Origin of the sequence: Nocardioides sp. SYSU D00038 (assembly GCF_016924665.1) — a bacterium.
In the GTDB taxonomy this organism is placed as follows: Bacteria; Actinomycetota; Actinomycetes; order Propionibacteriales; family Nocardioidaceae; genus Nocardioides.
The window spans coordinates 397,337-453,586 of record NZ_JAFFJT010000007.1; the positions used below are offsets into that span (position 1 = coordinate 397,337).

The following is a 56,250-nucleotide window of genomic DNA, read 5'->3' on the forward strand; positions in this document are numbered from 1 at the left end:
CCGGCAAGTCCCCCGCCGCCGCCGAGCAGTGGGTCTCCCGGGTCGACGACCCCAACGCCGTCATCGTCGACGCCACCGCCTCCCGCGCCGACCTGGTGGTTGAGCTGACCTCCTGGGCGCCCTCGCCGGGATAGTCCCTGACGTTCTGGCCCCCTGGACGGCCGCCAAGGGGGCCACTTCGTCAGGGACTACCGCTCCGAGCCGCACTCCCGGACGCGGACGAGGCCCCGCTCCCCCGAGGGGGCGGGGCCTCGTCGTACGTGGGTTCGCGCTACTTGGGGGGCATCCGGATGCCACCGTCGACGCGGATCACCTCGGCGTTCATGTAGCTGTTGGTGATGCACTCGACGACCATGCTGGCCAGCTCGTCCGGGACGCCGAGGCGCTTGGGGAAGAGCACGCTCTCGCCGAGCTTGGCCTTGAACGCCTCGGAGTCGGGGCCCTCGCCGTAGATCGGGGTGTCGATCAGGCCGGGGGCCACGGTGTTGAGCCGGATGCCGGCCGCGGACAGGTCGCGGGCCACCGGCAGGGTCATGCCGACGACACCGCCCTTCGACGCGGAGTACGACGCCTGGCCGATCTGGCCGTCGAAGGCCGCGACCGAGGCGAGGTTGACGATCGCGCCGCGCTGACCGTCGGCGTCCGGCTCGTTGCGGCTCATCACGCTGGCCGCCTGGCGGACGACGTCGAAGGTGCCGATCAGGTTGATCTGGATGACCTTGGTGAACGCCGCCAGGTCGTGGGCAGACTCGATCTGGCCGTCCCGACCGATGGTGCGCTGGGCCCAGCCGATGCCGGCGGAGTTCACGACCGCGCGCAGCGGGGCGATCTCGGCGGCGGCGTTGACCGCGGCGGTGATCTGGTCGGTGTCGGTGACGTCGACCTGGGCGAAGACGCCGCCGATCTCGTGGGCGAGCGCCTCACCCTTCTCGGCCTGCAGGTCGGCCACCACGACGACCGCGCCCCGGGCGGCGAGCTGGCGGGCGGCGGCGGCGCCGATGCCCGACGCGGCACCGGTGACGATGGCGGATGCTCCGTTGATGTCCATGCCCCGGAGCATAGGCGACCGAGACAGCGGCACTGTCACGGTGCTGCGCCGGTGCGGGCGCGGTGCCGGGTGGGCCTAGAGCGAGGTCGTCCCGCTCGCGACGAGCACCGCCGGGCCGGTGAGCAGCACCCGGTCGTCGGCGGTCCAGGTGACCGTCAGGGTGCCGCCGGGGACGTCGACCCGGTACGCCACGTCGCGCCCCGCTCGGTCGACGCCGTCGGCCAGGGCGGCGGCGACCATCACCGCGCACGCGCCGGTGCCGCACGACCGGGTCTCGCCCGAGCCGCGCTCGTGCACCCGGAAGGCCACGTGCCGCTCCCCCACCGGCAGCACGAACTCCACGTTCACGCCGTCGGGGTAGACCGCGGGGTCGTGGCGTGGCGGTTCGAGGAGCGGACCGGCGTCGTCGAGGGAGGAGACGAACGCGACGGCGTGGGGGTTGCCCATGTCGACGTGGCGGGCCGCCCAGGTCACCTCGCCCACGCCGACGGTGGTGTCGCCGAGCACCTTCGGGGTGCCCATGTCGACGGTGGCCAGGTCGCCGTCGAAGGTGACGGTCTTGACGCCGTCGCGGGTGCCGATCGGCAGCGGCCGGTCCGCCGGGGCGAGGCCGGCGTCGACCAGGTGGCGGGCGAAGACCCGGACCCCGTTGCCGCACATCTCCGAGACCGACCCGTCGGCGTTGCGGTAGTCCATGAACCACTCGCTCGCCGTGCCGCGCGAACCCTCCGAGCAGGCGAGCGCGTCGTACGACGCGGTGCGGATCACCCGGAGCACGCCGTCACCACCGATGCCGGCCCGCCGGTCGCACAGGGCGGCGACCCGGCCGGGGTCGAGCTCGCCGTGCACCGTGCCGTCGTGGTCGGGCAGCAGCACGAAGTCGTTCTCGGTGCCGTGCCCCTTGAGGAACGCGTAGGCCTCAGCCATAGAGGCCTCGCGCGTAGTTCTCGGGGCGGTAGTAGTCGTCGAGCTGCTCCAGGGTCATCCCGCTCGGCTCGACGCGCTGGGCCACCACGGCGCGGCGCGGCACCCGGCCCTCGGGGTCCCAGGTCTCCGGTCGCCACAGCCCCGAGCGCAGGAACGCCTTGGCGCAGTGGAAGAAGAGGTCCTCGATCTCGACCACCACCGCCAGCACCGGGCGGTGACCCTTGACCACCATCTCGTCGAAGAACGGCGCATCGCGGACCAGGCGTGCCCGGCCGTTGACGCGCAGGGTGTCGCCGCGGCCGGGGATGAAGAAGTTCAGCCCGACGTGGGGGTTGGCCAGGATGTTGCGGTAGCCGTCGGCCCGCCGGTTGCCCGGCCGCTCCGCCAGGGCGAGAGTGCGGTCGTCGATCACGTGCACCAGCCGACCCGCGGGGTCGCCCTTGGGCGAGGCGTCGCAGCTGCCGTCGGCGCCTGCGGTCGCCATCACGCAGAACGGCGACGCGGCGAGCCACTCGCGGTCGACGTCGAGCAGCGCCGGGCGCGACTTGGTGATCGCGCGCTCGTGGGGCTCGCCCAGCAGCTCGACGAGCTCGTCGACGCTGGTGATGGCGGTCCAGGCCTCGGTGGTCACCCCTCCAGCGTAGGTGGCACCGAGGCCCGGCCGCCTCTCAGTTCGGTTTGACGACCCGCGCCGAGCCGCCACCGCGACGGGTCGGCTCGGCGACGACGGTGAGCACGCCGCCCGGACCGATCTCGATCGCCGTCGCAGCGCCGATCTCGGCGGCGCTGGTGAACGCGTCACCGGCCGGCACCAGCGAGTGGCCGAACGGCGCGAGCGCGCCCTGCCAGGCCTCGATGAACGCCGGCTCGGCCGTCACGTCGGCGGTGTTGCGCTGCGAGGCCCGGGGCGCGGCCAGCGCCTGGGGCAGCGTCATGCCGAGGTCGAGCCGGTTGACCAGCGTCTGCAGCACCGTGGTGATGATCGTCGAGCCGCCGGGCGAGCCGAGGGCCAGCACCGGCCGGCCGTCCTTGACGACGATGGTCGGCGACATCGAGCTGCGCGGCCGCTTGCCGGGCTGGATCCGGTTGGGGTCGGCGGGGTCGTAGACGGTGGAGAAGTCGGTCAGCTCGTTGTTGAGCAGGAAGCCGCGGCCGGGCACCACGATCCCCGACCCCCCGGTCTGCTCGATCGTGAGCGTGTACTCCACGACGTTGCCCCACTTGTCGGTGACGGTGAGGTTGGTCGTCTCGACGTTCTCGGTGTCGGGCGCAGCGCGTCCGGCGGCCTGCTCGGGGCAGGGACCGTCGCCGGGGGTGGCGTCGCCCGCGGCCACGGGCTTGGTGGCGGCCTGCTCCGGGTCGAGGGCGCAGGCCCGCTCCGCGCCGTAGGCGTCGGAGAGCAGGGCGGTCAGCGGCACCGACGTGAACGCCGGGTCGCCGACGTAGCGGCCCCGGTCGGCGAAGGCCAGCGCGCTCGCCTCGAGGTAGTGGTGGAGGGCCGCCGCCTGCGGCATCTCGCCGAGGTCGAACTGCTCGAGGATGTTGAGCGCCTCCGCGACGGTGGTGCCGCCGCTGGAGCTCGGCCGCATGCCGTAGACGTCGTGGCCGCGGTAGGTCGAGTGGGTCGGCGGCCGGTTGAGCGCGCGGTACTTCTCCAGGTCGGTGCGCATCATCCTGCCGACCGGCACCGGGAGGTCGGTCAGCCCGCTCCTGGGTGGGAACCGCGTGGCCCGGGCGATCTCCCGGGCGAGGTCTCCGCGGTAGAGCTCGCGGACGCCCTTGCGGGCCAGCAGCTCGTAGGTGCGGGCGAGGTTGGGGTTGCGGAAGCGCTCGCCGATGCGGGGCACGCCGTTGCGGCCGTTGATCCGCAGGAAGGTGTTCCTGGTCGAGGTGAAGGTCTTGAACCGCTCGCGGTTGTCGATGGTCTGCTGGCGGAAGGTCTTGTCGACCACGAACCCGTTGCGGGCCAGCTTGGTCGCCGGCCTCAGCGCGCGCGGCAGCGACCAGGTGCCCCACTGGCGCAGCGCCTTGTCCCAGGTGGCCGGGGTGCCAGGCACGCCGACCGAGACGCCGCTGGTCACCAGGTCGGGCGTGAACGGGTAGGGCTTGCCGGTCGCGGGGTCGACGAACGCGTTGGCCCGCATCCGGGCCGGCGCGGTCTCGCGACCGTCGATCGTGTGCACCCGCTTGGTCTTGGCGTTGTAGAAGACGAAGTAGCCGCCTCCGCCGATGCCGGCGGAGAAGGGCTCGGTGACGCCGAGCGCGGCGGCCGCCGCGACCGCGGCGTCGACGGCGTTGCCGCCCTGCTTGAGCACGCTCTGCCCGACCTGCGAGGCGTAGGGGTCGACGGTGGCGATGCCGCCACCCGTGCCGGTGCGGGTGGGCGCCTTGGGTGGCTGCGGCTCGGCCGCGGCCGGGGACTGGACGGCGGCGAGCGCACCCGCCGTGACGAGGAGCGCGATCGACGCGCCGAGGACCTTCATGCTTCCTCCCGAGTGAGGTTGCCGGTGCGGACAACCTAACCCCTGGCGTCGACGGTGCGCACGGGTCAGGGGCACAGGTCAGGCGCACGGGTCAGGCGCACGGGTCAGGTGCGCGGACCGACCACGGCGTAGCGGGCGCAGGCGAAGTCGCCGTTGCGGGCCAGCTCGGTGAGCTTGAGGTCGAAGCGCCGGGGGAACAACGGCCGGCCGGCGCCGAGCGTGACGGGCGCGATCGAGACCACGACCTCGTCGAGCAGCCCGGCCTCGGCGAACTGGGCGGCGAGGTCGCCCCCGCCGACGACCCACACGTCCTTGCCGCCGGCCGCCTCCACCAGGTCGGCGTGCACCTGCTTCACCTCGCCCTGCGCGAACCGGACGTCGGCACCCTCGACCGTGCGCAGCCCCTCGGCGTGGGTCATCACCCAGGCCGGCATGGCGTACGCCCACGGCTCGCCCGACTCGGCGAGGTGGTCGAGCACCCACTCGTACGTCGTGCGACCCATCACGATCGCGCCCACGCCGGCGATGAAGTCGTCGTAGCCGAACGGCCCGTCGGCCTCGACGTCCTGGACGAACAGCCAGTCGAGGGAGTCGTGCTCGTCGGCGAGGAAGCCGTCGAGGGTGGTGGCGGTGTAGAAGGTGGTCTTCACGCGAGTCCTCCGGTGCGGCGTCGTAGCCAGGTGATCGGGTCGGGGTCGGGCAGGTCACCGGCCGCGCCGGTGCCGGCCAGCATCAGCCGCACCAGCTGGCGCCGGTGGGCCGAGAAGGTCAGGACGTGGGCGAGCACGCTGCCGAGCACGAAGCTCTCGGGCGGGTCGCAGAGTGCGTCGACGAGCCGATCACCCCACGCGCCGCGCCGCTCGACGTCGCGCACAATCGCCAGCCACCGCGGCGCGACCTCGTCGTGACGGCGGGCCAGCTCGACGGGGTCGTCGGCGTCGTCCGCCGAGAGGTCGGGCAGGTCGGCGCCCTCGATCGAGGCCAGCCAGATCTCGCGGGTGTGCACCAGGTGGGTCATCACCTGCGCGACCGACTCGTCCGGGCCGTCCCACGGCAGCGGCATCGAGCCCGGTAGCCGCACCCGGCGGTACTCCTCCTCGGGAAGCCCCTTCACCACGTCGAGCAGGTCGCGCACGTCGTCGAGGTCGTGGTGCACCAGCAGCGCGGTCACCTCCGAGGCCGACCCCGCGCCGGGCCGCTCGGCCTCGGCGCTGTCGACCCACAGCGACATCGGCGGGTGGAAGTGGATGCCGTTGGGCGCCGGCAGCCAGTGGTGCGCGGCCGGGTGGCTCGGCGGGTGCCCGAACGCGCGGGCGTAGGCCCGTGAGAACCCCTCGACGCTGTCGTAGCCGGCCGCGAACGCCGCCTCGGTCACCGACGAGCCGCCGGCGATCTGCCAGGCGGCGCGCTCGAGCATCACCCGGCGGCGCATCGCCACCGGCGGCTCGCCGGCGTCGCGGGAGAGCTGGCGGCTGAAGTGGAACGGCGAGGAGTACGCCCCACCCGCCATGTCGTCGAGGGTGCGGTTGTCCTCGTCGAGCACGGCGTCGAGCAGCTCGCGCAGCCGGTCGCGGCCCTGGTCGGTCATGACCTCATTCTCGGGCGTGCGCGACGTCGTCCGCCTGACCGTTCTTGCGCCGGTGGCCGGCTCGGGACCGGCCGCCTGATGGGTACGGCCCGATGGGTACGGCCCGATGAGTACGGCGCCCACGGACGGTCTGTCCCGGCATGACCCGCGTGATCGGCGACATCTCGGTGTCCATCGACGGCTTCGTGACCGGACCCGACCCCGCACCCGACCTCGGGCTGGGCCGCGACGGCGAGGCGCTGCACGCCTGGGCGCTGGTCAGCGACCACCCCGTCGACCGCCAGGTGCTGGCGCGCAGCACCGTCGAGAGCGGCGCCGTCGTGATGGGTCGCACGCTCTTCGACGTCATCGACGGTCCGCAGGGCTGGGACGACCAGATGGGCTACGGCGCCGACCAGGTCGGGCGGCCGGCGTTCGTGGTCGTGACCAGCGACCCGCCGGCCTCGGTGCGGCTCGGCCTCGACTTCACCTTCGTCGACACCCCGGCCGCGGCCGTGGAGCGGGCCCGGGCGGCCGCCGGCGACAAGGACGTCGTGGTGATGGGCGGCGCACGGACCGTGCGGTCGTGCCTCGAGGCCGGGCTGCTCGACGAGCTGCGCCTGCACGTCGCGCCGGAGGTGATGGGCGCGGGCACCCCGCTCTTCGCCGACTCCGGTCGGCACCGGCTCGAGCAGCGGCAGGTGGAGGTCTCGCCGCACGCCGTGCACGTGACCTACGCCGTCAGGCCAGCGACCTGACCAGCCGCCAGCCGAGCCCGTCGACGCTCCGAGCCCGGGCGCTGAGCACCACCGCGTCACCGGTCGCGGGCACCACGGCCGCGAACGAGCGGTAGCCGCCGGTGCCGCCGTTGTGCCAGAGCACGTCGTGCGGCACGCGGAACGTCGCCGGCCCCTCGTCGCCGCGGGTGACCAGCCAGCCCAGGCCCACCCCGCCGGCGCGGCCGAGGTCGTGCCGCTGCCGGGCGGTCTCGCGTGCTGCGTCGGCGAGGGGCCCCGTGGCCGCGGGGTCGTGGATCGCGAGGAAGTCGAGCAGGTCGGTCGCGGTGGCGCAGACGCCGCCGGCGGCCGCGAGGCCCGCCAGGTGCCAGCGTCCCGCGGGTCGACCCCACCAGCCGTGACCCGGCGCCAGCCGGTGCTCGGCGGCCGGCGGCAGGTCGACCCAGGCGTCGTCGAGCCCGAGTGGGCCGGTGATCCGGGTCGCCACCAGGTCGGCGTACGACGTGCCGGCGGCGTGCGCGAGGGCCCGGCCGAGCAGTCCCGCACCCCAGTTGGAGTAGAGGAACCGCTCCCCCGGCGGCCGGGTGGGCGCGGTCGCCGGGATCGCGCGGAGCACGGCGTCGTCGTCGAGGGCGGCGTAGGGTTCGCGGCGGTCGACCGACCCACGGCCGAGGCCGGCCGGCAGCCGCGGCAGCCCGGAGTGGTGGGTGGCCAGGTCGGTCAGCGTGATCGGGCGGCCCACCACCGGCGGCGCGACCGGCAGGTGGGCGGCGACGGGATCGTCGAGCCCGACCACCCCCTCGGTGGCCAGCAGGGCCAGCAGCGTGGCGGTCCAGGTCTTGGTCACGGAGCCGATCTCGAAGACGCTCGCGGCGCCGTCGGGCAGGTCGCCGCGGACCCAGGTGCGGCTCGCGCCACCGGCGCGGACGGCGACCACGAGCGGCCGGTCGGGGGCGTGGTCGTCGACCACCTGGGCGGCGCGGGAGAGCGTCACGCGAGCACGGTAGCGAGAGCCCGGTCGACGAGGTCGGGCGCGTCGTGGGGCAGCCAGGTGATGCGCGGGTCCTTGCGGAACCAGGAGTCCTGGCGCCGGGCGAAGCGGCGCGTCGCCGCCTTGGTGCGCTCGCGGGCCTCGGCCTCGGTGAGCTCGCCGGCCAGCACCGCCATCGCCTCGCGGTAGCCGATCGCCCGGCTGGCCGTGCGACCCTCGGCCAAGCCGCTCGCCAGCAGGTCGCGCACCTCGTCGAGCAGGCCCCCGTCGTACATCGCGTCGACCCGGCGCTCGATGCGGGCGTCGAGGGTGGGCCGGTCGACGTCGACGCCGACCTGCACGGTGCGGGGGTCGACGTACTCCAGCACCGGCAGCGTCGCGGTGAACGGCCGGCCGGTCAGCTCGATGACCTCCAGGGCGCGCACCGTGCGGCGGCTGTTGTCGACCAGGATCCGGTCGGCCGCCTCGGGGTCGAGTCGGCGGAGCCGGTCGTGCAGCGCCGCCGCGCCGGCGTCGGCCAGCTCGGCCTCGAGCCGGGCGCGTACGGCGTCGTCGGTGCCGGGGAACTCGAAGCGGTCGAGCACCGCGCGGGTGTAGAGCGCCGAGCCGCCCACCAGCACCGGCGTCCGCCCGCGACCGCGCAGTGCGGCGATCGTCGCCCGGGCCCAGCCCTGGAACTCCGCGACCGAGGCCGGCTCGGTGACCTCGAGCCGGTCGAGGAGGTGGTGGGGAACCCCGCGGCGCTCGGCGAGGGGCAGCTTGGCGGTGCCGATGTCCATGCCGCGGTAGAGCTGCATGGCGTCGGTGTTGACGACCTCGCCGCCCAGCCGCTCGGCCAGGTCGAGCGACAGCGCGGTCTTGCCCGACGCGGTGGCGCCGACCACCGCCACCACCGGGGGCTCGGCGGTGGTCGGGTCGACGGGCATGTCAGTAGTGTGGCAACGACCGTGGCGCATCGGGTGCCGCACTCCTCCGTGAGGGGCTGGACCATGGGCTTCTTGGACAACGCCAAGGACAAGCTGCAGGACGCCGTCGACAAGCACGGCGACAAGGTGGCCGACGGCATCGACAAGGCCGCCGACGCCGTCAACGCCAGGACCGGCGGCAAGCACGAGGGCAAGATCGAGCAGGGCGCGGCCAAGGCCAAGGACGCCCTCGACTCCCTCGACGGCAAGAACGACGACATCCGGTGACCTCGACCCCCACGCCCCCCGGCGAGCACGACGGCGAGCTGCCTGACGGCACCGAGCCGAGCGAGGCCGAGGAGGCGCTCCAGGAGGAGAACGCCGAGACGTCCGCGGACCAGCCGTCGACGTGAGCCCGCCCGACCACGGCCGGTTCACGGTCGTGCCGGCGTCCTACGTCTTCCTGCTGCGCGAGGGCGACGCCGGCACCGAGGTGCTGCTCCAGCTGCGCCAGCACACCGGATACATGGACGACCACTGGGCCGCGGCCGCCGCCGGCCACGTCGAGCGCGGCGAGACGGCGTACGACGCGGCCCGTCGCGAGGCCGCCGAGGAGATCGGCGTGACCGACGTCGACCTCACCTTCGTCACCTCGATGCAGCGCACCCGACACGCCGACCCGATCGACGAGCGCATCGACTTCTTCTTCACCGCGCGGTCCTGGTCGGGCGAGCCGACGATCCTCGAGCCGGCCAAGTGCGCCGAGCTGCGTTGGTGCCGGCTCGACGCGCTGCCCCACCCGGTGGTGCCCCACGAGCTCGCCGTGCTGAATGGGCTGCGCGAGGGCGGGCAACCGGCGTACTCCACGTTCGGCTTCTGATCCGGAGGACCTGCATGACCCAGGACGGCGACCTCGGCCCCAAGCCCGAGGCGGAGATCGAGCCCGGCGAGCCCAACCCGGGCGGCGCCGACGCGGTCCCGGACGACGACGGCCCGGCGCCCCTGCCGGCCGACCTCGCCCCGGAGGACAACCCCGCCATCGACGAGGAGGAGCGCCCCGACGCCCTCTCGGAGGGCGAGGACACCGAGACCGAGGCCACCAAGGACGGCGAGGGCCTCGACCCCGAGGACGAGTCGCCGGTCTGACCGTGGGTACCGGTGGGTCATGACCGGACACGAGCAGGAGACCGACCTCCGGGACTCGAACCCGAGCCTCGAGGGCGACATGGGCGTCAGCAGCGAGCGGGTCGGCCACGCCGGCCCGGGCCAGACCGGCACCGACGGGGTCCGCTACACCGGGCCCGCCGACGCGCCCGACGACCCCGCCCCCGAGCAGTCCGCCGGCGGGCCCGAGGAGAACCCAGACGGCCGCCCGCCCAAGGCCGGCTACCCCTCGCTCGACCCGCGCTCGGAGGAGCATCCCTTCCACGCCGGCTGAGGGTGCCGCAGCCGGTGCCCCTGGGGGTGGTTCCGGGCAGCGGTGAGTGAGCCGCCGTTCTCGCGCATCGGTCCGCGGCCCGCCCACCGCCGCCCGGCGGGTGGTTCCGGGCGGCGGTGAGTGAGCCGCCATTGCCAGACCGCAAACCGAGGCCTGCCCACCGCCACCCCGCCGCCGGCCGCAACTCCAGGCAGCGGTGAGTGAGCCGCCGTTCTCGTGCCGCAAACCGAGGCCTGCCCACCGCCACCCAGCCGCACCGCGCCCGCCGACCAGACCCAGCGTCAGCGCAGCAACCGCACCGGAAGCTCGGTCTCGACAGCGGTGCCGTCGGGCCCGCGCTCGACGAGGTACGCGGCCTTGCCGTCGACCTCGGTGAGCGCCTCGACCATCTCGGTGCCGCGGTAGAGCACGCCGACGCCGTCGTCGGTCGCGTAGCCGGCCGGCAGCGTGCCGTCGGCGACGAGCCGGTGGTAGAGCGGGCGGCGCTGGGCCTCGGAGTCGTAGTGGACGCCGTTGGAGTACGGCACCAGCGCGAGGCCGTTGTCGATCGGACGCAGCTCCGGCCCGAACGAGTCGGTGGTGCCGCCGACGTGCCAGCACAGCGACCCCGCGGAGACGCCGGTGAGCACGACGCCGGCCTCCCAGGCGGTGCGCATCGCGACGTCGAGGCCGTGCAGCCGCCACATCGCCAGCAGCCCGGCGACGCTGCCGCCCCAGACCCACACCACGTCCTGGGCCAGCAGGTGCTCGGTCACGTCGGGGACGTTCGGCATCGAGAACAGCTGGAGGTGGCTGCCCTGCCAGCCGGCCTCGTGGGCCATGTCGTGGAAGTCGCGGATGATCGCCGGTTGGTCGCCGCACGCGGTCGCGAGGAACGTCACCCGCGGCGCCCGGCCGGTGACCCCGGCGAGCTCGACGGCGTGGTGGGTCAGCGGCCCCGCGGAGTAGCGGGTGCGCGCGCCGGCGACGACCCCACCCGAGGTCGCCAGGATCGTGGGAGCGTCGGCTGGCACCAGGTCAGGGTAAAGGGATCAGCGGCAGGCCGGGGCCGCCGGCAGCGGGGCGGGTACGCCGACCGTCGGCATGCCGAGGCCCACGCCGGCCGAGACGGGCGCCGCCGTGCGGGCCTCCCAGGCGTCGCCCGACCGGGTGCGCCGCACCGACGCGACGCCGTCGGCGACCAGGTGGTGGGGGGCGGCGTAGGTGATCTCCGTGGTGACCACGTCGCCCGGGCGCACCGGCTCGGCGGGCGCGGCGAAGTGGACCAGGCGGTTGTCGGGGGCGCGGCCGGAGAGCCGCAGCGTCTCGGCGTCCTTGCGACCCTCGCCCTCGGCGACCATCAGGTCGACGGTCCGGCCGACCAGTCGCTTGTTCTCGTCCCAGGCGACCCTGCTGACGAGCTCGGCCAGCCGGCCGTAGCGGTCCTTGACCACGGCCGGGTCGACCTGGTCGGGCAGGTCGGCGGCGGGGGTGCCGGGGCGCTTGGAGTACTGGAACGTGAAGGCGCTGGCGAAGCGAGACGCGGCCACGACGTCCAGCGTCTGCTGGAAGTCCTCCTCGGTCTCGCCCGGGAAGCCGACGATGATGTCGGTGGTGATCGCAGCGTCGGGCATGGCGGCACGCACCCGCTCGATGATCCCGAGGAACCGCTCGGAGCGGTAGGAGCGCCGCATCGCGCGCAGCACCCGGTCGGAGCCCGACTGCAGCGGCATGTGCAGGCTGGGCATCACGTTGGGGGTCTCGGCCATCGCCTCGATCACGTCGTCGGTGAACTCGGCGGGGTGGGGCGAGGTGAACCGCACCCGCTCGAGCCCCTCGACCTGGCCGCACGCGCGCAGCAGCTTCGAGAACGCCTGCCGGTCGCCGAACTCCACGCCGTAGGCGTTGACGTTCTGGCCCAGCAGGGTGATCTCGCTGACGCCCTCGGCCACGAGCGCCTCGATCTCGGCCAGGATCTCGCCGGGCCGGCGATCCTTCTCCTTGCCGCGCAGGCTCGGGACGATGCAGAACGTGCAGGTGTTGTTGCAACCCACCGACACCGACACCCAGGCGGCGTACGCCGACTCGCGGCGGGTGGGCAGCGTGCTCGGGAAGACGTCGAGCGACTCGAGGATCTCGACCTGCGCCTCCTCCTGCACCCGGGCCCGCTCGAGCAGCACCGGCAGCGAGCCGATGTTGTGGGTGCCGAAGACGACGTCGACCCAGGGCGCACGCTCGGTGATCGTGGTGCGGTCCTTCTGCGCCAGGCAGCCGCCCACCGCGATCTGCATGCCCGGCCGAGCCGCCTTCACGGGGGCGAGGTGGCCGAGGTTGCCGTAGAGCTTGTTGTCGGCGTTCTCGCGCACCGCGCAGGTGTTGAACACGACGACGTCGGCCTGCTCGCCGGCGGGCGCGGCGGCGTAGCCCGCGTCCTCGAGCAGCCCGCTGAGCCGCTCGGAGTCGTGGACATTCATCTGGCACCCGTAGGTGCGGACCTCGTAGGTGCGGGGTGCTGCGGTGCTGGTCATGACCGGTCAAGGGTACGGCGGGCGGCTCGGTGACCCCGAATCCCGCCGCGGCACGCGGACCTCTCGGCCAGAACCTCGACCTCTCGGCCAGAACTCCGGCCGAGAAGTGGGGGTTTCCCCGGTGAACCGGGGAAACCACCACCCGGGGCGCCACCCACCAGGATGGTCACGGACTGGTGTCGGTGGCACCCCGGCCATGGCCCACCCGGACCAGATGGCGCTAGGGTCCGCCGCATGACTCTCGCGGCGGAAGGTGCGACCTCGGCAGCCACCGGCGAGCCGCTGGTCGTGCTCGACCACGTCGACAAGTGGTTCGGCGACCTGCACGTCCTGCGCGACATCAACCTCACCGTCAACCGCGGCGAGGTGGTGGTCGTGATCGGGCCGTCGGGGTCGGGCAAGTCGACGCTGTGCCGGGCGATCAACCGGCTGGAGACCATCGACAAGGGCTCGATCAGCCTCGACGGCGAGCCGCTGCCCCAGGAGGGCAAGGAGCTCGCCAACCTCCGCGCCGAGGTCGGCATGGTCTTCCAGAGCTTCAACCTCTTCGCCCACAAGACGATCCTCGAGAACGTCACCCTGGGGCCGATCAAGGTGCGCAAGCAGGACAAGGCGCAGGCCGAGACCGAGGCCCGGGCGCTGCTCGACCGGGTGGGGGTCGGCCACCAGGCCGCCAAGTACCCCGCGCAGCTCTCCGGCGGCCAGCAGCAGCGCGTCGCGATCGCCCGCGCCCTCGCCATGCACCCCAAGGTGATGCTCTTCGACGAGCCCACCTCCGCACTCGACCCCGAGATGATCTCGGAGGTCCTCGACGTGATGGTCGACCTCGCCAAGGGCGGGATGACGATGATCGTGGTCACCCACGAGATGGGCTTCGCCCGCACCGCCGCCGACCGCGTGGTCTTCATGGCCGACGGCGCGGTCGCGGAGGAGAACACCCCCGACGAGTTCTTCACCAACCCCCGCAGCGACCGGGCGAAGGACTTCCTGGGCAAGATCCTGCGGCACTGACCCCACCGTCGGCCACCACCGACTCCAGCCGACAACCAAGGAGAGATGCAATGCGAAGGATGAAGTTCCGGGCGGCCGCGGCAGCGGTCCTCCTCGCAAGCGCCCTGGCCGCGTGCGGCGATGCCGGGGAGGACACCGAGGGCCGCGACGTCGAGGCCAACGAGAACGCCGCCGAGGAGTTCGACGACGGCACTCGCATGAAGGAGCTCGCCGAGGCGGGCACCATCAAGGTCGGCGTCAAGTACGACCAGCCGGGACTCGGCTTCATGGAGGCCGGTGGCGACGTGCCCACCGGTTTCGACGTCGAGATCGCCAAGCTGCTCGTCGCCGACCTCGGCATCGACCCCGACTCCGACAACGTGGAGTGGGTGGAGACCATCTCCGACAACCGCGAGCCGTTCCTCCAGGAGGGTCGCGTCGACCTGGTGCTGGCGACGTACTCGATCACCGACGAGCGCCGCCAGGTCGTCGGGCAGACCGGCCCGTACTTCGTGACCGGCCAGCAGCTGCTCGTGCCGTCGGACTCCGACGTCGAGAGCATCGACGACCTCAAGGGCCAGGAGGTCTGCTCGGTGACCGGCTCGACCTCCATCGACCGGATCAACGAGGCGGGCGCCAAGGGTGTCGGCTTCGACAGCTACTCCGAGTGCGTGCAGAAGGTGCTCGACGGCACCGTCGCGGCGATGTCGACCGACGGCACCATCCTGGCCGGCTTCGCGGCCCAGAACGAGGGGCAGCTGAAGGTCGTCGGCGAGGAGTTCTCCGAGGAGCGGATCGGCGTCGGCTACAGCAAGGACCGGCCCGAGATGTGCGAGTGGATCAACGACGTGCTCGAGGACTCCTTCGAGGACGGCTCCTGGGCCGAGGCCTTCGAGCTGACCCTCGGCCCGTCGGGCGTCGAGACGCCGGAGCCGCCGGCGCTCGACGAGTGCGCTGCCTGAGCCACCACTCCTGATGACTGACCCGTCCGGGACGGCGCGGCACCGCCCGCGCCGTCCCGGACCCTGCTCGCCACCCGGAAGGGGGACGACCCGGTGAACGCCGTGCTCGACGACCTCGACGCCTACCTCCAGGCCTTCGGCTACACGCTCGCGCTGTTCGTGATCTCCGGCCTGCTGTCACTGGTGCTCGGCACCGTGCTCGTCGCGATGCGGGTCGGCCCCGTCGCGGTCCTCCGCGCGGCCGCGACGACGTACGTCACCACGGTGCGCAACACGCCGCTGGTGATCGTCTTCGCCTTCTTCGCCTTCTTCGCACCGATCATCAACATCCGGTTCACCTGGCTCGACGTGCACATCGGCCGCTTCGACTTCACCGAGCTGTTCGGGGCGGCGGTGGCGTCGCTGTCGCTCTACACGTGCACCTTCGTGTGCGAGGCCCTGCGGGCCGGGGTCAACGCGGTGCCGCTGGGCCAGGCGGAGGCGGCGCGTGCGATCGGCCTCCCGTTCGGCGGCGTAATGACCAACGTGGTGCTCCCGCAGGCGTTCCGGGCCGCGCTGCCGCCCCTCGCGAGCGTGCAGATCGCGCTGATCAAGAACACCTCGGTCGCGGCCGTGTTCGGGGTCGCCGAGGCGGTCGCGCAGATGCGCACCTTCACCAACAGCTTCGCCAGCCAGCGACTCGGGATCTTCATCGCCTTCGCCATCGGCTACATCGTGCTCGTGGAGGTGGTCTCGTTCGCCGCGGCCCGGGCCGAGCGACGATGGAGGATCGCATGAGCGGCAGCAACGTCCTCTTCGACGCCCCGGGCCCGCGCACCGTCGCGCGGCACCGGGCCTACAGCCTGGTCGCGCTGGTCGTGGTCGTGGCCGTCCTGGCCTGGGTGGTCTACAAGCTCCACCAGGCCGGCCAGTTCGAGGGCGACAAGTGGGAGGTCTTCGTGACCCCTCGCTACCTCGAGGTGATCGTGGTCGACGGCCTGCTGCAGACCCTGAAGATGGCCGGCCTCGCGGTCCTGGGGGCGGTCGTGCTCGGGTTCGTGCTGGGTATCGGCAAGCTGTCCGACCACCGGTTGCTGCGCTGGCCCTTGTGGCTGGTCGTCGAGTTCTTCCGGGCGGTGCCGGTGCTCCTGCTCATGATCTTCGCCTGGTACACGCTCGGCATCTCCGAGCCCGGCACGTCGTTCTGGGCGGTGGTCATCGCGCTGACGCTCTACAACGGGGCGGTGCTGGCCGAGGTCCTGCGCGCGGGGGTGCTCGCGGTCCCGAAGGGCCAGGCGGAGGCGGCGTACGCCCTCGGCCTGCGGAAGACCCAGGTGATGAACATCGTGCTGATGCCGCAGGCGGTGAAGATCATGCTGCCGGCCATCATCAGCCAGTGCATCGTGGCGCTGAAGGACACCGCACTCGGGCAGTACGTGCTGGCGCCGGGACTGACCCGGATCTACCGCCAGATCTACCTGCAGTTCGACAACCGCGTCCCCACCATGATCGTGATCGCGGGGATCTACATCGTGGTCAACCTGGCGCTCTCCTGGCTCGCGACCTGGCTGCAGAAGCGGCTGGTCGGCGAGAAGAACCCGCTGGACCTCACCCGGGTCGGCAACCAGCAGGGCGGCGAGAACACGGGCGGGGCCGCCTGACCCCCGCCAGATCCGCTACTTCTTGGACGTCACCCAGAGGTTGATGGTGCCCTCGATGACCACAGTGCCGTCGTCGCGCACGCCGCGCACCCGCACCGGCAGGTCGGGGTCGTCGGAGGCCCACTGCGCGGCGTCGGTCTCGGCGATGCAGGTGATGTCGCTGGTCGCCTTCGCCGTGTAGGAGACCTCCATGCCCTTGGGGATCCAGCGCCTGTCGGCCGGGATCGTCGCCTCGGCCAGTGCACCCATCGCGGCCTCGAGGCCGTTGCAGAGCGCGATCGCGTGCACGGTGCCGATGTGGTTGTGGACGCCGCGGCGCTTCGGGATCACCAGCTCGGCCCGGTTGGGCTCGATGACGGTGAACCGCGGCCGGATCGAGGCGAAGTACGGCGCCCGGCGGGTGAAGGCGAACGAGAACAGCCGGGTGCCGAGGAGGTCACCGACGACGGGCAGGCGCGAGGTGGTGCGCCACAGGGAGAGGACCTGGCTCATGGGGCCAGACATTACCCGTCAGTAACAAGGAGTGCCAGCGCGGGGCGGGCCGGCCCGCGGGCGTCAGGCCAGGGAGAGGAAGAACTTCTCCAGCTGGGCCAGCTCGTCGTCGCCGACGTTGCCCTCGGCTGCGTGGCGGCGCAGCTCGGCGGCGATCATCGAGAACCCCGCCCGGTCGAGCGCGCGGGTCACGGCCTTGAGCTGGTTGACGACCTCCTGGAGGTCGCGGCCCTCCTCGAGCATCCGCAGCACGCCGGCGAGCTGCCCCTGGGCGCGCTTGATGCGGTTGACGACCGCCGTCATGTCGGGACCCTCAGTGGCCATGGGTGAAGAACCTCTCCGAGAAGCAAGTGCAGCAGGGGCATGGCGCTGCTACGGTTTGGGCGACGAAATACCCGGCTGGGTATCCGTGCGCTGGGTGACCGTCCGTGGTCGGCCCCTCGGGGGGAGCTTCCCCCCGCTTCTCTCGAGGGGCCGTCCTCGGTCGGTCGCCGTGACAACGCAGCGTGGGACCAATCGTTACGTGAGGACGTCGCCGACCCGCAAGGTCTGACCCTCGATTACCCAATTGATCGTAAGTCTGCGACGCGCCGGGGCGCCGCGCGTGGGCTCCCGCTCCGGCGTGCTAGCCGCTCGCGCCAGCGCTCAGCCGGGCACCCTGGCCACCACGAAGACCCTGCGGAACGGCAGCACGACCGAGCCGTCGGCCCGGGCGGGGTACGCCGCCGCGAGCCGCGCCTTCAGCTCGGCCTCGAAGGCCGGTCGCAGGTCGTCGGGCAGGGCCTGGAGGGTCGGCCGGGCGCCCGTGCCGGTCACCCAGGCGAAGACCGGGTCGGCGCCGCGGAGCACGTGGAGGTAGGTCGTCTCCCAGGCGTCGACCTCGCAGCCGAGACCGGCGAGGACGTCGAGGTACGCCGCGGCGTCCAGCGCGACGGGTGAGGCGACCCCGGCGGTGTGAGCGGCGTACGCCGGCTCGGCCGCGAGCGCGGCCCGCAGCGTGTGGCTGGGCTGGTCGTGGTTGCCGGGCACCTGGAAGCCGAACCAGCCGCCCGGGCGCACCCGGTCGACCAGGGCCGGCAGCAGGTCGACGTGGTCGGGCAGCCACTGGAGCGTGGCGTTGGAGACCAGCACGTCGACGGGGGCGGCCGGCGTCCAGGTCCGCAGGTCGCCCACGTCGAAGCGCAGCGCGGGGTGGTCGGCCCGGGCCCGCTCGACCATCTCCGGGCTGGCGTCGACGCCGCGCACCTCCGCGCCCGGCCACCGCTCGGCGAGCAGCGCGGTGAGGTTGCCCGGTCCGCAGCCGAGGTCGACGACCGCCCCGGGCCGCTCGGCCCCGATCCGGGCGACCAGTTCCACGAACGGCCGGCCGCGCTCGTCGGCGTAGGCGAGGTAGCGGTCGGGGTCCCACCGGTGCGTCATGCCGCCAGCCTGCGCCGGTCAGTCTCTTGATGTCAAGATTCTCGACGTTCGGCTAGGCTGCCGGCATGCGGGACGAGGTCGACGGGCTGGTGGAGGCGTGGGCGCGCGAGCGCCCGGATCTCGACCTGGCGCCCGTCGCCGTGTTCAGCCGGATCTCCCGGCTGGCCCGCCACCTCGACCTGGCGCGACGGCAGGCGTTCACGGCCTCCGGCATCGAGTCGTGGGAGTTCGACGTGCTGGCCGCGCTGCGCCGGGCCGGGAAGCCCTACGAGCTCTCCCCCGGCCGGCTGCTGCGCGAGACGCTGGTCACCAGCGGAACGATGACCAACCGGGTCGACCGGCTGGCCGCGCGCGGGCTGGTGGAGCGCTACCCCGACCCCGACGACCGCCGCGGCGTCATCGTGCGGCTGACCCCCGAGGGCGGGGCGGCCGTCGACGCCGCGTTCACCGCCCTGCTCGAGGCCGAGGAGCGGCTGCTCGCCGAGCTGCCGGCCCGGCAGCAGGAGGAGCTGGCCGGCCTGCTGCGGCGGCTGCTGGCGCCGTTCGCCTGAGCCCGCACCACCCGAACGCCGTCGAGTCGTCGTTACTGCAGTGCAGTAGCGACGACTCGGCGTACGAGCTCAGTCGACCTGCTCGGCGGCCTCGAGCCACTCGACCTCGAGCTCCTCGCGCTCCTCGGCCAGCCGGCCGAGCTCGGCGCTGATCCCGGCGAGGCGCTCGTAGTCGGCGGCGTGCACGAGCACCTCGGCGTTGAGCTCGGCCTCGCGCTCGGCGATCCGCTCGAGGCGCTTGTCGATCCGGCTCATGGTCTTGCGGGCGGCCCGCTCCTCGGCGCTGCCGGCCCGAGCCTTGGCGGGGGCGGCCGAGGCAGCCGCGGCGGCGGGGGCAGCCGGGGCAGCCGAGGTCGGCGTGGCCTCCTGCGGGTGCGTGGACGCCGCGGCGGCCCGCTCGTCGGCGGCCCGGCGCTCGAGGTACTCGTCGACGCCACGGGGCAGCATCGAGAGCCGGCCGTCGCCGAGCAGCGCCCAGACCGAGTCGGTGACCCGCTCGAGGAAGTAGCGGTCGTGGGAGACCACGACCAGCGTGCCGGGCCAGCCGTCGAGGAAGTCCTCGAGCACCGTGAGGGTCTCGATGTCGAGGTCGTTGGTGGGCTCGTCGAGGAGCAGCACGTTGGGCTCGGTCATCAGCAGCCGGAGCAGCTGGAAGCGACGCCGCTCGCCTCCGGACAGGTCGCCGAGGCGGGTGGTGAGCCGGTCGCCGGTGAAGCCGAACCGCTCGAGCATCGAGGTGGCGGTGATCTCGCTGCCGTCGGCGGTGCGGGTGACCCGGCGGATCGACTCGACCGAGGGCAGCACCCGCGCCTCGGGGTCGATGTCGTCGAGCTGCTGGGTGAGGTGCTGCATCGCGACGGTGCGACCCAGCCGCACCCGCCCCGCGCTGGGTGCGAGGTCGCCGGAGAGCAGCGAGAGCACCGAGGTCTTGCCGGCGCCGTTGACGCCGACGATGCCCACCCGGTCGCCCGGGCCGAGCCGCCAGGTGGCGTGGGAGAGCAGCACCCGGTCGCCGCGCACGAGGTCGGCGTCCTCGACGTCGATCACGTCCTTGCCGAGCCGCTGCGCGGCGAACCGCTGCAGCTCCATCCGGTCGCGCGGGGGCGGCACGTCCTCGATGAGCGCGTTCGCGGCGTCGATGCGGAACTTGGGCTTCGAGGTCCGGGCCGGCGGGCCGCGGCGCAGCCAGGCCAGCTCCTTGCGCGCCAGGTTCTGGCGACGGGTCTCCGACGCCGACGCCTGGCGCTGGCGCTCGGCCTTGGCCAGCACGAACGCCGCGTAGCCGCCCTCGTAGGCGTCGACCCGGCCGTCGTGGACCTCCCAGGTCCACTGGCAGACCGCGTCGAGGAACCACCGGTCGTGGGTGACGACGACCAGGGCCGACGGCTGTGCGACGAGGTGCTGGGCGAGCCACGCGACCGCCTCGACGTCGAGGTGGTTGGTGGGCTCGTCGAGCACGAGCAGGTCGTGGGTGCCCAGGAGCAGCGCGGCCAGCGAGCAGCGGCGCCGCTCACCGCCGGAGAGGCCGAGCACCGGCCGGTCCAGCGAGACCCCGGCGAGCAGCACCTCGACCACCTCGCGGGTGCGCGGGTCGGCCGCCCACTCGTGGTCGCTGCGCCCGGCCAGCACCGCCTCGCGCACCGAGTGGGTGTCGACCAGCTCGTCGCCCTGGTGGAGGTAGCCGATGAGCAAACCACGCTGCTGGGAGACGCGACCGGTGTCGGGCTCCTCGAGCCCGGTCATCACCTCCAGCAGCGTGGTCTTGCCGTCGCCGTTGCGGCCGACGATGCCGATCCGCTCGCCCGCGCCGATGCCGAGGGAGACGTCGGTCAGCAGCGGGCGGACGCCGTAGGACTTGGAGACCCGCTCGAGGTTGAGCAGGTTCTGGGCGCCGCTAGGCATAGGTCACCACGTGGGCGCCGGCCACCGGCCCGTGGGCGACCAGCGACCCGTCGAGCGCCGCGGAGACCTCGCGGGCGTGGTCGGGCGAGCCGGTGAGGAAGACGCAGGTCGGCCCGGAGCCGGAGACCAGCCCGCGCAGCGCACCGGCCTCCTCGCCGCGGGTCAGCAGCTCCCCCAGGTCGGGCCGTAGGTCGAGCGCGGCCGGCTGGAGGTCGTTGTGCAGCGTGGCGGCCAGCTGGTGGGGGTCGCCGGAGGCCAGCGCGTCGAGCAGCGGCCCGGACGGCGTCGGCGTCGCCGTGGGCTCGGCGAGCTCGGCGAGCTCGGCCAGCTCGTCGAAGCGGCGGTAGACCGCGGCGGTCGAGAGGCCGCCGGTCGCGGGAGCCACGACCCACCACCAGGTGTGCCGGTCGTCGACCGCGGTGACGACCTCGCCGCGGCCGGTGCCGAGCGCCGTGCCCCCCACCAGCGAGAACGGCACGTCGGAGCCCAGCCCGGCGGCGTGGGCCAGCAGGTCGTCGTCGGTGGTGCCGAGGTCCCAGAGCCGGTCGGTCGCGACCAGGGCGGCGGCGGCGTCGGCGGAGCCGCCGGCCATCCCGCCCGCCACCGGGACCGCCTTGTGGATGGTCAGCGCCGTGGGCCGGTCGGTCAACGCGCGGGCCGCCCGGGCCGCGAGGTTGGTCTCGTCGGTCGGCACGTCGGCGACCGCGACGTGCGGCTCGCCGGTGACGGTGACTCCGGTGCCGGGGCGGGCGGTGAGGTCGTCGTAGAGGCTCACGGCCTGGTAGACGGTCTCGAGGGGGTGGAACCCGTCGGACCGGGCCGCACCCACGCCGAGGTGGAGGTTGATCTTGGCCGACGCCCTGACGGTGACCTGGCGACCGCTCACCGGTGCAGCTCCTCGGTGACGCGCACGAACTGGTCGAGGGTCAGCGCCTCGCCGCGGGCCATCGGGTCGACGCCGGCCGTGCGCAGCGCCGCCTCGGCCGCCTCGGCCGAGCCGGCGATCGGACGCAGCACGCCGCGCAGGGCCTTGCGACGCTGGGCGAACGCCGCGTCGACCACCGCGAACACCTGCTCGCGGGTGACGGTGGTCGCCGGAGGCTCGCGCCGGGTCCAGGCCACCAGGCCGGAGTCGACGTTGGGGGCCGGCCAGAAGACGTTGCGGCCGATCGACCCGGCGCGGCGGACGTCGGCCGACCAGGCCGCTTTGATCGACGGGATGCCGTAGACCTTCGAGCCCGGCCCGGCCGCCAGCCGGTCGGCGACCTCGGCCTGCACCATCACCAGTCCCCGCTCCAGCGACGGCAGCAGCGCGAGCAGGTGGAGCAGCACCGGCACCGAGACGTTGTAGGGCAGGTTGGCGACCAGCGCGGTGGGCGGCGGGCCCGGCAGCGCGTCGACGTGCAGGGCGTCGGCGAGCACCACCTCGCACCGCTCGGCCCGGTCGGGGGCCCTCTCGGCCACGGTGGCGGCCAGGCGGCCGGCCAGCAACGGATCGACCTCGACGGCGACCACCCGGTCGACGACCTCGAGCAGGGCCAGGGTCAGCGACCCGAGACCCGGGCCGACCTCGACGACGACGTCGTCGGCGCCGACGCCCGACTCTCGGACGATCCGGCGCACGGTGTTGGGGTCGATGACGAAGTTCTGCCCGCGCTGCTTGGTGGGTCGCAGGTCGAGCTCGGCCGCCAGCGACCGGACCTCGGCGGGCCCGAGCAGGCGGACGGACGACGGCTCGGGCACGACCGCAACGCTACCGGTGCCCGCGGCACCGGACGCCCGGCGTCGGGTCAGGTGGGCAGCCCGAGCTTGGCCGCGCAGCCGGGCCAGGCGCCGTAGCCGCCGGAGGCGTCGCGGAGCTTGGTCGCGATCGCGATCTGGGTCTCGCGGCTGTGGTCGCTGGGCAGCCCGGTGCCGCCGTAGGCCTGCCAGGTGCCGAGCGAGAACTGGAGCCCGCCGTAGTAGCCGTTGCCGGTGTTGATCGACCAGTTGCCACCGGACTCGCACCCGGCCAGTCGGTCCCAGACGCCGCTGCCGCCGGTGACCACGGGCGGCTTGGTGCCGACGCTGACGACCTCGGCCCGGGGGCGGACCCGCAGCTGCTGGCGCACCACCGTGCGTCGGGTGACCTCGCCGTTGCGGTAGACGACCCGGTAGGTGACGTCGCGCTTGCCCGTGACGCCCTCACGGACGACGGAGGTCTCGCCCTCGTACATCGAGTCGTCCTCGCGCTCGACGGTGCGGAAGGCGACCGGCTCGCCCCGCACCGAGCGCCGCACCACGCGGATGTCGGTGAAGACCACGCGGTCGCCGTCGGCGACCGGCGCGTCGAGCCCGGGGCGGGCCCGGTCGCGCCTGCCGACGTCGACCCCGAGCTCGTCGAGGGCCTCGCGCACGGTGAGGGCGGTGACGGTGCGGGTGACCGGCTTGCGATCGGCGATGCGCAGGGTGAGGCGCTTGGGGGTCACGACGTCGAGGGAGATGCCGCCACGGTCGATCTCGGTGCCACGGTTGACCGAGAGCTCGGCCCGGGCGAACGGCCGACCGATCTCGGCCAGGGCGCCGGACACGTCGGAGGCGGTGACCCAATGGGTCTGCTGCTCGCCGTCGACGGTCAGCTCGACCTGGCGGCCGAACCGGACGGTGATCTCGCTGCCGTCGGAGACCTCCTCGTCGAGGCCGGGCGCCACGAGGTCGTGGGCCCCGATCTCGATGCCCTCCGCGTCGAGCATCTCGCCGACCGTGTCGCCGACCGCCTGCACCTGGCGGGTGTCCCCGTCGACGGTCAGCGAGACCGTCGTGGCGACCGTCGCGTAGGTCAGCATCCCGACCACGATCGAGGTCGCGAGCAGCGAGACCCCGGCGAGGACGGCCACCGGCCGGCGACCGAAGGCCCTGCGGACGGTCGCCGTGGCACGGGCGAGTGGTGCGGTGGGACTGAGGGGCACTGCTTCTCCGAACGTCGCGACTCCGGGACCCGAGCCCGGCCAACAGCGTTCCAATGAACCAGCCACTCGCCCCGATCCCCAAAACGAGGACCCCCGGTGTGACGCACCTCGCACCGCTCCGCGCGCCCTCAACGTCTGCTCCTGGACCTCGTCGATGGACCAGGCGCGCTATCTCACCGGAGCGACCCCGGGCAGCGACAGGGTTGCGTCCGGGTGGGTCACGGGGCGGTCTCGGTGACAGGAGCGGTCGGCGGGGGGGCGGGCCGTGGGCCGCGGGCGACGACGTAGACGAGCAGGAGACCCATGACCGCGGCTCCCGCCCACATGGCGTGCTGCCACCCCTCGACGAATGCCTCCTGGGCCGCGCGTACCAGCGCCTGCGCCTGAGGGTGCGCGCCGGCAGCGGCGACGGCGTTGGCGACGCCCTCGCGTGCGGTGTCAGCCACGCCCGCCGGGACGCCCTCGAGCCGGGCGTCGATCGAGCTCCGGTAGCCCGCCGACAGGACCGCTCCGAGCAGGGCGACGCCGACGGCGGTTCCGAGCTCACGGGTGACGTCGTTGAGGGCGGAGGCGACACCTTGGCGCTCGCGCGGCAGCGCACTCGTGATCGCCTCCGTCGAGGGCGTCATGGACAGGCCCATGCCCACGCCCATCACGAGCATGCCCGGGAGGACCGAGAGGTACCCGCCGTCGACCGACACCAGGCTCGCCATCAGGGCGAGGCCCGCCCCGCCGACGAAGATGCCGGTGGCCATGGTGGCCCGGGCTCCGAGGCGGCCAGCGACGTGAGGCGCCAGGCCGGAGGCGAGCATCATCAACAGGGCCATGGGCATCATCCCCAGCGTGGCCCGCAGCGCGGACCAGCCGAGCACCGCCTGAAAGAACGGGAACAGCACCACGAAGATCCCGGCCAGCACACCGAAGACGCCCAGCAGGGCGACCGATCCGCCGGCCAGGCGCCGCTCCTTGAAGAGCCGGACGTCGAGCAGCGGTGCGACCTGGCGCAGCTCCCAGACGACGAAGCCGGCGAGGGCGAGGATGCCCCCTGCCAGACCGATGAGGGTCGCCGGCTCGGTCCAGCCGTGCACCGGGCCCTCGTGGAGGGCGTAGACCAGTCCGAGCACGGCGAGGACCGAGGTGACCGAACCGGTGGTGTCGAACCGGTGCTCGGTGTGCTCGCGGGAGTTGGGCACCGACCGCAGGGTGATCGCGAGCGCGACCAGGACGAGCGCGACCGGCAGGACGAAGAGCCATCGCCAGGTGGCCACGTCGACGAGCAGTGCCGACAGGTACATGCCGAGCATGCCGCCACCACCGGCGACACCGGTCCACACGCCGATGCCCTTGGCTCGCTCCTCCTCGGGGAAGGTGGCGGTGATGACCGCGAGCGTGACCGGCATGACCATCGCCGCTCCCACTCCGGCGGCGAACCGGGAGGCGAGCATCATCTCCGAGGAGACGGCCAGCCCGGCTGCCACGTTCGCACAACCGAAGAGGGTCAGGCCGACGACCAGCACGGGCTTGCGGCCGAGCCGGTCGCCGAGGGCGCCCAGCGGCAGCAGCAGTGCAGCCAGGCTGATCGTGTAGAGGTTGATGAACCACAGCACCGTGCTCTGGGAGGCGCCGAACTCGACGGCCAGCTCGGGCTGGGCGACGTTGAGGCCGGTGACCGACGCGATGACCGCCATCAGCGCGATGCAGACCCCGACCAGGATGGTGCGGCGCTGCCGCGCGTCACCGACGGTCGGGTCGCCGGAGTCGAACGGCTCGGCGGAGTCGACGCCGCCGACCCCGGCGCGAGGTGGTTCGGTAGTCATGGAGTTCCTTTCGCGGGGCTGCCATCGCTGAACTCGATCGTGGGGTCGAAGAGGGCGGATCCACAAACTTTGTTGCCGAATGGAAAGTGACTAACCGGGCCCATGGAGGACCTCAGCCCGATCGGCAGGCACGGCGGATGCGGACCCGTCCGGGCCGCTCCGAGGTCAGGCGAGCCCGGCTGGGCGCCGTGAGCGTCGACACGCGGTCGACCCGCGGCCGGCTCCGGCCGCTACCAGGGGCCGCCGCTACCAGGGACCGCCGAACGCCGCCTCGGTGTTGGCGTCGATCGCCGCGCACAGCTCCTCGAGGTCGTCGCCGCGCACCTGCGCCATGGCCCGCACCGTCAGGGGCACGAGGTACGACGCGTTGGGGCGGCCGCGGTAGGGCGTGGGGGTCAGGTACGGCGCGTCGGTCTCGACCAGCACCCGGTCGCGCGGCGCCACGGCGAGCGCATCGCGCAGCGGCTGGGCGTTCTTGAACGTGACGGTGCCGGCGAAGCTGAGCCAGGCGCCGCGGTCGAGGCAGCGGCGCGCGAAGTCGGCGTCCCCGGAGAAGCAGTGCATCACCCAGCGCTCCGGCGCGCCCTCCTCGTCGAGCACCCGCAGCACCTCCTCGTGGGCGTCGCGGTCGTGGATGACCAGCGTCTTGTCGAGCCGCTTGGCCAGGTCGACGTGGCGGCGGAACGACGCCACCTGGGCCGCGCGCCCCTCCACGCCGGTGCGGAAGTGGTCGAGACCGGTCTCGCCGACCGCCCGGACCTTGTCGTGGGCCCGGGCCAGCGCCTCGATCTCGGCCAGCGCGTCGTCGAGCTCTCCGCGCTCGGCGAGCCGGGGCGCCTCGTTGGGGTGCAGCGCGACGCCGGCGACCAGCGGTGGGTGCTCGGCGGCGGCCCGCACCGCCCAGCGGGCGCCCGGCAGGTCGCAGCCGATCTGGACGATCCGCGGCACCCCCACCGCGGTGGATGCCTCCAGCGCGGCCTCGACGCCGAGCCAGTCGCCCTCGTCGGGGCCGTCGGCGATGTCGAGGTGGCAGTGGTTGTCGACCACCGGGTGCGGCAGCGGCTCCGGGCTCGGGGGCCGCTCGCGGTCGCGGCGTGCCCCCGACCGCTCCTCGGTGGCGGCGCGGCGGCGGGTGGGGCCGCCGGAGGGGTCCGGCGCGGTCACCGGGCCGCGCCCACGCTGTCGATCCGGCGGAGCACCGCCTCGGCGAGCGCCTCCGGGGCCTGGGTCGGCACCCAGTGGCTGACCCCCTCGAGCTCGACGAACTCGTAGGGCCCAGTCACGTGCTGCGCAGTGAGCTCCGCGCCCCGCCGGGCCAGGGCGACGTCCTCGGTGCTCCACACGAACGTCGTCGGCACCGACACCTCGGAGGTGCCGACCTCGCCGGCCGCGAACGGCAGCGCGCGGTACCAGCCCAACCCTCCCGGCAGGGCGCCGTAGTCGAGGATCTCGGCGCGGCAGCGCCGTACCTCCTCCTCGGTCATGCCGCCCTCGCGCAGCGCGCGCAGCAGCAGCGTGGGCGCGAACCGCCCCACCAGGTCGACCAGGAGCGGCACCTGGAACAACCCCATGTACCAGGACTTCAAGCCTTGGCTCGAGGTCACCGCCGCCCGCACGAACGCGCGCGGGTGGGGCACCGAGACGGCCGTCCAGCTGCGCACCAGGTCGGGCCGGGTGGCGGCCAGGTGCCAGCCGACGATCGAGCCCCAGTCGTGACCCACCAGGTGGACCGGGCGGCCGATCTCCTCGACCAGCGCCACGACGTCGGCAGTGAGCCGGCCGATCCGGTAGTGCCAGCGGCCCAGCGGGCGGGCACCCGGCGAGTAGCCGCGCTGGTCGGGGGCGTAGGTGCGCAGCCCGCGGGCGTGCAGCAACGGCGCAACGGAGCGCCAGGTGGTGGCCCGCTCCGGCCAGCCGTGCAGGAGCACCACGGGGTCGCCGTCGAGCGGGCCGTCGTCGAGGACGTCGAAGGTCAGCCCGTCGTGGGAGTACGCCGTCAGCCTCGCCGCGGTCATGAGGCGTGCACCAGGTTGTAGACCTCGCGCTTCGGCACGCCCGCCAGGCGGGCCACCTCGACGATCGCTTCCTTGCGGGGCATGCCGTCTCCTTCCAAGCGGGCCACCGCGGCCCGCAGGCTCTCGGGGTCGTCGCCGACCCGGGCGGTTGCGACCGCGCCGGCCACGACGATCGTGACCTCGCCGCGCACCCCGTCGGCGGCCCACGCGACGAGCTCCGCCAGCGGCCCCCGTCGTACCTCCTCGTGGGTCTTGGTCAGCTCGCGGCACACCGCCGCCGCGCGGTCGCCGCCCCACGCCTCGGCCATCGCCGCCAGGGCCGCCTCGGTGCGGTGGGGCGCCTCGAAGAAGACCAGGGTGCGCTCCTCGGCGGCCAGGGCGGACAGCCGCCGCGCCCGCTCGCCGGCCTTGCGCGGCAGGAACCCCTCGAAGCAGAACCGGTCGACCGGCAGCCCCGAGACCGCGAGCGCGGTCAGCACCGCGCTCGGCCCGGGCACCGCCGTCACCCGGATCCCGGCCTCGACCGCAGCCGCGACCAGCCGGTAGCCGGGGTCGGAGACGCTCGGCATCCCGGCGTCGGTCACGAGCAGCACCCGCTCCCCCGCCTCCAGCGCCTCGAGCAGCGCCGGCGTCCGGGCGGTCTCGTTGCCCTCGAAGTACGACACGACCCGCCCGCCGATCGTCACACCCAGCTCCCCGGTGAGCCGCCGCAGCCGCCGGGTGTCCTCCGCCGCCACCACGTCGGCGCCCGCCAGCTCGCTCGCCAGCCTGGCCGGGGCGTCCTCGACCCGTCCGATCGGCGTCGCCGCCAGCACCAGGGTTCCGGTCACCCGCCGATCATCGCAGCCCGCCGGTCGCACCGCCGTGGGCGGTGGCGAACCCTGGCTCGCGTTTCGCCGACCCGGCGTTGATGAGCGACGGCTCGGCGAACCCCGGATCGCGCACCCACCGCTGGTCGAGGAAGTCGCGCTAGCGACTGTCCCGAAACCCCCGCCGCCCGAACGCCCTCCGGTACCCGGCGCTGGTTGAGGTGCGAGCGAAGCGAGCCTCGAAACCCCCGCACCCGAGCGCCCTCCGCTGGGAACGGGAGGGCGTTCGGCTCACCGGGTAACGAGTGAGGGACCTCGTCCCTCCTCAACCAGCGGTGGGCGGGACCGGTGGTCGAGCAGCGACGAGCCCCAGCGAGGAGCGTCCGTCGAGCCCGGCACCCGGGCGCCGCACGTCCCCCGCCAGGGGCGCTCGCCGTTCGCCGACCCGGCGTTGATGAGCGCCGGCTCGGCGAACCCCGGATCGCTCACCCACCGCTGGTTGAGGAAGTCGCGCTAGCGACTGTCTCGAAACCCCGCACCCGAGCGCCCTCCGGTGGGAACGGGAGGGCTCTCGGCTCACCGGGTCTCGAGGCTCAGGCCTAGCGGCCTTCGCACCTCGACCACCGCACGCCGGGTGCCGCGCCATTCGGCACGGAGGCGGCGGAGCGACGGGCGGCGTTCGGCACGTCAACGGCGGCGTGGCGCCGAGACGAACGCCGGGGAACCGCAGGGCAGAGTCCGGCGACACGGCAACGAGTGCCGAACGACGTCCGGCGCGCAGCAGCCGCAGTGCCCCCACGCGCGGCACCCCGCACCCACACCACCCACAGCCACCCGCCCGCTGGATCACACCACCCGGAGTCAGCCCCCGCCCGAGCACCGTCCGCGGAGTCCCCGCGAGCGGGAGGGCGTTCGGCTCACCGGGTCTCGAGGCTCAGGCCTGGCGGCCTTCGCACCTCGACCACCGCACGCCGGCGTGCCGCGTCGCACGGCACGGAGGCGGCGGAGCGAGGGGCGTCGTTCGGCACGTCAACGGCGGCGTGGCGCCGCAGCGAACCTGGGGAACGGCAGGGCAGAGTCCGGCGACACGGCAACGAGTGCCGAACGACGTCCGGCGCGCAGCAGCCGCAGTGCCCCACCACGCGCGGCACCCCGCACCCACACCCCACCAACAGTCAGCACCCCGCCCGGATCACACCAACCTGCAGTCAGCACCCGCCCGAGCCCCGTCCGCGGAGTCGCCCGCTACCGGGAGAGCGTTCGGCTCACCGGGTCTCGACGACGCTCGCTGGCGCTCGCTGGTCGACCTCCGGTGGCCGCCGGAGGGCTCCCGGCTCACCGGGTCTCGAGGCTCAGGCCCAGCGGCCTTCGCACCTCGACCACCGCACACCGGGATGCCGCGCGGCACGGAGGCGGCGGAGCGACGGGCTGCGTTCGGCACGTAGACGGCGGCGTGGCGCCGACACGAACGCCAGGGCACCGCAGGGCAGAGTCCGGCGACACGGCAACGAGTGCCGAACGCCGTCCGGCGCGCAGCAGCCGCAGTGCCCACCACGCGCGGCACCCCGCACCCACCCCCACCCCACAGTCACCACCGCGGCCGGATCACACAGGCCCGCAGTCAGCACCCACCCCGAGCCCCGTCCGCGGAGTCGCCCGCTACCGGGAGAGCGTTCGGCTCACCGGGTCTCGAGGCTCAGGCCCAGCGGCCTTCGCACCTCGACCAGCGCCACGCGCCGGCCGCCCGTAGCATCGCCCCGTGACGACGACCGCCCCGGAGCAGGCACCGGAGCTGGTGGCGGTCGACGGGCGGCCGACGGCGTGGCAGCGGGCGCGGGGGCGGCTGGACCGGCTGGAGGACCCGGTGGTCGCGTGGAGCGCGGCGATCGGGCTGACCCTGCTCGCACTGTTCCTGCGGCTGTGGAACCTCGGCTCCCCCAAGGAGTTCGAGTTCGACGAGACCTACTACGCCAAGGACGCCTGGTCGCTGCTCCACCACGGCTACGTGCAGGGCTACGTCGGCGACGCCAACGACAAGATCCTCGACGGGCAGACCGACGGGCTGTGGACCGGCGACCCCTCGATGGTGGTCCACCCCGAGGTCGGCAAGTGGATGATCGCGGCCGGCGAGAAGCTGTTCGGGATGGACCCGTTCGGGTGGCGGGTCTCCGCGGCCGTCATCGGGGCGCTCATGGTGCTGGTGATGTGTCGCCTCGCGCGCCGGCTCACCGGCTCGACGATGCTCGGGCTGGTCGCAGGGCTGCTGCTCAGCCTCGACGGGCTGCAGTTCGTGCTGTCGCGGCTGGCGTTGCTCGACATCTTCCAGGCGTTCTTCATGCTCTGCGGGGTCGCCTGCATCGTCAACGACCGCGACTGGTTCCGGGCCCGGCTCGCCGGGCTGATGCCCACCCAGGAGACCGACGAGTACGCCGCCGGGCCGGTGGTCTGGTTCCGCCCCTGGCTGCTGGTGGGTGGGGTGGTGTGGGGGCTGGCGATCGGCACCAAGTGGTCCTCGGCGCTGGTGCTGGCGGCGTTCGGGCTGCTGGTCTGGCTGTGGAGCGCGGGCGCGCGGCGCAGCTTCGGGGTCCGCTGGGCGGTCGTGAAGTCGGCGTTCCTCGACGGGGTGCCGGCGTTCGTGCACCTCGTCGCGGTGGCGGCGGTGGTCTACGTCGCCTCGTGGACCGGGTGGCTCGTGCACGCCGACGAGTACGAGGAGCACCTCGCCTCCTCGCAGTACACCCGCTTCGTGGCCGAGGGGAAGACCTGCGACGACGACGCCCTGCTCGACGACGACCGGTGGCCGGCCGCGACCGAGGCGGACGCCTCGGGGCTGGGCGAGCTGCGCCAGTCGCTGCACTCGCTGTGGAACTACCACCAGGACGTCTACACCTTCCACGCCCACTATCTGAACTGCAGCAGCCACACCTACGCCTCGAAGCCGTCGGGCTGGTTGCTCCTGAACCGGCCGGTGGGCGTCGCGGCCGACACCGACATCGAGCCCGGCACCCGCGGCTGCCAGGCGCCGGCCGACAGCTCGTGCATCCGGCAGGTGCTGCTGATCGGCACCCCGGCGCTGTGGTGGGGCGGCTGCCTGGCGCTGGTGCTGGCGCTGGTGGTCTGGGTGGGGGCCCGCGACTGGCGGTTCGGGGTCGCGGTCGTCGGGGTCGCCGCCACCTGGCTGCCCTGGCTGCTCTACGACGACCGGCCGATCTTCCTGTTCTACGCCGTCAACTGTCTGCCCTTCGTCGTGCTGGCGATCGTGCTCGCCATGGGGCGGCTGATCGGCACCGGGCCCCCCGGCAGTGTCCGCCGGACCGCCGGGGTGGTGCTGAGCGGGTCCTTCGTGGTGGTGGTGCTGCTGAACTTCGCGTGGTTCTGGCCGATCTTCACCCACGAGCTGCTCACCTACGACGAGTGGCGCGACCGGATCTGGTTCAGCCGGTGGATCTGAACCGTCCGCGCGCCTGCGGGCCCAGCCCTACAGTGGGCGCATGAGCACCTGGCGCCCCGGTTGGGGATCGTTCCCCCAGCCGCTGCTGGACTTCTGGACCGAGCGGCACCTCTGCGTGCTCACCACGCTGCTGCCCGACGGCCGCCCGCACGCCGTCCCGGTGGGCGTCGCGGTCGACCACGAGGAGAAGTGCGCCTGGGTGATCACCAACGCCACGTCGCGCAAGGCCCGCAACCTGGCCGAGGAGTCGCCGGTCGCCGCCTGCCAGGTCGACGGCGCCCGCTGGTCCACCCTCGAGGGCCGCGGTGTGGTCGTGTTCGGTGCGGCCGCCGTCGAGCGCGCCGTGGAGATGTACGCCGGTCGCTACCGCCAGCCCCGCCCCAACCCGACCCGGGTGGCCCTGCGGATCGAGGTCGACCGGTTCGTCTCGTCCTCGTCGCTGGCGGGCTGAGCCGCCGTGGACCCGGCGCCCGGGGTCAGGCGCAGCGGCTGCCGAAGGTGACCAGGTCGGTCGCGTTGAAGTGCGACGGGTCGTCGTGGCCGCCGACGACGTCGAGGATCGAGACCTCGGCGCCGCGCGCGGCCAGGCCCTCGGCGAGCCGACCGGCGTTGGTGGTGCGCGGCACCCAGGTGTCCTGGAACGACGACACCATCCGGTAGACGGTGTCGGTGGAGTAGCTCCCGATGTTCTCGACCGGGTTGCGGTCGGCCGGCACCGGCTGGCCGCCGTAGGCCTCGGAGATGATCCGGTTGGCGCCGGGGACGTTGCCCATCGTGGTGAGGTCCACGGCCGGCTTGACGCCGTACCAGCACCTCGGGGCCTTCACGCCGTGGGCCATCGCGTTGAGCGAGACGCTCGCGCCCATCGAGCCGGAGACGAACAGCTTCACCCGGTGGCCGGTCTGCTCCTCGGCCCACCGCACCAGCTGGACCGTGTCGTCGGTGGAGGCGGCGTTGCCCCACGAGGCGGTGTGGAAGTCGGAGGAACCGATGATCCAGCCGCTGCGCAGCAGGGCCTGCAGCCAGGGCTCGTCCATCCGGTTGTCGACACCGCCGGTCTGGCCGTGGAAGAAGATCGCGATGCCCTTGGGGTGGGCGGTCGCCGGGATCGAGAGCCGGACGTCCTGGCCCTTGAGCTTGCCGTAGACCACGTCGCCCGACGGCGCGTCGGCCGTGGCGCTGGCGGTCGCGAACACGAAGAGCACCGCGAGCACCACCGCCACCGGCCGGAACCGCAGCGCGCGGCCGAACCAGGAGTGGCGGACGCCGTCGAGCGTCGACTTGATCCCCATGACGCGCACCATTATCACCGCCGTCGCCGACACCCGGGCGCGAACCGGCAACGATCCCCGATCCGGGGGAGACGCGGGAAGGGGCCACCGAACGTCGTCGGTGGCCCCTCCCCGAGAGCGGCGTACGGCTAGCGCACGCGCACCCAGGCAGCGTCCCGGCTGGGGGCGACCGAGCTGCTGCCGGTGTAGACGGCGCGGACCTTGGCCGGGCCACGCCCGGCCACGCGCACGACGACCGTGGCCCGCCCGCCCCGGACCTTGACCAGGGCCACCGGCTTGCCGCGCACCAGGATCCGCACCCGGCCCGCGACGGGGACGCCCTGCGCCCGGACCCGCACCCGGACGGTCACCGTGCCCCCGCGGCGCACCGACCCCGGCCGCACGGTCGCGGCGGTGGTGCTGGGGGCGCGGCGCACCCGAGCGGTGGGGGCCGCGAGGGCGGTCCCCGCGGCGTGCCCGGGCTTGGTGGCGGTCACGCGCACGGACAATCGCGTCCCCACGTCGGCGCCTCGCACCGCGTAGCGTGCCGTGGTGGCCCCCGGGACGGCCGCACCGTTGCGGAGCCACTGGTAGGCGAAGCCCACGCCGGCCAGGTTCCAGGTGCCGGGGCGGGCGCTGAGCGTCCGACCCACCACCGCCGACCCGGTCATCGAGGGCCGGGCGAGGTTGACCGGCGCCGCCGCCGGGCCCGTGGCACCGACCACCAGCTCGTGCACCGCCGAGGCGTTGCCGAGGGCATCCGCGGCGCGGTAGGTGACGACGTGGGCCTCATCGTCCAGCGTCACCGGGCCCGAGTACGCCGTCCAGGCGCCTCCGTCGACGGCGTACTCCACCGTCGCGACGCCGGATCCCCCGTCGGTGGCCTGGATCGTCACGGTCCGACCCGCCAGCCCCGCCTGGACGGCGGGGGCGTCGCGGTCGACCCGGACCGGTCGGGAGCCCTCGTCGAGCACGGTGTCGCCCGTGCGCACGCGGTAGCCGACGTCGTACTGCCCGTGCGGCAGGGAGACGGGCTGGAGGTACGCCACCCACGGCCCCTCCCCGGCTCGCCACTCGGTGACGACGTCCTCGGTCGCCAGGGTGTGGAGGGTGAGCTGCACGTCAGGACCCCACCAGCCCTTGGCGCGAGCCCCCTCGACCGTCGCCGTCACCTCCGCCGCGGCGGGCGGGTCGAACGCGAGGCTCTCCCACTGGGCGACGTCGGCGGCGGACAGGGCCCGGGCGAAGACCGCGGCCCGGTCGAACGAGGCCGCGATCTTCTGGCCGCCACCCTGGTCCGCACCCAGGCGCAGGGTCGCACCCTCGGCGCAGCCGTTGACACCACGACCGCTGAGCGTCGCGCCCGCGACCCTGGTGCCGTCGACGTAGACGTCGACCACACCGGTCTCGGTGATGGTGACCACCAGGTCGACCCAGGTGCCGACGGGCAGCGTGTAGTTGATGCCGGTGTTCTGCCCGGCGGTGATCAGCCTCATGCTGCCGCTGGGGGTGAGGTCGATGATGACCCCGTCCTCGTCGCCGCCCGAGCCGGTCTTCCAGTCCCAGATCCGTCGGTAGCTGCCGGGACCGGCGACCTTGACCTCGGTCGCGAAGGTGGCCGCCGGCAGGTAGCCCATCGAGGTCGCACCGGCGCTGAGCCAGCCGCCGTTGAGCACCGCGGCGGTGCCGGTCGGGCCCTCTCCGGCGTAGGCCGGCTCCTGTCCACCGAAGGTGGCGTCGCGGCCGTGGACGGAGTCGTCGACCACCGTCGGGCCGGACGTGGGGTCCCAGGCCACCAGCGGCCCGACGTCCGGACCCGCCGGGCACGGGAGCAGTGCGCCCGTCGACACCGAGGCCACGCCGCTGAGCGTCCAGTCGTCCCCGGTCCACAGCGCCTCGAGCCGGCCGGTTCCGGTCGCGGTGGGCTCGCCGACGACCTCGAAGGTCACGGTCCGCTCCTCGCCCGCCGCCAGGGCGGGCACGTCGACCGACCCGGGATCCACCGACCAGCCGTCGGGCACGTCCAGCTCCAGGGTGCTGGCGGCCACCGGCTCCGTCGTGGTGGCGAGGGTCACGTCGACGAGGAACGGGACGTCGGCCTCGATCGTCGCGGGCGCCGACAGCGCCATCGTCACGAGCTGGCTGACGACGTACTCCTCCCCCGCCTCCGCGTCGATCTGCAGCTCGGTGCCGTCGCGGTCGAACTCCACCGCCGTGCCGTCCCCGTCACGCACGGTGACCGGACCGGCGAACGAGGCGCTGGCCACCCGCAGCGGACCGTCGTGCGCAGGCGCCAGGCGCACCTCGGCAGCGCGGCCGGCCTGCCACTCGACGTCGACCGTCACGTCGCCGCGCGCCTTGAGGCCCGTCACCGAGCCGTCGACCCAGGCACTGGGCAGCGCGGGAAGCACGTCGATCACCCCCCGCTGGCTCTGGAGCAGCATCTCGGCGATGCCGGAGGTGGCGCCGAAGTTCCCGTCGATCTGGAACGGCGGGTGCGTGTCCCAGAGGTTGTCCAGGACGCTGCCCTTGAGCAGCTCGCTGAGCATCTTGTGGCTGTGGTCGCCGTCGAGCAGCCGGGCCCAGAAGTTGATCTTCCACGCCTTGCTCCAGCCGGTGCCTCCGTCACCCCGGGCCTCGAGGGACACCCGGGCGGCGTCGAGCAGCTCGTCGTCGCGACCGGGCTGGATCTGGTTGCCCGGGTGGAGCGCGTAGAGGTGGGAGACGTGCCGGTGCTCGTTGCCCGGGTCGTCCCAGTCCTCCTTCCACTCCTGGAGCTGGCCCCACTCACCGACGCGCAGCCCGGGGTCGAGGTCGGCGAGACTCTCGGAGAGCTCCTGCGTGAAGGCTGCGTCGTCGTCACCGACGAGGGCAGCGGCCTCGGTGGTGTTGGTGAACAGGTCCCACACGATCTGCTGCGACATCGACGCGCCCGCCGAGAACGGACCCTGCTCGGGCGAGAAGCTCGGGCTCACCACGAGCTTGCCGTCGCGGGGGTCGGTCACGAGCTCGTCGATCCAGAACTGCGACAGCGCCTTCATCACCGGGTAGGCGCGGTCCTGGAGGAACGCCTCGTCGCGGGTGAACTCGTAGTGCTCCCAGTAGTGGCGGGCGAGCCATGCGCCGGCCTCCGGGAACCAGAACGACGTCGCCCAGTTGTGCAGGCCGGTGAACCCGAACGGGTTGGTCTCGTTGCCGACCGTCCAGCCCCGGTTGCCGAAGATCTCGCTGGCCGACACCTCGCCCGCGGGGACCATCGCGTCGACGTAGTCGAAGAAGGGCTCGGTGGTCTCGCTGAGGTTGGTGACCTCGGCCGGCCAGTAGTTCATCTGCAGGTTGATGTTGACGTGGTAGTCGGCCGACCAGGGCGGGGAGGTCGAGTTGTTCCACACTCCCTGGAGGTTCGCCGGCAGGGACCCGGGCCGCGAGGACCCGATGAGCAGGTACCGCCCGTACTGGAAGAACAGCGCCTCCAGCGCCCGCGCGGCGGCGGGCTCGAGCGTCCCGGCGGCGTAGGCCCCGCGCAGGTCGTCGGTGGGCTGGTCGGGCATGACCTGCTCGAGGTCGAGGTCCACGCGCGAGAACAGACCGTGGTGGTCCTCGACGTGGCGCTGCCGGACCGTCTCGTAACCGGCCGCGACAGCGGCGTCGACCCGTTGGGTCACCGCGGCGTGCGGGTCGGTGCCGCGATAGGTCGGGTAGTCGAACGCGTAGTCCGTGCCGGCCGACAGGACCAGGTCCACCGAGTCGGCGCCCGCAACCGTGACCGAGCCGTCGGCGTTGTCGGTGACGGTGCCGCCCTGGGCCACGACCTGGAGCTGGCCCTCGTACCTCATGCCGTTGTCGTGGAGCGCGCCCTTGAAGGTGATCCGGCCGTCGTCGGCGGTCGCCACCTTGGTGCGGTTGCCAGGTGCGGTCAGGCGTGCGGTGAAGCCGATCCGGCCCGCCTGGTCGGCCTCGAGCCTGGCCGCGATGACGCCGTCCGCCGCGGAGGCGAGGTACTCGCGGGAGTAGGTGACGCCGGCGCTCCGGTACTCCACGCCCGCGACGGCGTCCTCGATGTCGAGGTAGCGCCGGTAGTCCGACGGGTTCGTGGCGGGCAGCCCCTCGAGCGCGAGGTCGGCGAAGACCTGGTAGGAGCCGAACCCGGTCTTGGGCTGGCCGAGGACGCCGGCGACGTACTCCGGCGAGACCTGCTCCTCGTCCTCGATCTTCTGCTGGACCTCCTCGATCGCACCGGGACGCGGGGTCGTCCAGTTGCCGAAGTCGTAGCCCGGCGAGCCGGGACCGCCGGTCCACAGCGACTTCTCGTTGAGGGTCAGCTTCTCGGTGCCGAGGCTGCCGAAGACCGACGCGCCGAGAGCGCCGCTGCCGATCGGCAGCGACTCGCTCTCCCAGTCGGTCGCGGGCTCGTCGTACCACAGGGTGAGCGGGTCGGCGCCCTCCGCGACCTGCTCGGCGGCGGCCGGCCCCGAGGCGGCGACCGTTGACGGACGGGCGGTCGCCGGGGCGACGGCGACCGCACCGACGGCGCTCGCCCCCAGCCCGACCGCAACCACGCCGGCCAGCCAGCGCGCGGTACGGGCGCCGGTCACGCCCGCGGAACGGTGAGATCTCACGGATCTGCTCGCAATCTGCTCGATCGTTCCACGCTGCGCGCTCAACCCGGAACGTTGGTCGGATGTCTGTGCCGCAGACCCTAGGCGACGTCGAAAGGCGTGACAACCATCACACCGGTGATTTCTCCACTGGTGAGCGAGAATGTCTGACTCTTGCCGGCTTTCGAGTTGCGGACGGGTGGCACCTGACTGCCCGAGACATCGGGTGTTTGGGGTCAATCGAGCGGCTGGGCATCGTCCACGACGATGACGTGCAGCGTCCGGGGCCCGTGCACGCCCTCCACCCGCTCCAGCTCGATGTCGCTGGTGGCGGAGGGTCCGCTCACCCAGGTCTGCGGCCGCCGCGGGTCGAGCACGGCCAGGGCGTCCGCGACGTCGAGCACCACCTGACCGGCAGCCACGACGCACACGTGCCGGTCCGGCACCAGGGTCAGGGCCCGACGCCCCTGGCCCGGACCGTGGTCGAGCACGATCGTGCCGGTCTCGGCGATGCCCACCCGCGCCCGGGTCACGACCGCCTCGAACTCCTCCAGCTCGCGCGCTGCCAGACCGGCGTCCTCGACCGCGCCGGCGACCGCGAGGTCCAGCCCCGGGGGGACGACGACGGTGGACGCCGGAGCCAGGGCGGCGGCGACCCGCGCCTCGAGCTCGTCCCGTGCGCAGCGCTCGACCACGGCCCGGTAGTCCGCGACGCGTTCGGCGAAGTGCGCCACGACGTCACGGGGCGGCCGCACCTGCGGAGCGCGGGGCGGGTCCGGAGCCGGCACCACCCCGACCAGGGCGGCCCGCACGGCAGCGAGCACCTCCTCGCGGGCGCTCACCGGGTGCCTCCCCCGGTGCGGCGCCACCAGGCGCGGAACGACTCCCTCGGGGGCCGGGGCAGGTCGCGGGCACCGGTCCACCGGCGCAGACCGGGCCAGCCCGCGCCGCGTCGGGCCGCTCGGAGGCCGACACCGGTGAACCGCTCCGCGAACCCGAGCCGGCCCTCGTCGGCGAGCGTCGCTGCGGCCAGCCTCATCACCACCGCCTCCCCGGAGCGCCTCCGTCCACGGTGCGCGTCGACCACCTGGGCACGCTGGTCGACCAGCACCGAGGGGATGTCGATCCGCACGGGACAGACCTCGAAGCAGGCACCGCAGAGGGTCGAGGCGTAGGGCAGCGAGTCCACCTGGTCGTCGTGACCGACGCCGTTCAGCAGCGGGTTCAGGATCGCGCCGATCGGACCCGGGTAGACCGATCCGTAGGCGTGGCCACCCGTCCGCTCGTAGACCGGGCAGACGTTGAGGCAGGCCGAGCAGCGGATGCACCGCAACGCCTGACGACCCACCTCGTCGGCGAGGGCGCGGGTCCGCCCGTTGTCGAGCAGGACCACGTGCACCTCCCCGGGTCCGTCGCCCGCTGCGGTGCCCGACCAGGTCGACGTGTAGGGGTTCATCCGCTCACCGGTCGACGACCGTGGCAGCAGCCGCAGCATGGGGTCGAGCTGCTCCCAGGTGGGCACCACCTTCTCGATGCCCACGACCGACACCAGCACCTCGGGGAGGGTCAGGCACATCCGTCCGTTGCCCTCGGACTCGACCACGACCAGGGTTCCGGTCTCGGCGACCGCGAAGTTGGCGCCGGAGACCGCCATCCGGGCGCTCAGGAACTTCTCCCGGAGGTGGCTGCGGGCCGCGGCGGCCAGGGCCGCGGGCTCGTCACCGAGCCCGTCGGGAGCGGCGCGGCCGACCTCCTTCATCCGACGGAGGAAGATCTCCCGGACCTCGGCCCGGTTGCGGTGGATCGCGGGCACCAGGATGTGGGAGGGAAGGTCCTCGTCGAGCTGCACGATGAGCTCGGCGAGGTCGGTCTCCCAGGCCGCGACCCCCTCGGCCTCGAGCGCCTCGTTGAGCCCGATCTCCTGGGTGACCATCGACTTGACCTTGACCACCTCGCGCACCCCGTGGGCTCGCGCCACCGCAGCCACGACCGAACAAGCCTCCGCGGCGTCGCGGGCCCAGTGCACGGTGGCGCCGTTGGCGACGAGCTCGGCCTCGAGCCGCTCCAGGTGCTCGGGGAGCGACCGGAGGGCGGCCTCCTTGACGGCTGCGCCTGCACGTCTCAGCGCCTCCCACCCGCCCAGACCCTGCGGGTCCGCGGCCGAGGTGGGAACGGCGGCATCGACCTCCTCGACCAGCCGCTGCCGCTTCGCTCGGATGGTCGCGGTGGCCTGACCCAGGTTGTGCCTGAGCTGCGCGTCACCGAGGGCCCGACGCGCGGCGACGGGGAACGTCGGCATCCCCACGAAGGTGCCGGTCACGCCGGCTCCCCCCACACGTCGCCCTCCGTGGAGGCGAGGACCTGGGCGAGGTGTGCGACCCGCACGCCGGCCCGCTGCCGGGTCAGCATGCCGCCGAGGTGCGTCAGGCACGAGGTGTCGCCCGCGACCAGGACCTCCGCACCCGTGCCTCGCACGTGCCTGACCTTGTCGAAGCCCATGGCCACCGAGGTGTCGGCGTTCTTCAGCGCGAAGGTGCCGCCGAAGCCGCAGCACTCCTCCGCCGCGGGTAGGTCGACGAGCCTCAGCCCCCGCACCGCCTCGAGCAGGCGCCGGGGCCGGTCGCCCACGCCCAGCATCCGCAGCGAGTGGCAGGTGGGGTGGTAGGTGACGGTGTGGGGGTAGTAGGCGCCCACGTCGGTGACGCCGAGCACGTCGACGAGCAGCTCGGACAGCTCGTGGACCCGCGACGAGACCTCCTCGACCGCCGTGGCCAGTCCCGGATCCCCCGCCCGGCGCGCGACGAGGGCGTGCTGGTGGCGCACCGAACCTGCGCACGACCCGGAGGGGACCACGACCGCGTCGTGACTCTCGAAGGTCCGGACGAAGGACCTCACCAACGGGACGGCCTCGTCGAGGTAGCCGGTGTTCACCAGGGGCTGGCCGCAGCAGGTCTGGGCCAGGGGGAAGTCCACGTCCACCCCGAGGCGGCGCAGCAGGGACACCACCGCCTGCCCGGTGCCGGGGCGCAGGGCGTCGTTGAGACACGTGACGAGGAGCGCGACGCGCACGGGACCTCCGGGGCTCGAGGGCGGGGAGACAGGCGTGCCGGGTCGGGAGGAGCGCGCTTCCCGACCCGGCACGGTCTGGTGCGGTCGGCCGCCGCGGCGGCGGACCGTCAGTTGTAGAGGACGGCCTGGATCTCCGGGTCGTCGATGTTGCTCTTGTCGTACCAGTAGAAGCCGGTGTCGATGCTCTCCGGCAGCTCCTCCCCGTCGATCGCGGCCACCGCCGCCTTGACGAGCTCCTCGCCCATGCCCACCGGGTTCTGGGTGATGGCGCCGGCCTCGACACCGGAGGTGATGGCGTCGATCTGGGCCTGGCCCGAGTCGAAGCCGACGACGGTCACGCCCTCGGCACCGGCCTCTTCCACGCCCTTGACCGCGCCGATGGCCGAGCCCTCGTTGGCGCCGTAGATGCCCTTGAGGTCGGGGTTGGCGGCCAGGAAGGACTTGGCGATGTCGGCCGACTTCGCCTGGTCGCCCTCGCCGTACTGGACCGGGAGCAGCTCGACGTCAGGAGCGTTCTCCTCCATCCACTGCACGAAACCGTCCCGACGCTGCTGACCGGTGAGGCTGGTCTGGTCGTGCACGATCATCGCAACCTTGCCGGATCCGCCGATGAGCTCGCTCATGTGCTTCGCCGCCTCGGCGGCGGCGGCGAGGTTGTCGGTCGCCGCCGTGGTGACGGGGATGTCGCTCTCCACGCCCGAGTCGAACGCGATCACGGGGATGTCCTCCTGCTGGGCCTGCTCCAGCAGCGGGGCTGCGGCCTGGCTGTCGAGCGCGGCGAACCCGATGGCATCCGGCTTCTTGGCCAGGGCGTTGGTGAGCATGGTGATCTGCTCCTCCACCTCGGTCTCGGCCGCCGGCCCCTCGAAGGTGATGCGGACGTCCTGGCGCTCGGCCTCCTGCTCGGCGCCCTCCTTGACGGCCTGCCAGAACTGGTGCTGGAAGCCCTTCGAGACGATGGCGATGTACGGCTCGTCGCCGCCTCCGCTCCCGCCCGACGAGCTGTCGTCCGAGCCACAGGCGCTGATGGCGAGCGCGAGGGTGCCGACCGCAGCCGCGGCCGCCCAACGACGGATCTTCATTCCGGTGTACTCCTCTTGTGGTGCGGGTCCGGGTGGACCTGGTGATGTCTCGCCGCCCGAGGTGGACGAGTGGGTGTGAGAGTGCTCGGGAGTCGCAGCGCTAGGCCTCCTTCTTGCGGGCCATGTCCGCGTAGACGGCGACGAGGATGACGACGCCGAGGATGACGCTCTGCCACTCCTGGGCGATCGACAGCAGCTGGAGCCCGTTGTTGAGGACGGAGATGATCAGGGCGCCGATCACGGTGCCGAGGATGGTGCCCTTGCCGCCGGACAGGGACGTGCCGCCGATGACGACCGCAGCGATGGCCTGGAGCTCGTAGCCCATGCCGGTGGCGGGCTGGGCCGACCCCAACCGGGCGGAGATCATCACCCCGGCGAGGCCGATGAAGAGGCCGGCGAGCGTGTAGACGGCGATCTTCCAGCGCCCCACCCGGATGCCCGACAGCTCGGTGGCCTGCTCGTTGCTGCCGATCGCGTAGGTGTAGCGGCCGAGCACGCTCCGGCCCAGCAGGAGCGCGGCCAGGACGCAGACGACGAGCAGGATGAGCACGGCGTTGGGCAGCCCCGGCACCAGCTCACCGGTGGAGATCTTCACGTAGCCCGGGGTCTCGGTGAAGTAGATGGGCGTGCTGTCGGAGATGACCAGCGCCAACCCCTCGGCCACCAGCATCATGGCCAGGGTCGCGATGAACGGGGGCAGCCGCAGCACCGCGACGTTGAAGCCGTTCACGAAGCCGACCAGGCCCCCGAAGAGGATGGCCAGCACGACGCCCAGGACCATCGGCACGCCGAGGTTGACGATGAAGACGCCCGACATCACCGCGCACAACGCCATGCCGGTGCCGATCGAGAGGTCGATGCCGCCGGTGATGATGACGAAGGTGGTGCCGACGGCCAGGCAGCCGATCACGACCGTGCTGAAGAGGATGCTGGTGATGTTGTCCCAGGTGAAGAAGATCGGGCTGGCGAAGCTGAAGTAGGCGCCGATCACGATCAGGCTCGCGAAGGCCAGCAGCTGCTGCAGCCGGTCCTTGATCGCAGCGGCCCGGCCGCCGCCGGTCTCGCCGGGGGGTGCCAGCGCCGGCGCCGGGCCGCTGATCTCGGTGGTGTTCATGCGTGGGTCGCTCCTTCGCCGGGGGACGGGGTCGGGGGGCTGGTGGGGGTGGCGGCCAGCGCGACGCTCGGGTCGTCGGCGCTGGCCGGGCGCAGCGTGGCCAGGTGCATGACCGACTCCTGGGTGGCCTCGTGGTGGTCGAGCACGCCGCTGACGCGGCCCTCGGCCATCACGACCACGCGGTGCGACATGCGGAGCACCTCGGGCAGCTCCGAGCTGATCATGATGATCGACTTGCCGGACTCGGCGAGCTCGTTGAGCAGCGCGTAGATCTCGGCCTTGGCCCCGACGTCGATCCCGCGGGTCGGCTCGTCGAAGATCAGGATGTCGCAGTCCTTGACCAGCCACTTGGCGATGACCACCTTCTGCTGGTTCCCGCCCGAAAGGTTCTTGGTGGTCTGGTTCTCCGACGGCGTCTTGATGCGGAGCCGGGCGATCATCTCCCGGGCGCCGGCCCGGATGCCGCGGCCGCGCACCCAGCCGGCGGTGCTGTAGCGCTCGCTGAGCGACGGCAGCGCGATGTTGGTGCTGACGTCCTGCTCCAGCAGGAGGCCGAGGTGCTTGCGGTCCTCGGAGAGGTAGCCGATGCCCAGGCGCGCGGCGTCGGCGGGGTTCCGGATCGTCACCGGCCGTCCCGCGAGCTCGAGTCGCCCGGTTCGTCGGTCGGCGCCCACGATGGCGCGGGCGACCTCGGTCCGGCCCGCACCCATCAGACCGGCGAAGCCGAGGATCTCACCGCGACGGAGGTCGAAGGAGACGTCCCTGAGCAGCGACCTGGTGCTGAGCCCCCGGACCGACAGCACGACCTCGCGGTCGTCGCGCACGTTGACCGGTCGGCCCTCGTCGACCAGCTCCCGGCCGACCATCAACGACACCACTTCGGCGACGCTGGTGGCGGCGGTGTCCACCGTGCGCACGAACCGGCCGTCGCGGATCACGGTGATCCGGTCACTGATGACCTTCAGCTCGTCCATCCGGTGGGAGATGTAGATGACCCCGGTCCGCGGGGTCGTGAACCGTCGGATCAGCCCGTGGAGGGTCTCCACCTCGGCGTCGTTGAGCGCTGCGGTCGGCTCGTCCATGATCAGCACCTTCGGCTCGTGAGCCAGTGCCTTGGCGATCTCGACCATCTGCTGCTTGGCGACGGTCAACGAGCCCACGCCCTGGCGCGGGTCGAGCCGGATACCCAAGCGATCCAGCAGCTCGCCGGCCTGGGCGTTGAGGGCACGCTCCGAGAGGCCCACCCGGGCCCGGCGGGGCTCGCGCCCGATGAAGATGTTCTGCGCGACGGTCAGGTGCGGCATCAGGTTGAACTCCTGGTGGATGATGCTCACGCCGCTCGCCAACGCCGTCCGCGCATCCGCGGGGCGGTAGGGCTCGCCCTCCAGGCGGAACTCACCTGCGTCGGGGCTGTGGACGCCCGACAGCAGCTTCATCAGCGTGGACTTGCCGGCGCCGTTCTCACCGACGAGCGCGAGGACCTCACCGTGGCGCAGGTCGAGGCGCATGTCGCTCAGGGCCTGGACCCCCGGAAAGCCCTTGGTCACCCCCGAGGCCTCGAGGAGCAGCTCAGCCATGGAGTTCCCTCCCGTAGGTCCTGGTCGCGGTGCCGCGCCAGATCGCGGCCCGCTCGTCGGGCGCCAGCGTGTCGACGAGGGCGCGGGTGGCCTCGTGCACCGCGGCGTAGCCGCCGACACCCACCGTCATCGGCCAGTCGCCGCCGTACATCAACCGGTGCGGTCCGAACGCGTCGAGGGCCACGTCGAAAACCGGCCGCAGGGCCGCGGCGGTCAAGGGCTGTCCCGGCTGCTGGAGGCCGGAGAGCTTGGCCACGGTGCTCGGGTGTGCGGCCACGGCGCGCAGGGACCTCTCCCACGCGGCCAGCTCGTCGTGGTCACCGCCTCGCGGCGGCTTGCCGAGGTGGTCGACGACGACCACCAGCTCGGGCAGGTCCCCGGCCAGCCGGGCCACTGCGTCGAGGTGCGTCGGCCACGCGTCGGGCACGTCGAGCGGCAGCCCGCGCTCGACGAGCAGGCCCAGGCTGCGTCGCACCTCGGACAGGTCGAGGAAGTCGGCGCGGGGGTCGTCGTGGACCAGGTGCCGGATGCCCCGCAGGGCCGGGCCGGCCAGCTCGTCGAGCTGGTCTCGCGCCGAGCCCGGGTCGTCGAGGGCGACCCACCCGACGACGCCGTGCACCCAGTCGTGGCGCTGGGCGACGTCGAGCAGCCACCGCGTGTCGGCGAGCGAGTCCGCGGCCTGCACGAGAACGGCCGTGCGCACGTCGGCCGTGGTCAGCTCGCGACCCGCCTCGTCGGGCAGGAACGACCGGTGCAGCGGACCGTGCTGGGGCCCGAGCCAGGGGTAGTCGCAGCGCTCGAGGTCCCACACGTGCAGGTGGGCGTCGACGACGGTCACGAGCCCACCGGCTTCCGCTCGGTCAGCGCGTGCCACAGCTCGTCGGGCACCTCGACCTCGAGCAGGGCACGGTTGGCGGCGACCTGTCCGGGTCGATCGGCGCCGACCACGACGCTGCGGACCGAGGAGTGGCGCAGCGGCCACTGCAGTGCGGCGGCGGCCACCGGGACGCCGTACGCCGCGCAGGCGTCGTGCAGGTGGCGGGCGCGGGCGAGCACCCGCTCCGGCGCGGCCGCGTAGTCGTAGGTGGCGCCGGGGACGGGCGGGCCGGTGAGCAGCCCGCCGTGGAACACCGCTGCTGCCACGACGGCCACCGAGTGCTCGGCACAGCGGGGCAGCAGCTCCTCGGCCGCGCGCTGGTCGAGCAGGGTCCAGCGGCCCGCCACCATGAGCTCGTCCACCTCCTCGCGACCGGCCGCCTCGACGAGGGCCAACAGGTCCATCGAGCCGACCCCGACGGCGCCGACGAGGCCCTCCTCACGCAGCCGGGCCAGGGCGGGCAGACCGCTGTCGAGGGCAGCACGCAGGTCCCAGCGCTCGGGGTCGTGGAGGTAGGCCACGTCGATCCGGTCGGTGCCGAGGCGGCACAGTGACTCCTCGAGGGTGGCTCGGATGCCGTCGGGGGTGAAGTCCCAGACCCGGCGGGCGTCCGCGGGCACCAGGAAGCCCTCGTCGTCAGCGGCCCCCGCGGCCTGCTGCGCCTCGAGCCGACGGCCCACCTTGGTGGAGATCCGCACGTCGTCGCGGGCGCGCCCGGCCAGGAACCGCCCGATCCGGCGCTCGGAGAGCCCGAGGCCGTAGTGAGGTGCGGTGTCGAGGAGTCGGACGCCCTCGTGCCAGGCCTCGTCGAGGATCGCGGCGGCGGCGTCGTCGTCGAGGGCGACCCGGTGGTTCCCGAGGCCGGCGCCTCCCAGTCCGAGGCGTGGCGCGGTAGCTGGCTCAGTCACGGGCATGACGATGGACCTCGATCGACTCGGCCACCATCTCGGCCCCGGACCCCGGGGCCACCGGGGCCCGGTAGCGGCCGTCCTCGATGACCACGGGGGTCACGAAGTGCTCGTGGAGGTGGTCCACGAACTCGATCATCCGGCCCTCCGCGGTGCCGGACACGGCGACGAAGTCGAACATCGACAGGTGCTGGACGGCCTCGCACAGGCCCACGCCGCCCGCGTGCGGGCAGACCCGCACCCCGAACTTGGCGGCCAGGAGCAGCATGGCGACGTTCTCGTTGACACCGGCGACCCGGGTGGCGTCGAGCTGCAGGACCTCGAGCGCCCCGGCCTGGAGGAACTGCTTGGCCATCACCCGGTTGGCCATGTGCTCCCCCGTCGCGACCGGGATCGGCGAGACCCCGCGTGCGATGGCGGCGTGTCCGAGCACGTCGTCGGGGTTGGTGGGCTCCTCGATCCAGGCGACGTCGAACGGCGCCAGGGCGGCCATCCACTCGACGGCCTCGTCGACCTCCCACCGCTGGTTGGCGTCGACGGCGATGGCCACGTCGGGCCCGACCGCCTCGCGCGCCAGTGCCAGGCGGCGCACGTCGTCGGCGACGTCGGCCCCGACCTTGAGCTTGATCTGTCGGAAGCCGTCGGCGACCGCCTCGCGGCAGAGCCGGACGAGCTTGTCGTCGTCGTAGCCGAGCCACCCGGGCGTCGTCGTGTACGCGGGGTAGCCGCTCTCCAGCAGCCGCTCGGTCCGCTCCGCGCGACCCGGCACCGCCTTCTCGAGGATCTCCAGCGCCTCGTCCGGCGTCAGCACGTCGCCGAGGTAGCGGAAGTCGACGAGCGCCACCAGCTCCTGGGGACTCATCCGGCCCAGCAGCTGCCACAGCGGGAGGCCTGCCCGCTTCGCCTTGAGGTCCCACAGGGCGTTGACGACGGCGCCGACAGCCATGTGCATGACGCCCTTCTCGGGGCCGAGCCAGCGGAGCTGCGAGTCGTGGACGAGCCGCTTCCAGAGCCCGCCGAGGTCGCCGAGCACCTCGTCGACGTCGAGGCCCACCAGGTAGGACTCGAGGCTCGCCACGGCAGCGAGCTGGACGTCGTTGCCCCGTCCGATCGTGAAGACGAAGCCGTGGCCGACGTGCCCGTCGGCATCGTCGGTCTCGAGCCGGACGTAGGCGGCCGAGTAGTCGGGGTCGGGATTCATGGCGTCGGAACCGTCGAGCGTCTGCGACGTCGGGAACCGGACGTCGTCGGTACGCATCGCGGTGATCTTGCTCAACCTGCACGCTCCTCGCTGGTGATCGGGCTCACACCGTAGACATCGGATGTTTGGTGCGTCAAGATGCTTCTCAGGCACGCAGCGCGGGTGCAATACCCGAAGTGCGCAACCAGAGATCGGATCTGTGCGACGCAGACCCAGAGAAGGAGCAGCACGTGAAACTCGCACGCCTGGGCCCGGCCGGGGCCGAGGTCCCGGTCGTCGTGACCGACCGGGGCCCGCTGGACGCTCGCCCGGTCACCGTCGACTACGACGCGGCCTTCTGGGCCGGCGGAGGACCGGCGCGGCTCCGCGAGGCGCTCGACGCGGACCGGCTGACGCCGCTCGCGGGAGCGGACGACCTGCGGGTCGGGCCGCCGATCGCCCGACCCGGCGCGATCATCTGCATCGGCATGAACTACGCCGCGCACGCCGCCGAGTCCGGCAGCACCCCACCCGCGGTGCCCATCATCTTCCTCAAGACGCCGAACACCGTCGTCGGGCCTCACGACGACGTCCGGATCCCCCGCGGCAGCACGCGCACCGACTGGGAGGTCGAGCTCGGCGTGGTGATCGGCCGGCGAGCGTCCTACCTCGACTCCCCGGAGCAGAGCCTCGAGCACGTGGCCGGCTTCGTCGTGGCCAACGACCTGTCGGAGCGGCAGTTCCAGCTCGACGACTCCGGGGGCCAGTGGAGCAAGGGCAAGTGTGCCCCCGGGTTCAGTCCGCTCGGCCCCTGGCTGGTGACGCCCGACGAGGTCGACCACCAGGCCCTGGCGCTGCGCAGCTGGGTCAACGGCGAGCCCCGCCAGGACTCCACGACCGCCGACCAGATCTTCTCCGTGGCGCACGTCGTCCACCACCTGAGCCAGTACCTCGCACTCGATCCCGGCGACGTGGTGCTGACCGGCACCCCGGAGGGAGTGGCCCTGTCGGGCCGCTTCGCCTACCTCGCCGCCGGCGACGTGGTCGAGGTGGAGATCGAAGGGCTGGGCCGGCAGCGCCAGCTGATGGTGGCCCCCGAGGGGACCGGCCGATGAGCGGGGAGTACGCGGGGCTGGTGGCGGCCGTCACCGGCGGCGCCTCCGGTATCGGTGCCGCGGTCGTCGCCGAGCTCGCCGCTCGCGGCGCCCGGGTGGCCGCGCTCGACCTGGCACCCGAGGGAGTGCCCGAAGGCGTCCTCGGCGTCCGGGCTGACGTCACCGACGACGCGTCGGTGCGCGCCGCGGTGGACCGCGTGGTCGCGGAGCTCGGGGCCCTGGACGTGCTGGTCAACAACGCCGGCGTCGGCGCGCAGGGCACCGTCGAGGACGACGCCGACGGCGACTGGCACCGGGTCCTCGACGTCAACGTGGTCGGGATGGTGCGCACCACCCGTGCGGCGCTGCCGCACCTGCGCGCATCACGCTCGGCCGCGGTGGTCAACATGGGTTCGATCGCAGCCACCGCCGGCCTGCCGCAGCGAGCCCTCTACAGCGCCAGCAAGGGCGCGGTGCACGCGCTCACCCGGGCGATGGCGGCCGACCACGTGCGGGAGGGGATCCGGATCACGTGCGTGGCTCCCGGCACGGTCGACACCCCGTGGGTCCAGCGCCTGCTGGCCGCGGCCACGGACCCCGAGGCCGAGCGCGCGGCCCTCGAAGCCCGGCAGCCGCACGGCCGCCTGGTCAGTGCCGAGGAGGTCGCGGTCACGGTCGCCTACCTGGCCAGTCCACGCTCCGGCTCGACCACCGGCACCGTGGTCCACGTCGACGGCGGCATGCAGGACCTGCGCCTGCGCCCGCGCTCCTGACCGTGCAGACCGTCGCACTGCACACCGTGCTGCGGGCCGGGCACGAGGCCGACTACGCCGCCGTTCACCGCACCATCCCCGACGAGGTCGCTCGGGCACTCCGGGAGCACGGCGTGCAGGACTGGCGGATCTGGGTCGACGGCCGCGACGTCTTCCACCTCGTCGAGGTCGAGGACCACCAGCGGATGCGGGCCGCGCTCCGGCACCTGCCCGCGAACGTGGAGTGGCAGGCGACGGTGGCGCCGTACTTCGAGGTCCCCGACGACTACGGTGGCGACGACCCGGTGGTGACGCTCCTGTGGAGCCTCGCCGACCAGCTGCGAAAGTAGGATGCGCCGATGGCAGTGACCGACGAGGCGATCCTCAAGATCAAGGACATGCTGCTGGGGGGCGAGCTGCGCCCCGGGGACAGGCTGCCGCCGGAGAAGGAGCTGAGCGAGCGACTGGGACTCTCCCGCAACTCCCTGCGGGAGGCGGTGAAGGCCCTCGAGCTGATCCGGGTCCTCGACGTGCGACGCGGCGACGGGACGTTCGTCACCAGCCTCGAGCCGCGGCTGCTGCTGGAGGCGATGTCGTTCGTGGTCGACCTCCACGAGGACCACACGATCCTCGACCTGTTCGAGGTCCGCCGGATCCTGGAGCCCTCCGCCGCGGTGATGGCCACGGCCAGGGCGACTGCGTCGGACCTCGCCAGGCTGACCGACATGCTCGACGAGGTGGGGCCGGAGACGTCGGTGGAGGACCTCGTCGCCCACGACATCACCTTCCACGGGTTCATCAGCGAGCTGTCCGGCAACGCCTACCTCAGCACGCTCCTGGAGAGCCTGTCCGGCCGCACGCTGCGGGCCAGGATCTGGCGCGGCCTCACCGAGGAGCACAGCGTCGAGCGCACGCTTGCCGAGCACCGGGCCATCGTCGACGCGATGGCGCTGGGCAACACCGACCTGGTGCGGTCGTGGGTGACCGTGCACATCAGCGGTGTGGAGTCGTGGCTGCGCCGGGCCGGGCAGACCACCGAGGGGTGGCAGGACCCCGTCCCGGCCTCCTAGGTCTCCGATCCCCGGCTGGGCCGCCGGGGATCACGGCCCCCGGTGGCGGGAACAGGCCGGGCACCCACGAGGAGGACAGGTGTTCGAGACCCAGCGCAGGCCGGTGCCACGACGTGCGGCCGACGAGATCGAGAACGCGCTGATGTTCATCGGCTTCCAGCGCGAGGCCGTGCTCATCAAGTGCGAGGACCTCGACGAGGAGCAGCTGCGGCGGGTGCTGGTGCCGAGCGGCACCAACCTGCTCGGGCTGGTGCAGCACATGACCACGGGTGAGGAGTGGTGGTTCCAGCACCACGTGGCCGGGGAGCTGCGCGACCGGGAGTTCGACTTCGGCATGGACGTGCCCGAGGACGTCCGCCCCGAGCAGGTGCTCGACGGGTACCGCGCGGCCTGCGCCCGGGCCGACGCGATCGTGCGCGCGGTGGGCGACCCCGACGCGCTCACGACGCTGCCGGTCGAGGACCAGCGGCTGCCGCTGCGGTGGGTGCTGGGGCACGTCCTCGCCGAGACCGCCCGGCACGCCGGGCACGCCGACATCCTGCGCGAGCTGCTCGACGGCACGACCGGCCGCTGAGCCGCTGGGCTGCGCCCACGTCGCTCCCGGGGCTCAGCCGACGCGGGGGTCGTCGTGCCAGTGGTCGGCCGGGTCGACGTCGGGGTGCTCGGTCACGGTGTCGAGCAGCGACGCCGCGGAGTGCCGGTTGCCGCGCGTGGCGGCGGCGAGCAGCGCCTCGTCGCCCTGGTCGGCCGTGAAGGGCGGGGGCACGACCAGCAACCGCAGCACCCGGTCGGTGGTCTCGACCTCGACGACGTGCGGGTCGTCCTCGAGCACCGGCAGCACCTCGACGCTGCGGTCGCCCGTGGTCGTGCTGCGCGGGGCGTCGTCCCAGTCGGCGGGCGAGCACAGCACCCGCTCCACGACGCCGTGCGCGGCCGGCAACCCGGCGAGGAGCGACACGAGCTCGACCTCGAGCCGGCGGCTGCGCGGCCACCAGCCGCCGTCGAGCTGGTCGTGCCCGGGGTGGTCGGCCAGCCGGAGCCGCAGCGGCTCCCGGGAGGTGGCGTCGGGTGGGGTGGGCCCGTCCGGCGTCGGCATGCGGTCCTCTCGCCAGCGCCGGGACGCCCTCGCTGGGGTCCTCGGCGTCGTGCCCCTGATCCTACGCCGAACCGGCCCGCGGCTCAGTCGAGGAACGCCGCCTCGACCGCGTCGAGCAGCGGGTTGGACCCGTCGGGCAGGGCGCCGTAGTTGACGGTCCACAGGATGGTGCCGCCGATGCCGGTGTCGCGGACCCACTCGCCCTTGGCGGCGATGGAGCGCTCGTCCTCGTAGGACAGGAAGCCGGCCCGGCTCGCGCCCGGGTCGACCTCCGGCCGGTACCCCCCGCCGGGGTAGCTGCGGTAGGTGGAGCTGGCGACGACGTCCCAGCCGAGCACGCCGTGGCTGAGGTAGCCCTTGCGGTGCAGCTCGGAGTAGCTCAGCGCGTTGTCGTCGGTCTCGAAGGTGTCGTTGTCCTCGGTGTCCTGCCGGGGGCCGGTGACGCCCGGCCCGTAGTAGATGCCGAAGAACCCGATCCCGATGCCGAGCCGGTGCCGTGGCACCCCGGTGGCGACGTAGGCGTCGATGCTGCTGGAGAGGTCGATCGGCGTCTCGTCGGTGGCGCCCGCGATCGGTCCGGTGAACCACGAGAGCCAGCCGCTGCCCGACCAGGCCGTGCCGACGCCGTAGGACATCAGGTTGTACTGGTCGACCGCGAGCGCGACGTCGGCCTGCCAGCGCGCGACCTTGCCGTCGTCGAGGTCGTTGATGCTGACGGCGTAGCCGGGGAACGTGATCAGGGCCGACTCCTCGGCGTAGCGGGCGCGGGTGCTGGTCTCGGCGCGCAGGTCGGCGATCAGCGTCATCAGCCGGGCGCGGGCGGCTGCCGCGCTCACGGGCGCGGTGCCCGGCGCCTCCCCGCAGTCGCGCTCGCCGCCGAGGCAGTTCTCCCAGTCGACGTCGACGCCGTCGTAGTCGTGGGCGACGAGGTAGTCGACGACGTTCTCGACGAACCTGGCCCGCAGTGCGGGCGTGGCGGTGGAGCGCAGGAACCCGTCGCCGTCGTCACCGTCGCCGCCGAGCATCAGCAGGGCCTTGCCGCCCGTCGCGTGCACCCGGTCGACGAGGTAGTCCTCCACCGGACCGCCGCCGGGGGCGGTGCCGGTGTCGTGGGCGGTGCCGGCGCCCTCGACGACCTGGCCGGCCTGGCCGCCGAGCGACCCGCCGCCGGGCGCCACCCGGCCGAAGACGAGGTGGGTCATCGCCGCGGTGTCGACCTCCTCGGGCGCGTACTCCTGGTCCCAGTACCAGCCGGCGTAGTAACCGGTGACCCACGGGTCGCCGGTCACCTCCGGCAGCACCCGCACCACGACGGGCGGTGTGGGACGCTCACGCCAGGCCCGGGTCGGGAGCGCGCGCAACCGCAGGGTCGCCGTGGCGGGCAGCCGCAGCTGTTGCGCCACCACACCGCCGGGCCCCTGGGTCGTGGCCGCGAGGCGCACCCACCGCTGGCCGAGCCGCCGCTCCACCACGACGCGTCGGCCCGGCACGGCCGGGGCGAAGGAGCCGCGGACGTCGACCACGCCGCTGGCCGGCACGCTGGCCGCGGCGCGCAGCACCGCCCGCTGCCGGACGCCGACGACCCGTCGCACCGGGGATCGGTACGCCGGCAGCCGGCCCGCCGCGGGGGCCACCACCCGGTAGCGGCGCACCCCGGCCCGCACGGCGACGCGGACGGCGTAGCGACCGGTCGCGGCGGTGCGGGCACGGCGCACGCTGGTCCAGCCGGAGCCGACGCGCACCTGCACGACCACCCGGCGTACGACGCGCTGGGGCACCCGGCCGGCCAGGCGCAGCGAGGTGCCGACTTCGCGGGTCTCCGCGGCCCGCTGCGTGGTGGCGGCGCGGGTCTCGGGCGCCGCGTGGGCGGTCGACGAGGTGGCGGCCAGGCCGCCGACGAGCAGGGCGGCCGCGGCCGCCCCGGAGATGATCCTGCTGAGCACGGTGTGTCCCTCCCCGGACGAATCCACCGCCTCCCGCGGTGGGCGCCCATTCTGACCGGGGACGCGCGTCGGGGGGGGGGCGGACAGGCGGTTGGGCCCGCCCCCCGGGGGGGGCCCCCTTACTCCCGGGGCCGGCGCGCGGGCGCGGCCGAATCGTCGATTCGGCCGCGCCGAGGCTGCTGCGGCGAGGCTGCGGTCAGACGCTGGGCAGGTCCGTCTCGTCGAAGCTCGGGAGCGCGGGGGCGTTGCACCGCAGCCGCGGGTGGCCGAGCACCGCCTCGTGGTCACCGGTGCTGGCGTCGTCGAGGTCGGTGTCGGCGAACACGATCAGCCACTCCGCACCGGACACCGACGAGGTGCGCAGCACGGGCGGGCCGACCGGGGTGCGGTGCTCCTGCTGGACGATCTGGCCCGCGCCCGTGATCGAGACGGTGCCGATCAGCTGCTCGTTGGTGCCCACGAGGCCCTCGGTGTCGCCGTCGCGGAAGCCCGACCAGGCCTGGAAGGTGGTGCACTGCTGGTCGGGGCGCAGCCACAGGTAGCTCTCACCCTGGTCGAAGGCCACGACGCTGCGCGGGTGGCTCCTGCCGCCCAGCCGGACGGTGGTGTTGAGCAGCACGTCCTCGAGGTCGACGAGCGCCGGCTGGGTGACGACGTCGAGCCAGGCGTAGACCTTGAGGCTCCGCACCGCGCTCTTGGCGCCACCCTTGACCGCGCGGAACGCCGTGGTGCCGCCCTGCGTGAGTGACACCTTCGCGGCGTACTTGCCCTTGGCGTTGGTCGAGACCTTCCGAACCGTCTGCCAGCCTCCGGTGAGGTACTTGCGCTGGAGCTTGACCGTGGCCCTGCCCCCGGAGAACTTGCCCTTCAGCGTCACCTTCTTCCCGACCTCCGACTGCGCAGGGATGGGCTTGAGGGTGACCGAGGCCTTGCGGCTGGCCTCGGCCGAGCCGGCGGTGAGCAGGGCGGTGAGGCAGGCCAGCGTGGACAGGACGACGAGCAGGGACTTGCGCACGGGAGACTCCTCGGGACGGTGGTGGGCGCGAACCTACGCCCAGGTGACGGCGGCGACAAGCACCCCGACCGCGCCGAGCCGTCGCTACTGCACTGCAGTAACGACGACTCGACCGCGAGGGCTCAGCGCGGCCACGCGCGCAGCAGGACGTCGAGCGCGTCGAGGGCGCGTCGCCAGGTGGTCTCGGAGTCGGGCTCGCTGTGGTCGAAGCCGCCCCCGAGCTCGAGGCTGGGGTAGCCGCGGAGCACGCTGCCGAGGAGGCGTACGGCGGCGACCTCGTCGGCGGGCGGCACGTCGTAGCCGCGCAGCACCGCCCGGGTCAGCTCGGCGTGGCGGGGGCCGGCGCTGCCGACCACCAGCTCGGCGGGGAGCCGCAGCTGGGAGGCGGCCCAGCAGCCGGGCCGGGCCCGGGCGTAGTCGCGGTGGACGTCGGCGAGCGCGACCAGCGCGTCGCGCCCGGAGCGGCCCGCGACGGCGTCCGCCGCGAGCGCCGCGGTCTCCTCGAGCGCCAGCAGCGCCACCCGCAACCGGAGGTCGGTGGTGCCGGCGACGTGGGAGTAGAGGCTCGCCGGGCGCACCCCGACCCGGCGGGCGAGCCCGGAGACGGTCACCGCCTCCAGCCCCTCCTCGTCGGCCAGCTCGGCGGCCGCTCGGGCCAGCACCTCGGGGTTCAGCCCGGCTCGGGGCACCACGCCTCCAACGGTTCGTCGCGATTTGCCTACAGATCGTAGGCGATCGTAGCGTGCTGGGCATGCAGTCCCTGACCGAGCCCCAGATCCGCGCGTCGTTCGTCAACTGCAGCAAGGGCGAGGCGCGGCGGCTGAACCTGCCGCGCGACCTGACGACCACGCCCTGGGGCGACCTCGACTACCTCGGCTGGCGCGACCCCCAGGCGCCCGAACGGGGGTACGTCGTCGCGCCGCTCGACGACGGGCTGCGCGGACTGGTGCTGCGCACCACCAACCGGGGCGGGATCCGTCGCGCCGCGGCGTGCTCGCTGTGCCTCACCACCCACACCGGCGCCGTGGCGCTGATGGTCGCGCCGCGGGCCGGGCGGGCCGGCCAGCAGGGCAACACCGTCGGCACCTACGTGTGCAGCGACCTCGCCTGCTCCCTCTACCTGCGCGGGCTGCGCTCGGGCGAGGCCTCGGCCGTGGTGCGGGAGACGCTTCCGCTGGAGGCCAAGGTGGCGCGGCTGATGGGCAACCTGGCGACGTTCGTGCGCCAGGTGACCGGCTGACCCGGCCCCCTCGACTCAGTCCTCGACGGTCAGCTCGAGCGTGGTCACCGGCCGCTCGAACTCGGTGATCCGCAGCGACACCTGCAGGCGCCAGGTGCCGGGCGACGGGAACACCACCTGCGCGGAGTAGGTGCCGGGGGCCACCGAGCGCACCGGCACCGTGCCGAGGTCGACGTCGTCGGACGACAGTCCGAGCCGTGGCGTCTCGTAGCCCTCGAACGGCTGGCCGGCGGCGTCGGTCATCTCCAGCGTGACCGCGCTCGGGCCCGTCGTGGGCGAGGAGACCGTGACCTCCAGGTCGGCGCCACCGAGGGCGCCGTTGACCACGAGCGGGTCGGCCGCAGCGGCCACCGAGACGTCGGGCTCGGGGCTCCGGTCGACCAGCAGGCCGGTGACCAGCAGCACCGCGACGAGCACGCCGGCCTCGGCGGCGGTGGCGCGCGCCAGGAGCCCGGCGCCCTCTCGCCGGTCGGTGCGCCGCTTGGCGTCCCGGAGCCGCGGCAGCAGAACGGAGCGGTTGTAGGCCGCGAGCCCGACGGCGACGAGCGCGGCGGCGACCTTGACCAGCAGCAGCCGGCCGTAGCCGGTCTCGACCAGGTTGCTCCACGACTCGACGATCCGCCACCCCAGCAGCACGCCGGTCACGACCAGGGCCGCGAGCAGCGCCGCCGCGACCGTCGAGAACCGCGCCAGCACCTCGCCACCGAGCGGGCCGCGGTCGGCGAGGGCGGGCAGCACCAGGGCGAGGGCCACCAGGCCGCCGAA

At 73.3% G+C, this 56,250-nt stretch carries 57 protein-coding genes (2 of these 57 only partly in view); 20 read left to right on the forward strand and 37 right to left on the reverse strand.

From position 1 onward, the window contains the following. A protein-coding gene (locus JT721_RS04105; protein WP_307827874.1) for a nucleoside/nucleotide kinase family protein crosses the window boundary here: on the forward strand, positions 1–134 show its end. The gene continues 502 nt to the left of window position 1, outside the view; only the last 134 of its 636 coding nucleotides appear in the window; its start codon lies beyond the left edge, outside the window; its stop codon occupies positions 132–134. 137 nt (positions 135–271) lie between these two features. Here JT721_RS04105 and JT721_RS04110 read toward each other — a convergent pair whose 3' ends face one another. From JT721_RS04110 to JT721_RS04135, 6 genes are all read right to left on the reverse strand, one after another. Continuing rightward, positions 272–1,048, reverse strand: coding sequence for an SDR family NAD(P)-dependent oxidoreductase (locus JT721_RS04110; RefSeq protein WP_205471619.1), 777 nt, complete (start codon positions 1,046–1,048; stop codon positions 272–274). Between the two features lie 75 nt (positions 1,049–1,123). Then, complete coding sequence (gene dapF / locus JT721_RS04115; protein ID WP_205471620.1) at positions 1,124–1,975, reverse strand: diaminopimelate epimerase; 852 nt, start codon at positions 1,973–1,975, stop codon at positions 1,124–1,126. After that, positions 1,968–2,606 carry a pyridoxamine 5'-phosphate oxidase family protein gene (locus JT721_RS04120; protein ID WP_205471621.1) on the reverse strand — a complete coding sequence of 213 codons (639 nt, stop codon included), beginning with the start codon at positions 2,604–2,606 and terminating at the stop codon, positions 1,968–1,970. The genes dapF and JT721_RS04120 overlap by 8 nt, the downstream gene beginning before the upstream one ends. A gap of 37 nt (positions 2,607–2,643) precedes the next feature. Beyond that, on the reverse strand, positions 2,644–4,458 hold the full coding sequence (gene ggt / locus JT721_RS04125) for a gamma-glutamyltransferase (protein ID WP_205471622.1): 1,815 nt from the start codon (positions 4,456–4,458) through the stop codon (positions 2,644–2,646). 104 nt (positions 4,459–4,562) lie between these two features. Continuing rightward, positions 4,563–5,108, reverse strand: a complete 546-nt coding sequence (locus tag JT721_RS04130) for a dihydrofolate reductase family protein (RefSeq protein ID WP_205471623.1) — start codon at positions 5,106–5,108, stop codon at positions 4,563–4,565. Next, positions 5,105–6,046 carry a helix-turn-helix domain-containing protein gene (locus tag JT721_RS04135; protein WP_205471624.1) on the reverse strand — a complete coding sequence of 314 codons (942 nt, stop codon included), beginning with the start codon at positions 6,044–6,046 and terminating at the stop codon, positions 5,105–5,107. The genes JT721_RS04130 and JT721_RS04135 overlap by 4 nt, the downstream gene beginning before the upstream one ends. Before the next feature lie 140 nt (positions 6,047–6,186). On the opposite strand from JT721_RS04135, the gene JT721_RS04140 reads away from it, so the two are divergent. Next, positions 6,187–6,783 (forward strand): dihydrofolate reductase family protein, encoded by a 597-nt coding sequence (locus JT721_RS04140; RefSeq protein ID WP_205471625.1) that lies wholly within the window; start codon positions 6,187–6,189, stop codon positions 6,781–6,783. On the opposite strand, the gene JT721_RS04145 is transcribed toward JT721_RS04140, so the two are convergent. After that, positions 6,767–7,756 (reverse strand): serine hydrolase, encoded by a 990-nt coding sequence (locus JT721_RS04145; protein WP_205471626.1) that lies wholly within the window; start codon positions 7,754–7,756, stop codon positions 6,767–6,769. The two genes, JT721_RS04140 and JT721_RS04145, sit on opposite strands and share 17 nt — an antisense overlap. After that, on the reverse strand, positions 7,753–8,679 hold the full coding sequence (miaA, locus tag JT721_RS04150) for a tRNA (adenosine(37)-N6)-dimethylallyltransferase MiaA (RefSeq protein ID WP_205471627.1): 927 nt from the start codon (positions 8,677–8,679) through the stop codon (positions 7,753–7,755). The genes JT721_RS04145 and miaA overlap by 4 nt, the downstream gene beginning before the upstream one ends. A gap of 63 nt (positions 8,680–8,742) precedes the next feature. On the opposite strand from miaA, the gene JT721_RS04155 reads away from it, so the two are divergent. From JT721_RS04155 to JT721_RS04170, 5 genes are read left to right on the forward strand one after another with little or no spacing between them, the layout of a single operon-like run. Continuing rightward, positions 8,743–8,946, forward strand: coding sequence for an antitoxin (locus tag JT721_RS04155; protein WP_205471628.1), 204 nt, complete (start codon positions 8,743–8,745; stop codon positions 8,944–8,946). Beyond that, entirely contained in the window at positions 8,943–9,071 is a 129-nt protein-coding gene (locus JT721_RS21230; protein ID WP_275898690.1) for a hypothetical protein, read from the forward strand. The genes JT721_RS04155 and JT721_RS21230 overlap by 4 nt, the downstream gene beginning before the upstream one ends. After that, positions 9,068–9,538, forward strand: a complete 471-nt coding sequence (locus JT721_RS04160; protein WP_205471629.1) for an NUDIX domain-containing protein — start codon at positions 9,068–9,070, stop codon at positions 9,536–9,538. The genes JT721_RS21230 and JT721_RS04160 overlap by 4 nt, the downstream gene beginning before the upstream one ends. 14 nt (positions 9,539–9,552) lie before the next feature. Beyond that, on the forward strand, positions 9,553–9,804 hold the full coding sequence (locus tag JT721_RS04165) for a hypothetical protein (RefSeq protein ID WP_205471630.1): 252 nt from the start codon (positions 9,553–9,555) through the stop codon (positions 9,802–9,804). Between the two features lie 19 nt (positions 9,805–9,823). Then, positions 9,824–10,096, forward strand: coding sequence for a hypothetical protein (locus tag JT721_RS04170; protein ID WP_205471631.1), 273 nt, complete (start codon positions 9,824–9,826; stop codon positions 10,094–10,096). Between the two features lie 281 nt (positions 10,097–10,377). On the opposite strand, the gene JT721_RS04175 is transcribed toward JT721_RS04170, so the two are convergent. Both JT721_RS04175 and miaB read right to left on the reverse strand, forming a co-directional pair. Beyond that, positions 10,378–11,109, reverse strand: coding sequence for a peptidase E (locus tag JT721_RS04175; protein ID WP_205471632.1), 732 nt, complete (start codon positions 11,107–11,109; stop codon positions 10,378–10,380). 18 nt (positions 11,110–11,127) lie between these two features. Beyond that, positions 11,128–12,603: a tRNA (N6-isopentenyl adenosine(37)-C2)-methylthiotransferase MiaB gene (gene miaB / locus JT721_RS04180; RefSeq protein ID WP_205471633.1), complete on the reverse strand. Its 1,476-nt coding sequence runs from the start codon at positions 12,601–12,603 to the stop codon at positions 11,128–11,130. 234 nt (positions 12,604–12,837) lie between these two features. Here miaB and JT721_RS04185 point away from each other — a divergent pair, with 234 nt between their 5' ends. From JT721_RS04185 to JT721_RS04200, 4 genes are all read left to right on the forward strand, one after another. Beyond that, positions 12,838–13,614 (forward strand): amino acid ABC transporter ATP-binding protein, encoded by a 777-nt coding sequence (locus JT721_RS04185; protein ID WP_374220861.1) that lies wholly within the window; start codon positions 12,838–12,840, stop codon positions 13,612–13,614. Positions 13,615–13,664: 50 nt separating this feature from the next. Then, complete coding sequence (locus JT721_RS04190; RefSeq protein ID WP_205471634.1) at positions 13,665–14,555, forward strand: glutamate ABC transporter substrate-binding protein; 891 nt, start codon at positions 13,665–13,667, stop codon at positions 14,553–14,555. A gap of 93 nt (positions 14,556–14,648) precedes the next feature. Further along, complete coding sequence (locus JT721_RS04195; RefSeq protein WP_307827875.1) at positions 14,649–15,332, forward strand: ABC transporter permease subunit; 684 nt, start codon at positions 14,649–14,651, stop codon at positions 15,330–15,332. Continuing rightward, positions 15,329–16,195 (forward strand): amino acid ABC transporter permease, encoded by an 867-nt coding sequence (locus JT721_RS04200; protein ID WP_205471635.1) that lies wholly within the window; start codon positions 15,329–15,331, stop codon positions 16,193–16,195. Before JT721_RS04195 ends, JT721_RS04200 begins: the two co-directional genes overlap by 4 nt. Positions 16,196–16,210: 15 nt before the next feature. On the opposite strand, the gene JT721_RS04205 is transcribed toward JT721_RS04200, so the two are convergent. The 3 genes from JT721_RS04205 to JT721_RS04215 all read right to left on the reverse strand — a co-directional run bounded on the left by JT721_RS04205 (position 16,211) and on the right by JT721_RS04215 (position 18,106). Further along, positions 16,211–16,687, reverse strand: coding sequence for a hotdog fold domain-containing protein (locus JT721_RS04205; RefSeq protein ID WP_205471636.1), 477 nt, complete (start codon positions 16,685–16,687; stop codon positions 16,211–16,213). A gap of 63 nt (positions 16,688–16,750) precedes the next feature. Then, positions 16,751–17,011 carry a metal-sensitive transcriptional regulator gene (locus JT721_RS04210; protein ID WP_205471637.1) on the reverse strand — a complete coding sequence of 87 codons (261 nt, stop codon included), beginning with the start codon at positions 17,009–17,011 and terminating at the stop codon, positions 16,751–16,753. A gap of 321 nt (positions 17,012–17,332) precedes the next feature. After that, positions 17,333–18,106: a trans-aconitate 2-methyltransferase gene (locus JT721_RS04215; protein ID WP_205471638.1), complete on the reverse strand. Its 774-nt coding sequence runs from the start codon at positions 18,104–18,106 to the stop codon at positions 17,333–17,335. Between the two features lie 65 nt (positions 18,107–18,171). Between JT721_RS04215 and JT721_RS04220 the strand changes: the two genes are divergently transcribed. Then, complete coding sequence (locus JT721_RS04220; RefSeq protein ID WP_205471639.1) at positions 18,172–18,657, forward strand: MarR family winged helix-turn-helix transcriptional regulator; 486 nt, start codon at positions 18,172–18,174, stop codon at positions 18,655–18,657. Positions 18,658–18,726: 69 nt separating this feature from the next. Here the strand turns inward: JT721_RS04220 and JT721_RS04225 are convergent, their stop codons facing one another. From JT721_RS04225 to rsmI, 8 genes are all read right to left on the reverse strand, one after another. After that, positions 18,727–20,559 (reverse strand): ABC-F family ATP-binding cassette domain-containing protein, encoded by a 1,833-nt coding sequence (locus JT721_RS04225; protein WP_205471640.1) that lies wholly within the window; start codon positions 20,557–20,559, stop codon positions 18,727–18,729. Beyond that, positions 20,552–21,445, reverse strand: coding sequence for a 4-(cytidine 5'-diphospho)-2-C-methyl-D-erythritol kinase (locus tag JT721_RS04230; RefSeq protein WP_205471641.1), 894 nt, complete (start codon positions 21,443–21,445; stop codon positions 20,552–20,554). The genes JT721_RS04225 and JT721_RS04230 overlap by 8 nt, the downstream gene beginning before the upstream one ends. Next, entirely contained in the window at positions 21,442–22,302 is an 861-nt protein-coding gene (rsmA, locus tag JT721_RS04235) for a 16S rRNA (adenine(1518)-N(6)/adenine(1519)-N(6))-dimethyltransferase RsmA (RefSeq protein ID WP_205471642.1), read from the reverse strand. Before rsmA ends, JT721_RS04230 begins: the two co-directional genes overlap by 4 nt. A gap of 47 nt (positions 22,303–22,349) precedes the next feature. Beyond that, a complete protein-coding gene (locus JT721_RS21235) occupies positions 22,350–23,435 on the reverse strand; it encodes a ubiquitin-like domain-containing protein (RefSeq protein WP_307827876.1) in 1,086 nt (361 codons plus the stop codon). 290 nt (positions 23,436–23,725) lie between these two features. After that, the gene (locus tag JT721_RS04245; RefSeq protein WP_205471643.1) at positions 23,726–25,324 is read right to left on the reverse strand and encodes an MFS transporter; all 1,599 of its coding nucleotides are present in this window, start codon (positions 25,322–25,324) and stop codon (positions 23,726–23,728) included. Positions 25,325–25,570: 246 nt separating this feature from the next. Then, on the reverse strand, positions 25,571–26,488 hold the full coding sequence (locus JT721_RS04250; protein ID WP_205471644.1) for a TatD family hydrolase: 918 nt from the start codon (positions 26,486–26,488) through the stop codon (positions 25,571–25,573). Then, on the reverse strand, positions 26,485–27,339 hold the full coding sequence (locus JT721_RS04255) for an alpha/beta fold hydrolase (RefSeq protein WP_205471645.1): 855 nt from the start codon (positions 27,337–27,339) through the stop codon (positions 26,485–26,487). The genes JT721_RS04250 and JT721_RS04255 overlap by 4 nt, the downstream gene beginning before the upstream one ends. Then, on the reverse strand, positions 27,336–28,169 hold the full coding sequence (rsmI, locus tag JT721_RS04260) for a 16S rRNA (cytidine(1402)-2'-O)-methyltransferase (protein WP_205471646.1): 834 nt from the start codon (positions 28,167–28,169) through the stop codon (positions 27,336–27,338). Before rsmI ends, JT721_RS04255 begins: the two co-directional genes overlap by 4 nt. Positions 28,170–29,907: 1,738 nt before the next feature. On the opposite strand from rsmI, the gene JT721_RS04265 reads away from it, so the two are divergent. Further along, entirely contained in the window at positions 29,908–31,599 is a 1,692-nt protein-coding gene (locus JT721_RS04265; protein ID WP_307827877.1) for a phospholipid carrier-dependent glycosyltransferase, read from the forward strand. A gap of 40 nt (positions 31,600–31,639) precedes the next feature. Beyond that, on the forward strand, positions 31,640–32,050 hold the full coding sequence (locus JT721_RS04270; protein WP_205471647.1) for a pyridoxamine 5'-phosphate oxidase family protein: 411 nt from the start codon (positions 31,640–31,642) through the stop codon (positions 32,048–32,050). Between the two features lie 25 nt (positions 32,051–32,075). On the opposite strand, the gene JT721_RS04275 is transcribed toward JT721_RS04270, so the two are convergent. From JT721_RS04275 to JT721_RS04325, 11 genes are all read right to left on the reverse strand, one after another. Further along, a complete protein-coding gene (locus tag JT721_RS04275) occupies positions 32,076–32,891 on the reverse strand; it encodes a hypothetical protein (RefSeq protein ID WP_205471648.1) in 816 nt (271 codons plus the stop codon). Positions 32,892–33,019: 128 nt separating this feature from the next. Then, positions 33,020–37,465 carry a glycoside hydrolase N-terminal domain-containing protein gene (locus JT721_RS04280; protein WP_205471649.1) on the reverse strand — a complete coding sequence of 1,482 codons (4,446 nt, stop codon included), beginning with the start codon at positions 37,463–37,465 and terminating at the stop codon, positions 33,020–33,022. A 239-nt stretch (positions 37,466–37,704) separates the two neighbouring features. Next, positions 37,705–38,310 (reverse strand): LUD domain-containing protein, encoded by a 606-nt coding sequence (locus tag JT721_RS04285; RefSeq protein ID WP_205471650.1) that lies wholly within the window; start codon positions 38,308–38,310, stop codon positions 37,705–37,707. Then, positions 38,307–39,788 (reverse strand): lactate utilization protein B, encoded by a 1,482-nt coding sequence (locus tag JT721_RS04290; protein ID WP_307827878.1) that lies wholly within the window; start codon positions 39,786–39,788, stop codon positions 38,307–38,309. The genes JT721_RS04285 and JT721_RS04290 overlap by 4 nt, the downstream gene beginning before the upstream one ends. Next, positions 39,785–40,537 carry a (Fe-S)-binding protein gene (locus tag JT721_RS04295; protein ID WP_205471651.1) on the reverse strand — a complete coding sequence of 251 codons (753 nt, stop codon included), beginning with the start codon at positions 40,535–40,537 and terminating at the stop codon, positions 39,785–39,787. Before JT721_RS04295 ends, JT721_RS04290 begins: the two co-directional genes overlap by 4 nt. 107 nt (positions 40,538–40,644) lie before the next feature. Continuing rightward, positions 40,645–41,619, reverse strand: a complete 975-nt coding sequence (locus JT721_RS04300; RefSeq protein WP_205471652.1) for an ABC transporter substrate-binding protein — start codon at positions 41,617–41,619, stop codon at positions 40,645–40,647. Positions 41,620–41,719: 100 nt separating this feature from the next. Then, the gene (locus tag JT721_RS04305) at positions 41,720–42,733 is read right to left on the reverse strand and encodes an ABC transporter permease (RefSeq protein WP_205471653.1); all 1,014 of its coding nucleotides are present in this window, start codon (positions 42,731–42,733) and stop codon (positions 41,720–41,722) included. Continuing rightward, entirely contained in the window at positions 42,730–44,310 is a 1,581-nt protein-coding gene (locus tag JT721_RS04310) for a sugar ABC transporter ATP-binding protein (protein WP_205471654.1), read from the reverse strand. The genes JT721_RS04305 and JT721_RS04310 overlap by 4 nt, the downstream gene beginning before the upstream one ends. Then, positions 44,303–45,148: an amidohydrolase gene (locus tag JT721_RS04315; RefSeq protein ID WP_205471655.1), complete on the reverse strand. Its 846-nt coding sequence runs from the start codon at positions 45,146–45,148 to the stop codon at positions 44,303–44,305. The genes JT721_RS04310 and JT721_RS04315 overlap by 8 nt, the downstream gene beginning before the upstream one ends. Further along, positions 45,145–46,095, reverse strand: coding sequence for an aldo/keto reductase (locus JT721_RS04320; protein WP_205471656.1), 951 nt, complete (start codon positions 46,093–46,095; stop codon positions 45,145–45,147). Before JT721_RS04320 ends, JT721_RS04315 begins: the two co-directional genes overlap by 4 nt. Next, entirely contained in the window at positions 46,088–47,371 is a 1,284-nt protein-coding gene (locus JT721_RS04325; RefSeq protein ID WP_205471657.1) for an enolase C-terminal domain-like protein, read from the reverse strand. The genes JT721_RS04320 and JT721_RS04325 overlap by 8 nt, the downstream gene beginning before the upstream one ends. Positions 47,372–47,526: 155 nt before the next feature. Here JT721_RS04325 and JT721_RS04330 point away from each other — a divergent pair, with 155 nt between their 5' ends. The 5 genes from JT721_RS04330 to JT721_RS04350 all read left to right on the forward strand — a co-directional run bounded on the left by JT721_RS04330 (position 47,527) and on the right by JT721_RS04350 (position 50,765). Then, a complete protein-coding gene (locus tag JT721_RS04330; protein ID WP_205471658.1) occupies positions 47,527–48,390 on the forward strand; it encodes a fumarylacetoacetate hydrolase family protein in 864 nt (287 codons plus the stop codon). After that, the gene (locus JT721_RS04335; RefSeq protein WP_205471659.1) at positions 48,387–49,142 is read left to right on the forward strand and encodes an SDR family NAD(P)-dependent oxidoreductase; all 756 of its coding nucleotides are present in this window, start codon (positions 48,387–48,389) and stop codon (positions 49,140–49,142) included. Before JT721_RS04330 ends, JT721_RS04335 begins: the two co-directional genes overlap by 4 nt. A 2-nt stretch (positions 49,143–49,144) precedes the next feature. Further along, positions 49,145–49,471 carry an L-rhamnose mutarotase gene (locus JT721_RS04340; RefSeq protein ID WP_205471660.1) on the forward strand — a complete coding sequence of 109 codons (327 nt, stop codon included), beginning with the start codon at positions 49,145–49,147 and terminating at the stop codon, positions 49,469–49,471. A gap of 9 nt (positions 49,472–49,480) precedes the next feature. Then, entirely contained in the window at positions 49,481–50,191 is a 711-nt protein-coding gene (locus tag JT721_RS04345) for a FadR/GntR family transcriptional regulator (protein ID WP_205471661.1), read from the forward strand. A gap of 79 nt (positions 50,192–50,270) precedes the next feature. Next, positions 50,271–50,765, forward strand: a complete 495-nt coding sequence (locus tag JT721_RS04350) for a DinB family protein (protein ID WP_205471662.1) — start codon at positions 50,271–50,273, stop codon at positions 50,763–50,765. Positions 50,766–50,798: 33 nt separating this feature from the next. Here the strand turns inward: JT721_RS04350 and JT721_RS04355 are convergent, their stop codons facing one another. From JT721_RS04355 to JT721_RS04370, 4 genes are all read right to left on the reverse strand, one after another. Further along, on the reverse strand, positions 50,799–51,287 hold the full coding sequence (locus JT721_RS04355; RefSeq protein ID WP_205471663.1) for a DUF5994 family protein: 489 nt from the start codon (positions 51,285–51,287) through the stop codon (positions 50,799–50,801). Positions 51,288–51,370: 83 nt separating this feature from the next. After that, the gene (locus JT721_RS04360) at positions 51,371–53,230 is read right to left on the reverse strand and encodes a glycoside hydrolase family 18 protein (RefSeq protein ID WP_205471664.1); all 1,860 of its coding nucleotides are present in this window, start codon (positions 53,228–53,230) and stop codon (positions 51,371–51,373) included. Positions 53,231–53,426: 196 nt separating this feature from the next. Next, positions 53,427–54,245, reverse strand: a complete 819-nt coding sequence (locus JT721_RS04365; protein ID WP_205471665.1) for a hypothetical protein — start codon at positions 54,243–54,245, stop codon at positions 53,427–53,429. Between the two features lie 122 nt (positions 54,246–54,367). Continuing rightward, complete coding sequence (locus tag JT721_RS04370; RefSeq protein WP_307827879.1) at positions 54,368–54,937, reverse strand: WHG domain-containing protein; 570 nt, start codon at positions 54,935–54,937, stop codon at positions 54,368–54,370. A gap of 59 nt (positions 54,938–54,996) precedes the next feature. Between JT721_RS04370 and JT721_RS04375 the strand changes: the two genes are divergently transcribed. Beyond that, positions 54,997–55,485 (forward strand): FBP domain-containing protein, encoded by a 489-nt coding sequence (locus JT721_RS04375; protein WP_205471666.1) that lies wholly within the window; start codon positions 54,997–54,999, stop codon positions 55,483–55,485. Between the two features lie 15 nt (positions 55,486–55,500). Here the strand turns inward: JT721_RS04375 and JT721_RS04380 are convergent, their stop codons facing one another. Beyond that, on the reverse strand, positions 55,501–56,250 hold the final stretch of the coding sequence (locus JT721_RS04380; RefSeq protein WP_307827880.1) for a CopD family protein. Its footprint extends 933 nt past the window's final position; the window shows 750 of its 1,683 coding nt (coding positions 934–1,683); the start codon falls outside the window, past its right edge; it ends in the stop codon at positions 55,501–55,503.

Bases quoted from the DNA above. Each gene is read 5' to 3' on its own strand.
- JT721_RS04355 (WP_205471663.1), bottom strand. From the start codon at position 51,287: ATGCCGACGCCGGACGGGCCCACCCCACCCGACGCCACCTCCCGGGAG.
- JT721_RS04375 (WP_205471666.1), top strand. From the start codon at position 54,997: ATGCAGTCCCTGACCGAGCCCCAGATCCGCGCGTCGTTCGTCAACTGC.
- miaA (WP_205471627.1), bottom strand. From the start codon at position 8,679: ATGCCCGTCGACCCGACCACCGCCGAGCCCCCGGTGGTGGCGGTGGTC.
- JT721_RS04185 (WP_374220861.1), top strand. From the start codon at position 12,838: ATGACTCTCGCGGCGGAAGGTGCGACCTCGGCAGCCACCGGCGAGCCG.
- JT721_RS04270 (WP_205471647.1), top strand. From the start codon at position 31,640: ATGAGCACCTGGCGCCCCGGTTGGGGATCGTTCCCCCAGCCGCTGCTG.
- JT721_RS04220 (WP_205471639.1), top strand. From the start codon at position 18,172: ATGCGGGACGAGGTCGACGGGCTGGTGGAGGCGTGGGCGCGCGAGCGC.
- JT721_RS04190 (WP_205471634.1), top strand. From the start codon at position 13,665: ATGCGAAGGATGAAGTTCCGGGCGGCCGCGGCAGCGGTCCTCCTCGCA.
- JT721_RS04210 (WP_205471637.1), bottom strand. From the start codon at position 17,011: ATGGCCACTGAGGGTCCCGACATGACGGCGGTCGTCAACCGCATCAAG.
- JT721_RS04305 (WP_205471653.1), bottom strand. From the start codon at position 42,733: ATGAACACCACCGAGATCAGCGGCCCGGCGCCGGCGCTGGCACCCCCC.
- ggt (WP_205471622.1), bottom strand. From the start codon at position 4,458: ATGAAGGTCCTCGGCGCGTCGATCGCGCTCCTCGTCACGGCGGGTGCG.
- JT721_RS04170 (WP_205471631.1), top strand. From the start codon at position 9,824: ATGACCGGACACGAGCAGGAGACCGACCTCCGGGACTCGAACCCGAGC.
- JT721_RS04135 (WP_205471624.1), bottom strand. From the start codon at position 6,046: ATGACCGACCAGGGCCGCGACCGGCTGCGCGAGCTGCTCGACGCCGTG.
- JT721_RS04205 (WP_205471636.1), bottom strand. From the start codon at position 16,687: ATGAGCCAGGTCCTCTCCCTGTGGCGCACCACCTCGCGCCTGCCCGTC.
- JT721_RS04310 (WP_205471654.1), bottom strand. From the start codon at position 44,310: ATGGCTGAGCTGCTCCTCGAGGCCTCGGGGGTGACCAAGGGCTTTCCG.
- JT721_RS04275 (WP_205471648.1), bottom strand. From the start codon at position 32,891: ATGGGGATCAAGTCGACGCTCGACGGCGTCCGCCACTCCTGGTTCGGC.
- JT721_RS04300 (WP_205471652.1), bottom strand. From the start codon at position 41,619: ATGAAGATCCGTCGTTGGGCGGCCGCGGCTGCGGTCGGCACCCTCGCG.
- JT721_RS04225 (WP_205471640.1), bottom strand. From the start codon at position 20,559: ATGCCTAGCGGCGCCCAGAACCTGCTCAACCTCGAGCGGGTCTCCAAG.
- JT721_RS04215 (WP_205471638.1), bottom strand. From the start codon at position 18,106: ATGACGCACCGGTGGGACCCCGACCGCTACCTCGCCTACGCCGACGAG.
- JT721_RS04200 (WP_205471635.1), top strand. From the start codon at position 15,329: ATGAGCGGCAGCAACGTCCTCTTCGACGCCCCGGGCCCGCGCACCGTC.
- JT721_RS04335 (WP_205471659.1), top strand. From the start codon at position 48,387: ATGAGCGGGGAGTACGCGGGGCTGGTGGCGGCCGTCACCGGCGGCGCC.
- JT721_RS04255 (WP_205471645.1), bottom strand. From the start codon at position 27,339: ATGACCGCGGCGAGGCTGACGGCGTACTCCCACGACGGGCTGACCTTC.
- JT721_RS04155 (WP_205471628.1), top strand. From the start codon at position 8,743: ATGGGCTTCTTGGACAACGCCAAGGACAAGCTGCAGGACGCCGTCGAC.
- miaB (WP_205471633.1), bottom strand. From the start codon at position 12,603: ATGACCAGCACCGCAGCACCCCGCACCTACGAGGTCCGCACCTACGGG.
- JT721_RS04110 (WP_205471619.1), bottom strand. From the start codon at position 1,048: ATGGACATCAACGGAGCATCCGCCATCGTCACCGGTGCCGCGTCGGGC.
- JT721_RS04345 (WP_205471661.1), top strand. From the start codon at position 49,481: ATGGCAGTGACCGACGAGGCGATCCTCAAGATCAAGGACATGCTGCTG.
- JT721_RS04245 (WP_205471643.1), bottom strand. From the start codon at position 25,324: ATGACTACCGAACCACCTCGCGCCGGGGTCGGCGGCGTCGACTCCGCC.
- dapF (WP_205471620.1), bottom strand. From the start codon at position 1,975: ATGGCTGAGGCCTACGCGTTCCTCAAGGGGCACGGCACCGAGAACGAC.
- JT721_RS04140 (WP_205471625.1), top strand. From the start codon at position 6,187: ATGACCCGCGTGATCGGCGACATCTCGGTGTCCATCGACGGCTTCGTG.
- JT721_RS04165 (WP_205471630.1), top strand. From the start codon at position 9,553: ATGACCCAGGACGGCGACCTCGGCCCCAAGCCCGAGGCGGAGATCGAG.